Genomic DNA, 57,671 nt, shown 5'->3' on the forward strand with positions numbered 1-57,671 from the left:
GGTTGAAGATTATCAAACCTCCAAAATATAACCTCTCCCTGGGTATGATATGCAAGGACAAGCCTAAAATCGTGATTCTTTACAAACTCGGTTACGGCCTCGGTTTCTGGCTCAGATAAAGGAAAAGGGCCTCCATACCTAGTTGGTCCTGGCCCAACAATTCCCAATGCTATCTCCGCATCCTTAGACTCCTGCCATCTTGCAGGATAGTTATGGTTCAGATCTACCCCTTTATTATTGGCCTGCCAATTCTTTGAAAAATCTGTACTGCCATTGTTCCATACTATTAGTTCATTATAATAGGGATTATCTCTACTAAGCCCATTTAGTACTAAATCTACTCCATCTGGATTAACCATTGGCATAATATATATACTACTTTCATTCCATAGTTTTTCTAAATCATAACCCCTTATGTTTTTTCCATCGGTATAGCTCTTCAAGAAATTCTCTGTGAATTTCATAAGAAGTGGTGCAGTGATCCACTCTAGTGAATGATGGGCTCCATTATAGAAAACTTTATTTGGACCCTTTCCCAGCCTTATATAATATAGTTTTTTCCCTAGGACACTTTCCCCTGCTACTCCTACTTCAATAAAGGGATATCTAACTTTTAGACCCTCGATATCTCTTTCCATTATTTCATAGGTATAGTCTATATTTGTATCTACAACATCTATCCCATAGGGCACAATTATTTTCTGCCCTATTTGAAGCTGAAAGGGATTAATTCCAGGATTAGCTGTAACAATTTTATTAACAGTAGTATAATAATCTCTAGCTATTTGCCATAATGTATCTCCAGATTGAATATAATATTCATCATAGCCCCTTAGCAACACATTTATTAGTTTATATGTTTGAGGCCCAATTATCCCATCTGGAGTTAAATTATTATCTTTTTGAAAGGATATTACTGCATCTCTAGTTTGGGGTCCATAATAGCCATCTATGGGTCCTGGATTATATCCGATTTTTTTAAGCAAAGATTGTATCTCCATCACATCTGTACCTTGTGAGCCTATGTCTAAAACTCTCAATTTAATCCCTCCTAAAAAGCTACCTTAACTTAAATTATCCATGGGAAGTTTAAAAATATTTAGGTTGATTTTGATTTCTAAGACGTCTATCAAGTTTTAGGGCATACCAAAACGGTACGTCCAAAATTTGATAAATGTCTTAGAAATAAAAGGACGCAGTAGAGTTTTAAATCTCCTATGAATAATATGGGTTAATATTATCATATACAGTTAAAATCATTTATGTTCCATATTTAGCTAAAGCTATGTTTTATAATAAAGCTTATATGGTATACTAACTTATAGAGCTTTAAATTCAGCTATTTATTTATACATATTTAAAGGTAATGATTTATTTAGGAGGTAATTATATGGAACGATATACTAAGGTTATTGAACTTTTAGGCTCATACTTTACAAAGGAATATGAGAAAAAGAAAAATCATAGAAATAAAATTAGAGAAGTAAAAGAAAACACGGTTAGTAAATTCTTTCTTCAAGGCAAAGCTGAAGTATTAGTCATCATGGAAGAAACGGGAAAGGAAATATTATTAAATATAGACAGTGATCCACAGGATATAAAAAGATTTTTGGGAAAATCATTTTTAGCAAGATAAGATGTATTGCCAAAATGACTTTAAAGAATTGAAATTATACAACTTGCTCACAGCATGAGAAAAAGAGTAAAGAGCCCATAGTGGACTCTTTACTCTTTTTTAGGTTTATACCAGATATTTATTTAAATCTTCATTAAGCTGGTCTTTGTTACAGCTGATTGTCATGAAGAAATCGATTTCATATTTATCAGACAAAACTTCTAGCTTACTAACTAGTTTAGGTATTTCATCACAATTCGAATCCATTACTTTTAATAATCCGTCAATATAAATCTTATTAATGTCGTAATCATTTGATATAATTCCACAAAGGAATCCGAAAAATTCATCTATAGTGCTTGTGGGATATTCATCCATACTTATGAATCTTAACTTATGCTTAAGATCATACATGTGCCTTTTATCATCGTCCACAAATATTATGTTACCCTTAGATTTCACAACCTCTTCATTTGCTAACCCAATTATTTTTTTAGTTTTCCCAGTACCCTTTGAGCCTGCCAATATACTTATCATTTTAATCTCCTCCCTTAAATTTGTTAGAGAAAGAATATAAGGTTAAAGAATATTTAGAATATTCTTTAGTAACTAGTTCTACGATTTTCGAGAAATTCCTCCAGAAACATTTAATTTTTTTTCTCAATTAACATTCGTTATTTCTTCACATTTTCTATGTAGCTTTTTCTTAGCTGTCCACAAGCAGCATCGATATCGCTACCTAGTTCTCTCCTAATCGTTGCATCAATACCATTTTTCTTTAGTATTTTTTGAAATTCATATGCCCTTTCCCTTGTTGAACCTTTAAGTTGTTTTTCCTTAACTTCATTAAGTGGAATAAGATTTACATGACAAAGCATATTTTTTAATTTTTGTGAAAGTTCAATGGCACAGGCTTTGTCATCATTAAACCCCTTTATTAAAGAATATTCAAAGGTTACTCTACGATTAGTCTTTTTAGTATATTTCTTACATGCATCTAAAAGTTTTTCAATATTATATACTTTATTTATAGGCATAATTTTATTTCTCATACTATCGTTTGGTGCATGTAGGGAAATAGCTAAAGTTATTTGAAGCCTTTCTTCCGCTAATTCAAGTAGTTTAGGAATAATGCCGCATGTGGACAGGGTAATGTTTCTCATACTTATGTTTAATCCTAAGGGGTCGTTAATTATATTAAAAAATTTGATAATCTCTTCGTAGTTATCAAGGGGCTCCCCGCTCCCCATAAGTACAACATTAGATATCCTCTCTCCATTATCCTTCTGTATAGACAATATCTGCCCAATAATTTCTCCGGAGGTCAAATTTCTCACAATCCCATCAATTGTTGAGGCACAAAAACTACACCCCATTTTACAACCTACTTGTGTGGATACACAAACAGTATTCCCATGCTTATATTTCATCAATACACTTTCAATAATGTTTCCATCCTTAAGAGCAAATAAATATTTTTTTGTCCCGTCGATCTTGGATTCTAATACCTTTAATATATCCATATTATTTACATATGATACCCTCTTAAGTTGGTTTTTGAATTTTTTAGATAAATTTGTCATAGAGTCTATATCATCAATACCTTTATAGACCCAACTAAATATTTGCCTTCCCCTAAACTTTTTTTCGCCTGCTTGAATTGCTAAGTCCTCTAATTCAACAATAGTACAACTTCTAAGATCAACCATTTTTTCCATAAAGTATTTCACCTGTCCTTAATTATTTATTACCCTATTTTTTGTCTTTTTAATCTATATTATCCCAATTATAATTTTAGTAGTTTTAAATTAAAGATTTTGTTTTAATTATACTATACAAACCCTATATAATGGGTATAAACTCTTCAAAATCCTTTTTCTTTCTTGTATCTTAAAAATAACAGCTTCTATACAGCTGTTATTTTCACTTGATTTATAGCTATTTTATTGGAATATTGGTCTTTGATTCCAATTTCTTTCCTTTGGCTTTTAAATAGTTTTTCAACTTTTCCTTAGATGTGTTCATTATTAGTTCTTCAGGCATTCCTACTAATTTAAAAACTTCAATTGAGTCATTAAATTTACCGACATCAAAGGAAATATGGGCATCACTACCTGCTACAACAAAAACACCAAGTTCCTTGGCTTTCCTAGCGATCATAATACAATTATCCTTGCTTCCACTTCTACCCGGGTTTGTAAATGTACTATTATTAATTTCGATAATCTTATTCTTCCTTTTAGCTCCTAAAACAAACTCCTCTACCTCTATTGGAAATTTAGGATTTCCAGGATGGGCTACTATATCTACATAATCATTATCCATAACCTTTAGGAATGCCCTTGTGTTTTGTTCCCTTGTTCCAGGCTGTATACACACATCATGTAGACTAGCAAGCACCAAATCTAATCTCTGTAAATAGTCTTTAGGTATGTCAATATTTCCATCGTAATCTATAATATTTGCTTCAACACCTCTTAGTATTTCAATTCCATCTATTTCTCTTGGTATCACCCTTTGATTGCCTATATGAAAAATATTAGGCCCTCCAGGCATAGCAGGTCCATGGTCTGTAAAGGCAACTAGCTCCAAACCTTTCTTTTTTGCTTCCACCACATAATCATGTATAGTGCTATATGCATGCCCACTAGCAATAGTATGGGTATGAGTATCTAATACAAATTTCATTGTTTTATCCTCCATATGTATAGGGTTTTTGAAGTATATACTAAAATCCCCATATACTTGTTAATTTTTATATAAATATTTTAAACATTAATAACCTTTATCTAAATCTACTATATTAATAAGCTCCTCACCATTCATATATCTTTTCATATTCTTATATAAATAATCAAATCTTCTCTTGTTTCTCATTTCAGAAATCCAGCAGTTATGTGGTGTTACAACAACATTGTTGAGGTTCCACAAAGGACTATCCTTTGGTAGCGGTTCTTTTTCAAATACATCTAGGGCAACTCCCTTAAATTTTCCCCCATTAATTTTTTTTATTAAACTTCCCTCATCAATAATACTACCTCTAGATACATTTATCAAATATGAACCATCTTTAAACATATTAATTGTAGTATCGTTAATCAGATGATGTGTATCATTAGTATAGGGAATTGCTAATACAACTATATCTGATAGCGATAATATTTTATCTATTTCCTTTATTGAGTAGCATGTGTCAAAATACTCAACGTCTTTTCCCCTTGTGTTTAATCCTAATATATTAGCTTCAAATGACTTTAACCTTTTTGCAGTTTCCTTAGCAATAGTACCGGTTCCAATAAATCCTACTGTCTTGTTATATAATTCTAATATCGATGTATCTATTTGCCACCTTTGATTTGATTGTTTTGTATAAAAACCCCTTGAATTTTTTAACATTTCCAGTACTTTTAAAACAATCCACTCACTAATTGGTATGGAATAACCACCCTTATTATTTGTTAAAATAATACCCTTCTCCCTTATATACTCTAAGGGGGCTTGATCTATTCCTATACTCGATAACATAATCACTTTCAGATTTTTAAATTTAGAGATATCTAATGTGTTAAAAGGATTGTAACAAACTAATACTTCAACATCTTCTATTTCCTTTATATTGGTTAACTGTTTTTCATCTATATAAATAGTATCATATCCAAGTTTTTCAATACTCCTCATTTTCTCTTCCCCATAGTCATATGTAAATAGAACCTTCATTCCCTTCCTCCTTTCCCAAAACAGAACTCTAAAAACATCAACGCCCCACCCTTACTTAGATTTTGGGCGAAAAAAGACACCAATAATTAAAAGCTACTGCAAAGCAGTAACTTTAATTAAAAATCTCGTCTTCATATTCGTCAATATTTCCACTAAGAACATCGGCTAATCCTACAAATTCACAGCCCACGATAAATCCTTCGTTTATTTTCTGATTCCTTACTATTCTAAGGACACTGTAAAAGGTTTTTTCATCGTCAATAGTTATTTTTGCATTAAAAAAGTAATCAATAGGTAGTTCTATTTCACTAATAAATCCAATTCCCATTTTAGAAACATTTATTACCGTAACCTCATCATTGATATTTTTTATGGTTTCGTCCCCAGATTTGTATAAAGAATCAATTGTTAGTTTTATGTTTACGGGTAATCTTTTGAACTTCCTCCTATCATCCATAAAAAAGCCTCCCTAATCATATCATTTATATTATTATACCATATATGCATCAAAATCTATGTCATCAAAATATGTTTTATCATAAACTATAATATAGATATGAAATGTTTTGCTCTATAAACAACTTTATTCATTATGACCACATATATTTCATGTCACATATAATTTAAATGGGGTATTATAATGTCAGATAACTGTAAAGACTTTTTTAAAATCTTAAAATCCGAAACCTTTCTGGCCTTAATAAAGGCTGATAAAATTAAAATTGCACAGCTAAATGCAGCTATTGCTTTACTTATTAAATGTAATATTGACTTTGATGTAATATTTACTTCTGGAACTAATAGAGAAGATCCTCAGGCACTCCTTACAGTGTACATAAACCCTAATACTAATATAGATTTTACATTTGAATTTGACGGGTGTTAGTTAATCTGACTTCTTTATCTATCCATTCTAAATAAATCTAGAAATCTTGAATATTCACCAAAATATAAATCCTTAATCAGCTTTGCTCCAATAACGGCATATAAAATGCCATTTGACCCATAGCCAAGGCAAAAATAACAGTTAGGATATTTCTTATACTCACCTATATAGGGTAATCCATCCTGTGACTCTCCAAATAAACCACTGAAACGATATTGTATTTCTATGTCATTTATTTTAGGCATTAGGCTTAGAAGTCTATTATTTAAAATTTGAAACTTTTCTATTGATATAGGATCATCATTGGTTAAAGTAGCTATTTTACTATTTTGTCCACCTAAATCTAAATCTTCTCCACCAATAATTATTCTATCATCACTTGTAGTTCGTAAATATGTATATGGATCATTTGTATCCCTGATTATACATCGTTTATGCCATCCATCAAAATTTTTTATAGGTTTTGATACTAAGGTGAAGCTTCTTGTTAGTATTGCTGTTTTATTTTGTATGAGATCCTTCGCTTCAAATCCAGTTGCAAAGACAACTTTTTTTGCATTTATTTTAAATTGATTTTTAGTTACTAGTTCCACATGATTACTACATTGATTTATTTTCATTATCTCTGTATTTTCAAATACCCTTAATCCATGACCTAAAGAATGATTGATAAGAGCATGGGAAAAGGAATAGGGATCGATCTCTCCCCCACCTTTTTTTGAATATATTCCGGCTTTAATTGGAAAAGAAAACATCTGATTGCCTCTTTTTTCATCAATAAATTCTACATCAAAACCATTCTTTTTTCTAAGTTCATATTCTTTCTTAAGAAGAGAAACATCTCCATCACTATTCGTATAATAGAAACAATCTCTAAGACTAAAACCGCATTTTTTCCCAAGGGCATCGATTATTTTTTTTATTTCATAAACCGCATTTTCAGTGAGCTTAAAACATGCTGCTGCATCATCGATCCCTATCATTCCCTTTAATCCTATGAGATCAGTGTCTATCTCATACTGTAAAATTGAAGTTGAAGCACTGGTACTTCCATATCCAATAATGTTTTTATCAACTATTATTGTATTTACTCCAGCCATAGCAAAATAGTATGCACAGATTGCTCCAGTTACGCCCCCACCTATCACCACAACTTCACAATCTATATCATCGCTCAAATATGTAAATTTATTAGGAATACTATTAATATTTGTCCACAACATTTCTCCGGAAACTAAGTTCATATTTAATCCTCCAGTTGTTAGATTTACTCCCCCTTTATTTTCTGTAATTCCTAATAAATATATACTTTTTATCGTCCATATCCTTCAACAATTTGCACCAATCTTTTTTGTCCTTTCTCAGATAAACCCAGAGTATATATTTCTTTATTAAGCATTTCCTTACTTCCATATCCCTTTATATATCCATTTACATGGGCAGCGGAGGTTGAATTGATAAAATCCGTAAAATTAGTATACATACTACTAAATTCATTCATAAGCTCTCGTACCAATTGCAGATAATGCTTCTGATGATAATTCTCAGCCAAATAAAATTTTTCAAGCTCCCCGATCTCCGTGAATATTTTTGTCTTTTTTCTTACCTCTTCCCTTTCCTTGGACTTAAGGGCTTTCTCCCTTTGTTTCTCATCATGATAAAAGACCATGGATGCATATTGCCTTGAGGGAGCATTATATTCTGGAATGTGACTTCTCCAAAATATATCTAGCAGCTCTTCGTAGGATATAATCTGCGAGTCAAAGTCAATTTGAATGGTTTCCCCATGGTCCCCTAAATCATGATATGTGGGATACACCTTAGCTCCTCCTGCATAACCAACTCTTGTACTAACCACTCCCTTTACAAGCCCAAACTGGGCATCTGGCCCCCAAAATCAGCCCATAGCAAAGGTAGCTGTCTCTAGTTCCTTTACTTTTAGTAAATCCATCCCAGGTAAATTTTCCATATTCAATCTTCTCCCTATAAAAAGTGTATTACTGATTAAAGTATATATATAGGGTTTTCATAGTATAACTTAACTTATGCATGGACAAATATGCGATGGTTCTGGGCATTTTGTACTTGTATAAGTTAAAGTCTATACTAAAATCCCTATATTATAGATATTCCAGTTAAACAGTTAATTTATACACATCAAAACTCCCTAGAAACATCGGATATTTTGAGATGTATAAATTAAGTTTAACTTTTGGAAATCTATATTTTTACCCATAAATCATGTTTAATAGACATTATCCCCAATTATATTTAGTAATGCATTTAAACACAGTAAATTTCATGTTAAACTGTTAATAGCCTAATAAAATGCTATTTCATATATAGCTAAAGGAGCTGAAAAAACATGTTAAAGCTGCTAAAAAACATTGTCCTTCTTATTTTATTTATAGCTACTATATTGATTTTTATTAATATACATGTACTAGTACTAGAAGATGTACAGAATAACAAAACCATTTTCATCGTAAAAGTTAATCCAAATGATGAATTCACAATGACATGGATGCATTCCGTTGAATTACAACCCTGGGAAGAAATTTTTAGAATAGATGATGACTATCATGTTATATTGGATAGAACTAGATTCAAATCCTTTGGTGCAGGAGTACCAGATTATGCGGGTGATAAATCCGAGGTAAAGGATGGGTATGTAATCTTTAGCGGCATTAATAAAAAAATGAATGATTTACAATATGGAATTTCTGATTTTGCAAAGCATACATTTAATTTTTCAGATAAAGAGTTAAGACTTTATGAGCATATAGAAGATGGCAACGCAATAAAGATCTATACAAAGCCTCTAAATATGCTAGAATATTTTATAAAAAAAGCTGCTTCAATTTAGTTTAAGAAGCAGCTTCTATACTTTTCTATGCATTGCTTAAAACTTTTCCATTAGATATTTTACCGGAAATGAAAACCAATAAGAAAATAGCAATCCCTATTACATCGGAAAATATTCCAGGTTTTATTAATAGTAGAGCCGATGCAAGCATAATTATTCTATATATTATGTTTAGCTTCTTATTTAGATATCCTTCAACTGAAGCTCCTAATGCAACTACACCTATCACCGCAGTAATAACAACTATAACAGTTTCAAATAAAGTTGTATTGATAAGAAGTAGTGATGGAGAAAATACAAATATATATGGTACTACAAAGCCTGCCAAGGCTAATTTCACTGCTTGGAATCCAGTTTGTGCAGGTTTCCCACCGGCTATACCTGCTCCGGCAAATGCTGCCAAGGCAACGGGAGGTGTTAGATTTGCCAGCATCCCAAAGTAGAATACAAACATATGTGAAACTAAATGAGGTATTCCCATTTTGGCTAAAGCTGGAGCTGCCATAGTAGCTGTTATTATATAGGCTGGAATTGAAGGCAAGCCCATTCCCAAAACAATGCAAGCTATCATTGTTAATATTAAAGTCATAAACAAATTTCCTTTTCCCAGGAAAAGAATTGCCCCGGCTAATTTTAGACCAAATCCAGTCAAGGTAGCTACTCCGATTATTAATCCTACTACTGCACAGGACATTGCAACACCTAACGCTGTACGAGTCCCACTTTCTAAAGCATCTATTATATCCTTAAAACTCATCCTAGTCTCTTTCCTTAAAAAGCTCACCCCTATAGTTAAAAGAATTGACCAAAATGCGGCATATATTGGTGTCCTTCCGCTTATTAAAAAGTATAATAATCCCACTAAGGGTAATAAAAGATGTCCTCTTTGTTTTAATACATCAACCACCTTAGGCAATTGATCCTTGGGCATTCCTGTAAGTCCCTTTCTAGATGCTCTTAAATGAATTATTACGATAACCCCTAAATAATAAAGCAGTGCCGGTATTATTGCTGAAACAGCAATTTTTATATATTCTATACCCAAATATTCTGCCATAATAAATGCCGCAGCACCCATAACGGGTGGTAAAATTTGTCCACCACAAGAAGCGGCGGCTTCAACTGCACCAGCAAACTCCTTATCATATCCAATCTTTTTCATAAGGGGTATAGTAAAGGCCCCTGTAGTAACAACATTTGCAACGGCACTACCATTTATAGACCCTAAAAATCCACTTGATACTACGGCCACCTTAGCTGGTCCCCCTTTTCCGGACCCTGCAATAGCCATAGATAGATCATTAAAGAATTGTCCCATTCCTGATTTTTGTAAAAAGGCTCCAAATAGGACAAATAAGAATATATAAGTAGACGAAACCCCTATGGCAATACCAAAAATACCTTCTGTAGTAAGATACATATATTCAGCTATATCCCTTAATCCATATCCTCTGTGGGCAATAATATTGGGAAGATTGCGTCCAAATAATGCATAAAGTATAAATAGTACTGCTAGTAAAGCAATTTCTTTCCCTGTAATTCTCCTAGCTGCCTCTAGCACAAGCAATATAGCCATGAACGCAAAAACAATATCAACATTACTTGGCATACCTGCTCTCATAACTAATGCCTTATAATTCAGTACTATATATCCACCTAAACTAAGTGATAATAACGCAAAAAACCAATCTAATATAGAAGGTTTTTTCTTAGAGGATCTTTTCCCAAATGGATAAAGTATAAATACAAGTGCCATAACAACTGAAGTATGCACTGCCCTATGCATTAGGGTAACCAATGGCCCACTCCACGCTGTATACAGATGAAATAGGGATAGTCCTACACAAGCAATAAATACTATCATTCCAGGTATACTATTCTTATCAAATTTTCTAAATCTGGATTCCGTATCATACTTTTCTAGTACCTGTTCATGCCCAATTTTAGCTGCTTCACCGACTGATTTTTTATCATCCATAGGCTATTTCCCACCTTCCTAAAAATACTAAAGGGTATTACTGAGTAACACCCTCAGGCAGTTGACAAATCCGAATTTCTTCGTTGTTGCTGAAACCCAGAACCCTTACGTATGTCTGTATACGCTACAGCCTCTGGGTTTCAGCACGCCTCAAACTTCAAATTTCTCAACTGCCTGACATCTTGTTGACTTTGTCAACAAGATGAGGGTATTACTAAGTAACACCCTTCTATCTTTTTTACTTACCTTGTTCTTTAAAATATTTTTCTGCTCCTGGATGCAAAGGAATTGGCATACCATCACGAACAGTATCTATAGTGATTCTTTTAGCGGCTGAATGGGTTCCTACTAAAGTATCTAGGTTTTCAAATATGGTTTTTGTGATATTATAAACTAACTCTTCGCTCAAATCTTCTCTTGTTACCAATAAAGTTTTAACTGCCGCAGTTTCAACATCCTTATCATTATCATATGTTCCAGCGGAAATCATTTCCGAAGAGTAGAAAGGAAATTCTGCCGCTAGCTTTTTAATTGCTTCTTTTCTTATTGGAATTATTTTTACATCATGGGTTGTAGCTAAATCCATGATAGTAGCATTGGGAAGACCAGATGTTAAGAAGGCTGCATCAATAGCTCCATTTTTAAGCTGTTCTACGGATTCAGCATATGATAAGAAATCTTCATCTATATCATCATAAGTAATTTCGTGGGCGGCTAGTATCTGACGGGCATTTACTTCAGTACCACTACCAGGTGCCCCAACACCTACCTTTTTACCCTTTAATTCTGATACTTCATTTATACCCTTATCTTTTAACGTAATTAGTTGAACAAAGTTAGGATATAAGGATGCAATTCCCCTTAGATTTTCAACTTTTCCTTTTTCTTTAAAAACTTCAGTACCTGTATAAGCATAATTTACCACATCATTCATCGCAAAGGCAATTTCAGCCTTCTTTGTCCCCAATAATGTTGCATTTACTGCGGAAGCTCCTGTGGATTGTACAGATGCATTTACTACATCAACCTTCTCATTTAATAAGTTAGATATAGCTCCACCAATAGCAAAGTATGGTCCTGAACTTCCACCTGTAACAATAGTTACAAACGTTTTCTTACCATTCGCACTTGACCCACTCCCGGAATCAGCAGGCGCATCATTTTGTGAACATCCTACTACTACCATACTAAATATTAATAGAAGTATAAATAACAACAAAACTTTTCTCTTCATTTTTTGCCCCCCTAATTTCATATTCATTTGGATAATTAAATTTTATTACACTACATAAAAATATAGAACTGATTACAATTTTATTACATTATTTTTAAATAAAGTGCAATATATGTAAATAACATACAGTTTAATTCATATTACTAATTATTAGGGGTATACATTTATAGGGATTGATCATAGTCCAAGTATTCCTTTAAACTTTTTCATATAATTTCTGCTAACGGGTATTTCACAATCTTTTATTCCTTTAACTTTAATTTTATAGGTATAATTAAACCACGGTATTATTTCATCAATAAAATCTAGATTAATGATATAACTCTTATGGGTTCTTATAAACTTTATTTTTTTTAGTCTATCCTCTAGTTCCTTCAATGAGTAATTAGAATTATACACACCATCTATGGTATTTACAATTATAATGTTATTAATTGACTGGATATATTGTATACAACTTGTATCTACTAAAATCAATTTATTATTTTGTTTTACACACAACTTATCTAGGCTGATCTTTTTATTTTCTAAGACTTCATTAGACTTTTTATTATGTCTTATTAATTGGATATTTTTCCTTATTCTTTCAATAGTAAGCTTTATTCTTTCTTCTAAAAAAGGCTTTAATATATAATCTACTGCATTTAGTTGAAATCCCTGTATAGCGTATTCATCATAGGCAGTTGCAAATACAATATAAGGTGGCGTATCCACCTCTAGCATTTTTTCAGCAACTAACATACCACTAATATCATGGAGATGTATATCTAAAAATACAATATCGGGCTTTAGGGATTTTGCCAATTCAATGGCTTCTTCTCCTTCACCACTTTCCCCGCATATTTCAATGTCATCGTATTCATTTAAAAAGCACTTAAGTTCATCTCTTATATATTTTTCATCATCTACAATCAATACTTTAAGCACCACGACCACATCCCATTTCAAAAGTAATTATTGGTATTTTAAAGTGTACAGACGTTCCTGTACCTACTTTACTCTCTATTTTCAGTCCATACCTTTCTCCAAATATCCCCTTAAGCCTTAGATTAACATTATTTATACCTATTGAAGTATCATATTTATTATCATGCCTTAATATCTGAAGTACTTTATTCTCCTCAATTCCCACTCCATCATCGGAAATTATAATGTTGACTTCATCATCCTTCTTACTTCCCTTTATTCTTACCGTTCCCCCTTGTTTTTGTGGTAGAATACCATGTTTAATAGCATTCTCAACAATAGGCTGTAAACTTAAGGGAGGAATAAAACATCTCAAATCATCTTCCATTTCATATATTATTTTTAGCTTATCCTCAAACCTGGCCATTTCGATTTCAATATATGATTTCACATGATTAAGTTCCACCTCTAATTTAACTACGTCCTTATTATTATTTAAGTTTTTTCTAAAGTAATTGCTCAAATGAATTATCAAATTTCTTGCCTTTTCAGGATCGATCCTACAAAGTGAGGCTATCACTGTTAATGAGTTGAAAAGAAAGTGTGGATTAATTTGAGCTTGTAAAGCCTTAAATTCAGCTGCAGCAAGTAGCTTAGAATTTTGCTCTAATTTCCCCAAGGTTAGTTGAGTGGAAAAAAGCTTAGCTAATCCGGTTCCTAACTCCAAGTCAATAGCCGTTATAGAATTAGACAACTTTTTATATAATTTTAAGCTGCCAATAATCTTATTATTTTCCTTCAATGGTAATACCATAAATGATTGGTATAAATATTCACAATCCTCATATTTAATTTTACTGCAATCATTAACCAATATTACTTCGCCGGTCTTAATTGTATGCAAATCCTTATTAGAAATATAATTACTATTTGAAATGCTAGCTTCATTATTCAGACCTATATGGGTAATAATTCTTTCTGTATCGCTAATACTAACTGCATCAAATTCCGTCATATTGTATATAATTTCTGCCACATTACTAATAGTATCTGAATATATACCCTGCTTTACAAAGGGTAACGCCTTATCTGCAATTTTTAATGTTAAATTGGCTTGATAAGCTCCCATCTTCTCTTGTTCCTTAAATATATTTTCAATAATTATAAATAAAAGTGCCATTCCCAGGGAATTAATTATGACCATTGGAAGCCATATATCTTTTACCAAATCTACTGCCATATAAAAGGGCTTGGAAAATATCAGTACGGATATTTTTCTCATACTTTCCCCTATGGCACCGGTAAGTCCAGCATATATCCACTTTTTATTTTTGTTTTGCATTACTCTTCCCATATATCCTGCCATCAAGCCTTCAAAAACTGTGGATATTGCACAGGCCGTACTTGTAAATTCCCCGGAATCAATTAAAGCTCTATGTATGCCTGCAACTGCACCGGACATAAGCCCAACAAAGGGGCCACCTAAAAGTCCGCCAATTCCTACTCCAATGATACGTGTATTTATTAATGCTCCATTAAATTCAATACTAAAATAAGTACCCACAATGCCAAACAAACCAAATATAAGACACAATAAAAGCTTATCCCATAGTTTAACTGGCCTTTTAGCTATAAGATTTCTAAATGCCTTTAATCTAGATAGAATGAATGCAAACACAAACAAATTTCCAAATTTATTTCCCAATTCTAAAATTAAACCTACTTCCATTTACTTCACTCCATGATAATATATATAATTGAGATATGTTAGTTCCATCAAGAATAGCATAGATTTTATAATATTTTTACTATTCAGATATATATTAACATAATACTTAAAAATATGAAATAGAAAAACCCCCTACTGTTTTTATTTATTCAGTAAAGGGCTATAGATATTCCAGTTAAATAGTTAATTTATACTAAAATCCCTATATGTGGATTGAGGTTAAAACTTTTACTTTCTAGAGTCTCTTACAATAAAGGTGGGTAATGTATAGCAATCATGAAGTCCAGATATTATTGGGTTCTTTCCAATTCTTGAATATAGTCCATATAATTTTTCATTATACATGTACATTCCAGTAATATTATTAAATTTGCTTATCTTTAATTTACCTTCAACAAACTCAACCAAATCACTTTTATTTGGAGTATAGTATTCCTGTATTAAATAATCCTTTCCATGACATTCTAAAAGCTTTTCCTTCCATTGTTCTGCACTGAAATCTCTTCCAGCATATACTCCCCTGGAAGCATATAAATCACTAGGCTTTAATATATATTCATCCCTATTGATTGTAAGCTCATCAAAATCAAATTCATCCCCTTCAAATTTAGCCGTAAGGGGTATATGATCTTTAATGAATTGACCTTCATCCTCAGTGAGAAATTCTAGGGTATCTTTATCATGTAAAATTTTAAATATGACTTTATTATGAATAATTTGAGACTTTATGGGGCCAACTATGCAAACTTTACCCTCCATAGCTGCTTGTATAAAATCCGGTATCTCATCGGCTCTTTCTATGAGATCCCTTGTAACAAGTCTTCTATAAACTATATCAATCCTCATATCATCTATATATAGCTTACCATGGGAATACTTTAAATCCCTAGGGTCAACAATCATGGTCTTATAACCATTTTTTTCGAAGCTATCCCTAAACACCTCAAACTCGTTTGGACTTCCTGTATCATTAAAATCTACAATAGCAACATTTGGTTTTTGAATTTCTGGGTTAAATTCTTTAAAAATACTTATACATTCCTCCACCCATGTATCAAAAAGCTCAAAGGAGCTTATATCGTATTTTCTGCTCATCTCTTTAAATGCTATAGACTCAGATAATATTCTGGAAAGCTCTCTATCCTCATTCATAGCCGATGATCCATCAGCATTCAGTTCACAGAACTTAAAGCTTCCATCATCCTTATAAAATATATCAAATCTAGCCATAGGTACTCTTGCATTATATCCATGCTGGGTCAAGATTAATTTCTCTAAAAGCTCTGAAAATCCAAATTTTTCTCTAAAAGCTGGATAGTTTATATATCTATCTATAACCTTTCTAATGATCGTCATCAATGTATCCGTAAGCTTTGTAAATCTTTCTAAATCTTTTTGTGTATAAAGCTTAGGCATATATAAGAAGGGAATGGGCTTCCCTTTGTACATTGCAGTAGAAGCTTTTACCTTATCCATAGCATCTAAATAATCGCTACAATACAAAGTCTCATTAGCATTTATGATATCTATATATTCTCTATCTAAATCTATCCGATTCAAAATATCTTCCTCCTATTAAAATATATTATTTAGAAAACTATTTTCTAATGCCCTATGCTTACCGAGTTTAATTTTTTCTTTTATTTCTAGTGATAAAGTTCTTTCATTATAAGCTAACTCTTTGAGGGGCAGAAGATATTTAGCTTCTTCCCTATCTAGACCTCTTTCTGACAAAGCTATGATATCCCTACAGACTTCAAAGATATTTTTATCCATTACGCTAGTATTTTTACCGGATTCAATAATTTCAGCTTTTTTCTTTCTTACACAATCATTTGAAATCATTTCTAAATGATCGTACAAATAATCCAAATTTTCTTGATCATATATCAAACCCTTCCAAAGTGCAATACCACTTATGTTAAAGGGATATGGTACTGAATCAGCCATTCTGACCTCTATAAATTTTTTAGCTCTTACATCTGGAAAATACATTGTAAGCACATGCTCCAATTCTTCTATTGTAAATTCATTTGGATCATAAATTTCTTTAAATGGCTTTCTAGCTGTATATAAAAACTCATTATTTCTTCGAATGATTATTGGGGGAGTATTTAAAATATACTCTGAATAATCTTCATATCCAAAGCTTTTATCTAAGGCTTTTGGAACTACCATGCATCTATCATCATCACAGTTATTCCATATATGGGTCCTTAATGTATTCTTAGTCCAAAGCTCTCCTTCAAAGAAAGGAGCATTGTCAAACATGAAAGAGATAATAGGTGAAAGTGCATTTGCAACTCTAAATTTTTTCATGAAATCATCTTCACTACAATAATCCAAGGTTACTTGAAGGGAAGCTGTTCCCTTCATCATATTATGGGCATATTTACCCCTTCCCTTAAAATACTCCGACATATATTTATATCTATCCTTAGGAATAAAGGGAATTTCTTCTATTTTACTTTCTGGTTGATAACCAAGTGAATTTATGTATTGATTCTTTTCATTTAGAATAGGAACTATATCCTTTAAAAAGCTCAGATATTCATTCTCTATCTCATATATACTTTTACAAGGCTTTGTACTAAGTTCTAATTGCGATCCCGGCTCAAGGGTTATGTTATTACCACCCTTAGTGAGCCCCATTAAATGCTGCCCTTCATATTTCCCAGACCAGCCCTTGTGCAATAGCTGTTCCAACGTATTCCCAACACCTTTATCTCCATAATAGGAAATAGTCTCCAAAGTATTTTTATCAATAATGAAGTGTTCAAATTCAGCACCTATTTTAAATTCCGATTTCTCTTTTTCACCTCTTTTAAAATAACTTACAATTTTACTTTTTTGATAACTTAATTCATTCTCATTATTCAATAATATAGACCTCCTTAATATTATATATTATAGCATCTAGAAATGGGCTTGATTATATATTTATATCAAGTTCTTGATCTCTTTTTACTATTTCTATTACTTCCATATTGAAGTCCCCTAGTTTTTCTTTAATTTTTTTTGTAATATCAAAGTTATCAGCAAAATGCATAGGTATAAGAATTTTGGGCTTAATAGTTTTAGCAAAATACTCAGCAGCTAGATAATAATACTCATCTAGTCTTGGATCTACTGGTATAAATGCTATATCGATCCCTCGGCCCTTTAGCTTATCAACCTCTAATTTAAAATCACTTTCCTCTTTCCTTTGTGTTTCTTTAGAATCATTTTTCCAATGCCACCAATTTAAATCACCTGCATGAAAAATATTATTTCCACGGAATTTCACAAAAAAAGATACACCACTATCTGTTGATCCAAAGGTTTCTATCTCTAAATTATTAGTCTTTAAGCTTTGATATTTATCCATAATATGATAATTTGGCCTTATATCCCTTATGGTGATATCATCTCCAAAAAAATATTCTACATTATAATTTTTTCTTTCCCACTCAAATATGTTCTGAGAGTAGTGATCTGAATGGCTATGAGTTGTGAAAACATAGTTTTTCCCATGTTGAGAGAAATATTTTGATGCAGAAGAATCCAAGCAATCAAATACTAAAGTATCATTATCAAACTTTATTAAAAAACCACTATGATAAATATGTATAATTTCCAATGTAACCCCTCCTAAATTCAGCGTTATATAACCCAGGTTCTTTCAATTATATTTATCCTATTATATAACTATACCCCTTTTTGTTTTTTTTAATTGTTATCTTTGTGATTTTGATAAATTTTTATACAAATAAAAAGAAGTGCCTAAGCACTTCTAGAACTTCTCTTTATCTTAAGAACAAATAAAGGATTCGATATTTTTAAGATCCGTTCCAAAATAGACCCACCTATATCCTAACCATCTATATCCTGAAACCGACCTACGTCCAACATAAGTAATATACGCCCAAAATTCTTGACCATTTTCAAGCCATATGTAGGTAAATCTACCCCTACATCGTCTTATGGCTCCTGGATCAACAGCCCTCAATTCTGGAGACCTTTCTGGTATATAGGATGGGGGTCTGCCAGGTGGCATAGATTCGTCATCCTGCCCACCTGGCCCTAAAGGTGGTCTAAAGGAAGGTCCTGGTCCAACTATAAATGGTGGCCCTCCAAAGGGTGGTCTTGAAAATCTATATAACATTGTATCCTCACCTCATACGAAGATTTTTTAAAGCCGTATTACATAATATGCCAAGTAGAACAATTCGTGAAAAAAATCCGGATAAAAAGGAAAAAAGTGGTATAGTCTAGCTATCCCACTTTTTTATAAATATCTATATCAAACTCTGTATACCTATATGCTGAACCTTTGTATAGATTTCTGTAGATCATTTGAGATATTGGCAAGCTGTTCTGCAGAAGCTGCAAGCTGCTCAAGTGCGGCTGTTTGCTCTTCTGTAGATGCTGCTACTTCTTCTGTTGCAGCTGCATTTCCTTGGGTGATGCCAGCAATATCATTAATATTTTCACCCACTAGCTTTGAATTCCTATTTAAATCTTCACATGCTATAGTTACTTCACCTATATCCTCTGTAACAACTTCGACAGCCTTTAATATATCATTAAATACATCGGCAGTTTGTTTAACTGCATTTTCCTGCTCATTTACTATGTTCTCGGTTTTGTTCATTTCCTTAACAACACTGGCAACTCCAATTTGTATTTCACTTATAAGCTCACTAATACCCTGGGTTGCTTTCCCCGACTGCTCAGCTAATTTTCTCACCTCTTCAGCAACAACGGCAAAGCCTCTTCCTTGGTCTCCAGCACGGGCTGCCTCAATAGCTGCATTTAAAGCAAGTAGATTTGTTTGTTCTGCAATACTACTTATCAATTCAACTATTTGCCCAATTTGTTGAGACCTATCAGACAAAGCTACTACTTCATTTCCTACATTTACTGTTGCCTGCTTGTTTTCTTCCATCTTATCTTTTTGGTACTGTATTATTTTAATTCCCTTATCCACCGTTTCCTTTGCTTTAATTGTACGTTCCTTAGAACTATTTGAATTGTCAAGGATTTCTCCAATTCTAGTAATCAATTCATTTACCATATTACTTCCATTTTGTGTAGACTGTGCTTGTTCTGTAGCTCCCTTAGCCAATTCCGAAATAGTATTTGCTACTTGCTCAGATACTTTACTAGCCTCATCTGTTGATGCTTCCATCTGCTGTGAAGTTGCAGCTACAGTAATTCCCATATCATTCAATTCATTTAGTAGCTGACTCATATTATCAATCATATTATTAAAGTTACGGGCCAGTAAACCGATTTCATCATCACCGCTTACATCAACCTTAACCCTTAGATTTCCTGAAGCAACGTCTTTAGTGATATTTGCCATTTTTATAACGGGCTTGATACTTTTACTTACTATAAAAAATATTGTTAGTCCAATTAAAATAACAATTGTTAGTCCAATAATGATTATATTATTTCTAAGCTTCCTAATATCCTTAGTAACCTCACTATAATATGTAGTCATTGCAATAGACCAACCAGTCAGTTTGACTGGTGCATAGGCAGCTATTTTCTTTTCACCATCAAATTCATAATTTACTACCTCAGTTTTCCCCTGTATCATTTTCTTTGTGATCTCTATTAAACTCTCACTATCGTTTTCTAAGAAATTTTCTTCCATAATAAAATCATCGTTTGGATGAACTATTATTGTACCATCAATATCTATCATATATGCATAGCCACTATCTCCGAACTTTTCAGAATTTACTATATCCGTTATATTAGATAGATTGATAGTTGCACCTATTAAGCCTATAATATTATTACCGTCATCTTTGATAGGTGCCGCAACAACTATTATAGGCAAACCCGTAGTTTTAGATATGACAGGCTTGGAAACAGCAACTTTACCTTGCATCACCTCTTGAAAATAGCCCCTATCCTTAATTTTACCTTTTCCTCCATTTGTAGCCTCATAATTACCTTCTGCATCGGACAATATTACTGCTGTAAAATCTCTAAATAGATCTTCTTCACTAGAAACTAGTTTTTTCAATCTATGAAAATCCATTTTTTTAGTTTCATCCAGATCTGCCAGCAAATGTACTTTTTCCTTCCATTCATGTACCAAATCGTTTGCAAAGTTTACAAGCTTTTCAACTTTGATTTGGGCTATTTCTTCCACATCATCAACAATAATTTTTTTAGCTTGAAGATAGGTTGTACCAGCTAATACAAAAATCCCTATTACCGCTAATACTAGAACCGGTATCATGATTTTGTTTTTTAAACTTTTCAAAGAATATCGCCTCCAATTTTGTTTTTTTATAAAAATATAGATTTATTACATTAAACAATTCGACACATTTCGACTTTTTCCTTTATTCTTTGTTATCTTTTTTATAAAATTAGAATAAGGTTAACCATGAAAAATAGCCTATATAATAGTCCCTTATATAAGCTATTTTTACTTATAGAGATTCCAGTCAAAACTTTAATCTATACATATTTTAAATTAATTATTGAATAAATAGGCTTTTTTAATATAATACTGAAAAATAGTAACATAATTATTTGAGGTGAAATTAGATGGCAAATATGGTTAAACCAGCAATACTATCGATTTCTTTATTAGTAATAATGACAGGAAATACGGTATCTCCTGCCCTTGCCGACATAAGTGAAGCTTTTCCCCATAATAGCTCTGCCTTGATAAAAATGGTATTGACATTGCCCTCCTTCGCTATTATACCCTTTAGCTTTATATCTGCTCATGTATCTTCATTTGTTAATAAACGTAAAATAATAATAGCTGGACTTGTTATTTATATTATAGGAGGTTTGTCCAGCGGATTTTCTAGAACTATATATGAGCTTTTATTTTTTAGAGGAATATTAGGTATGGGTATGGGTTTAATAATGCCTTTTTCTACTTCCTTAATAGCAGACTTTTATAGGGGAACTGAAAGAACTGTTATGATGGGATTATCAAATGCAGTCTCAAATCTAGGGGGGATTATAGCCACTCTTATTGCTGGGGCATTAGCAATATATAATTGGCGTTATATATTTATAGTATATTCTATAGCTATACTAGTCCTTATACTTATTTTTTGGGGATTACCGGAGCCACCAAAAAAAAGTATAAGGGATAAAAATAGATATCCTATTAATTTTAAAATTTTTTTCGTAGCTTTCTTGGCCTTTATTTTAAATATAGCATTTTACTCTGTTATCACTAACATGTCACTATTTATAAAAATACAAAATATTGGTAATTCAGGATATTCGGGCATAGCTATGTCCTTTATTACTTTAGGGGGCTTCATAAGCGGCATAGTTTTAAGACATGTATCTAAATTGTTTAAAAGAATAAGGGTTCCATTTGCTGTAGCCACCATGAGTTTAGGTTTTTTAAGATTAAGTTATGCTTATAATCTATCATCAATATTAATTGGATCATTTATGATAGGCTTTGGCATAGGTACTTTAAAACCTATTCTATTTTTAAAGTCAGCTGAATTTACTCCAGAGCATTTAAATGCTGTTTCAATATCAATAGTAAGCAATTCAATACTTTTGGGAAAATTTGTTTCCCCATTTTTCATTGATTATTTAAATAAAATCTTTAATAATACTAGTTATAGGTTTATATTTCTATCCATGGCTATCTTCTTAGGATGTGGGGCAATAACATCCCTATTAACTATTTTGTATTGTATAAATAAACAACATTGACATTTTAAATCAAAAACCTAAAAAGCAACAAAGGCTTAAGAATTTTTATGAAACATGAGCTTAAAAGCCTTAAGCTCTTTGATAGGATCTAGCTCTTCATCTTTAAGAACATACTCCACTAGGCTAGGACTCAACTGTGTAGCTGTAATAATATCCCTTAAAGCCTTTTCAAAAGCATCTCCATGAATATAGCAGCATGCTCTATTATAATACAAAACCGAGGTGTCTTCATTATACATTATGCCCTTTGTAATTATATCAATAGCCCTTTTATAGTCCTGCTGTTCTTTATATATAATAGCCAAATTTAAGAAACTATAAGGATAGCAGGGTTCTTCTTTTATGGATAATCTATAATAATGCTGGGCTTTTTCTATTTCACCTAAGCCTTTATAGATAACTCCCATATTAAATAATGGTATATGGTGATTAGGAATCAGCTCTAAGCTTTTCTCCATCATTTCTATAGCCATATTGTGTTCATTTATCTCTTCATATATAGAACCTAAGTTAGTATGTGCCCAAAAATCATCGGGCTTTAAAGCTATAGTTTTTTTATAGCATAGTATAGCATTTTCCTTTTCTCCAATTTCATCGTAGATATTTGCTAGAAAGAAATATGCCCTATCATAATATTCATCTATCTGTATTGCTCTTTTATAATATTGTATGGCACTCCCATAGTCTTTTCTATCATCATATAAAATAGCTAGTCCATAGTATGCTCTAGCTTCATCAGGGTCTATATCCAATATTTCTCGATACTTTTCTTCTGCCTTAATGATATCTCCTAGACCATCATAAACCAAGGCCATATCCAGCAATAATTCAATATCGTATTTTCCACCCTCCATGCCATATGCTTTTCTAAAAAACCTAAGGGCTTTAATAAACTTTCCCTCTTCTTGAAATTCTTTAGCTATATTTTTATAATTATTAATCATATATACGTTCTTATCCATATTCAATTACCCTTCCAACTGTGATTATCCTTACTCATATAAAGCTATTTACAAATATAGTATATATGATTTGTAAATTTAATCAAGAATAAAACACTAAGAAGGAAATTTACAAAAAAAGAATGTCTCGGAATAATGAATTTCTTTGCTACTTAAAATTCAACGGACTTGGCACATACATTAGTAATAGCCAAGTCCATGAAATTTTAAGGTCTCAGACTTCATCCACTCTGAAACACCCAGGGATAAGACCCAAGGAATTATCCTTTGAGATAGCCCCTTTTTTCAAGATTTCTACCAACTAGATTATAAACTTTTCCGTACCATTTTCTAATTTATCAATAACCTGGGTCAATTTATCTATCTCACTTCCTATTCTTTGAATAGATATTGTGTTTTGCTCAGTAGTGGCCGCCACTTCCTCAGTTGCCGCTGCACTTTCTTCGGATATACTTGCAAGATTCTCAATTGTTTCAACTACCTTTCCAGCACTTTCGTTTAACATATCAGAGTCCTCAGAAACCCTACGTATTTTATCCGATACCTCTTGTACCGATGCGATAGTTTCAGCGAAGGATTTAACTATTTCTTCAACAGACTTTTCCTGATCTCCAATTGTACTCTCTGTATTCTTCATCTCTTCAACCGCATTTTCAATGCCATTTTGAATATCTTTTATTAATTCATTAATTTTTTGTGTAGAATTCGACGACTGTTCTGCTAGTTTTCTTACTTCATCAGCTACCACTGCAAAGCCCTTACCATGCTCTCCAGCTCTAGCTGCTTCAATGGCAGCATTTAAAGCTAGTAGATTTGTTTGTTCTGCAATTCCATCTATGGTATTTACTATCTCCCCTATTTCCAAGGATTTATTTGAAAGATTATTAATCGCATTGGCCACCTTTATAGTAGCATTCTTACTTTCTATCATCTTCTCTTTTTGATATTCTATTTTACCCGAGCTTTCTTCCATTATCATCATTGAATTAGCCGTTAACTCTTCACATACCTTAGTCTCTTGGGTTACACCCCTTAGTTTTTTAATTATTTCCCCTATCATTAAACTACCGTCTTGAGTATTACTTGCTTGCTCACTAACTCCCTGGGCTAATTCCGAAACAGTAATGGAGATTTGCTTTGAAGATGCTGAAACTCCTGATGAAACTTGATCCAATTCTTGACAAGATTCAACTACATTAACTGTACTAGTCTTAATTTCTGAAACAAGCTTGTGGATGTTCTCTATCATATTTATAAAAGCCCTTGCTAACAATCCAATTTCATTATCCTTTTTATAATACTGGACTAAATTCTCTTGCCTAGTTAAATCTCCTTCTGTGATTCTCTCAGCATCCTTTGTTATAACTTTCAAAGGATTAATTACCATTCTTGTTATTATCTGGGACAACATAATAACCAATAAAACAAGTGAAATAATTAGAATCCCAGCATTAAAGTAAAATGTTCTATTAATGACTCTAAACACCTCTGACTGTGGAATAAATACAACAACATTTAGTCCAGTATCTCCGATTGGTGCAAATACACTTAAATATGTATCATTATCTAGTTTAATTCTATTAACGCTTGAGTTATCTCCACTAAGTATTTTATTTCCAAATTCTTTAAGTTTTTCGTCCTCTTCATCAATTATCCTCATATTTAGATTTTTATCCGTATCTCTATTGGCAAGATAATAACCTTCACTAGTCACAACAAATGCATATCCTTCTTGTCCAATTTTTATATTTGAAACGTATTGTTGTAATTCATCCAATCCGATATCTAGGGTTATAACTCCAACCTTTTCACCTGTCTTTTCAATAGCACTTGTGGCTGTTATCATTGGAACCCCTGTAATTGGATCTGCATATGGTTCACTCCAAATGACACTTTTATCTATTTCAAAGCCATCCTTGTACCAATCATACTGGAAATAGTCTTCCTTAGCTGTACTATAATCCCATGTAGTTTTTATAGTATTGCCATCTTTGTGCATGTACGGACCATAGTACTTATGTTCTTTATCATACTCATATGGCTGAAGCCAAAATCCTCCACCTATAATTAGGTCATCATTTTCTATGTGTTTTTTGAGTATACTAAGTAATATATCGGTATCATATCCAGGCATTACCCCAATGGTTGAAGCATAGGATTGACCAGAATCTCCCCATTTAGAAAACTTGGAATTTAAATATGATGCTTCCTTCTCAGCTTGAAATGTTAGTGTTGTATTGATTGTATCCCTAAAAACTCGCTTAAAGGTTAAAATATTTAAACTGATCTGGACAAAGGATAAAACAACTGTAAACACAACTATTGCTACAATCACCGTATTTTTAATACTCTTCATTTGTTATTATGCCCTCCTATTTTGATATATTAAACGACGCATTTTGACATCTTTCCTTGTTGAACTTAATTCTATATTTTTTTGTATTCTCCTTCTCTATTAACAAATTTTAAGATATATTTAACTTTTGCATAAATTTCCATAGGATAAACCCCATGTATATCTAGTATCTCTTACTTTTGATGTGAGTGTTTTGCCAAGGAGCATCTACAATAAGAAAGGACTAACTCATGGGATATTTCCCTGAGCTTAGCCCCCCATATCTAAGTTTTATGCCCCCGTCATAGAAATAGTTTTGTCTTCATTGCAAGTAATTATCTTATTTATCTTATTTACAACGGTTTTCAAAATTACTTTTCTTCCCCATAAATCCACAAGATATTTCAATGTCTCATAGGCATAGCTTAATTCTAATTCCCTTCCATCGTATTCATGGGATATCATCAGTGATTTATCCTTTGGCAAAATTTTTTCCACCTTAATAATTGGAATCCCTCCCATTCCAACCATATTGGCCAGTGTATCTCTGATTTCCTTCCAACCTTCTTCATCGGCTACTTCTTCTATTACGTAATTACTACCCTTCTTATCATACTTGAAAATATTAAGTTTTAAAGCTAATTCCTTTGTAAGATATTTCCTAATAAAGGATTGATCTCTTTCAAGCTTTCTTACCTCAAATAGCTTTTCTTTTCCATACCGCTTTTCTATGTCTTCAAAAATCTTAAATCCAACAAAATAGGGATTTATACTTCCATAAAATGGCCTAATAACTTGATTATGTCTATTTAAAAACTCAATATATAAGCCCTGGGGTAATTCTAATTGGTTTACTATCTTATGATGCCAGTGGCATGCCCAGCCTTCATTTATAATTTTTGTTTCAATTTGGGGGATAAAATATTTTGTCTCTTCCTTTACAATGTGAAGTATATCCTTCTCCCAATCTTTCAAATCACTATATTCTATTAAAAAGCCCATGATATCATCAGTAGGCTCTAGAGGTACTTTGTTAACATCTGGGAAAGGAATATCTTTTTTATTACCTAAGAGATTATCTGATTTTGTATCTCCATAATATTTTTTTAGTAATCTTTCCTTTTTCTCTTCTTCTGAAATGGTTTTTAGTCCAATGAATCTAGTAGTATGATATCTTATTGCATGGGCGGCATCGAGTATACGTTCTACTTTTTCATACCCAATTGTAGGGTCTTCTACATAGCTTCTGATTCTATCGGAGTGATTCTTAAACATTTCAACGGTATAATCCGCATTTGTTCCATCTACAAATAATCTATTGTTTTTGAAAAAATCATTATGTCCATATACATGGGCCATAGTAAGTATTTGTAAAAGCAATGTATTATCTCTCATAAGATATGCGATACAAGGATTGGAGTTGATTACCATTTCATAGGGTAACCCTTCAAGATTGTATTTGTATAAAGTTTTTTTACGTTCATATGTCTTACCATAGCTCCAGTGGGGATAATGGGACGGCATTCCTACATATGCCTCATAACAAATCATATCCTCATAGTTACATACCTCATATTCTTGAGGATACCAGTCAAGTCCTTCAACCTTTGCAATGGCCGTAATCTTGTCATCCCATTCTTCTAGCTGCTTAATAGTATATTCCATCATAGGCTATTTATTATTCCATGAGCCCTTTTTCCTTCCTTAATAATTTTCTTAGAGCAGGAATAATATCCTCCTTTCTTGAAATGGTAGCAACAGAAAAGTTTGGATACTTCACATTTGTTAAGAATTGTGATTTTATAGAACTCGTAGGTATATATCCCCCCACCACAATTTGTCCATATCCAAAAAGATTACATGTTTCACATAGTTTTTTGGCTTGCTGAACAGCTTTATCGTTATCCTCTCTCCAATTATCCCCATCGCTACAATGAAAAGCATACACATTCCATACACTGGGATTATATCTCTTCTCAATAATCTCTAGGGCTTTTTGATATCCGCTGCTTATATATGTTCCCCCGGATTGCCCTTTATGAAAGAATTCATTTTCACTTACCTCTTTTGCTATGGTTGAATGGGATACAAATACGACCTCTACATTTAAATATTTAAGTCTAACAAATTGATATAAAAGAAAGAAGAAACTCCTAGCTATATATTTTTTTGTGATATTCATAGACCCTGATGTGTCCATAATACAGATGACAACTGCATTACTTTCTCTTTTTACATCCTTTCTTAGATGATAATATCTTAGATCATCTTCTTTAAATGGGAATCTTTCTTTTTCACAGTCGTCCTTGTCAATGTCCTTATCTCTACCCCTACTAGCTATTTTTTCCCTTTTAAGCTTTTCAATCACCGATCTCTTCTTAGCTAAACGAGGCTTGATTCCCTTCCTTTGATATCCTAACCTCTTAAATTTCTTTTCCGACTCTATTTCATTAAACTTCTTTCTTTCCATATATGGTAAATCTAAATCATCAAATAGATAGTTGATTAGTTCCTCAATGGTGATCTCTGTTTCATATATGTCTTCCCCTTCACCATTCCCAGCTTGATCGCCTTCCTTTCCATTCTGCACTTGATCCGTTCCTATTATATCTCCTCTTTTTTCATTCCCATTACCCGAACCCAATTCTGGCTTATTCTTTCCATATACAAATCTATATTCTTTTATTCCCTTAATAGGTATTTTTATCTTTTTATCTTTACTCTTACCTATGATGCTCTCCTGGGCAATAATATTTCCTATATCTTTTTTAATTGAATCCTCAACTAATCTTCTATGTCTTAATCTATCCTCCGACGAACGATCCCTTCCCCTATTGTCAAATTCCCTAAATACGGTCAATTTTTCACCTCCTAACAAAAGCGTCTCACGACGCTTCAGGCCACCTAACAATCAGAATTTCTTCGTTGTCGCTTCACCCAAGAACCCTTACGTATGTCTATATACGCTTCGGTCTCTCGGCCTTAGCACGCCTCGAACTTCAAATTCTTAGGCAGCCTGTCATCTTGTTGACTTTGTCAACAATCTGAAGCGTCTGACGACGCTTTGTAGTTTTAATCCTTCCATAGATTATTGGCTGCATATTTTAGGATGACATTACAGCAGTGTTCACAGTATCCATTTCTCTTCATTTCCTCTACCATTGCATCATATTTTTTTCTTTGACCCTTATCCCTTACCTTTGTCCGGGTGATAACCCTACTTAATTCTCTTACGGAAGTGGTTAATTTTTTCTCTATGGCTTCCTTTAAAGGCTGATAGCACGTATAGTCAATTTTTCCTCCATTTCTCATGACATAGAACATGTATGAAGTGACATCCTGTCTAAATCCCTTAGCAGCACTTCCAGTTATTTTAATCTGCTCCTCAATGGATTTTAGAAATTCCTCATCCGGCTCTAATTCTTCACCAGTACTTTCATCTTTAATCTTAGTTTTATTTACAAAGGCTTCAGCATGATCTAAATAATTATTGAATAAATCTTCTGCTTGCTCTTTATATCCATGTATAAAGGCTTTTGTTACCTCGCTCTCTAATATCTTATGATATTCCTTTTTAATTACATTCTGAAGAAAGTTAAGATATTTTTTCTTTGCATCTTCACCAATTGCTAAATCCTTTACGGCTTGAACAAAGGTTTCTAATACGGATATGGGATTGATACAATTATGCTCTGACTCAGCTATTGCATGGTCTAGCACCTTCATTATAAATCTCGGTGATATGCCTGTCATACCTTCCCTTGGTGAATCTTCCCTCAGCTCAATTATATCTATTTTTTTAGTAGTACCTTTTTCGACAATCTCTTCTCCGTTATATATTTTTAATTTCGTGAGCAGATTAACCTTGGATGAAGGGACAAGCCTTGTAAGAATTGCAAACATCGATGCTACTTCAATAGTATGGGGTGCAATATGTGCATCAAAGTTACTTTTATTCAAAATTTTATTATAGATTTTTATTTCTTCATCTAATTCTAGGCAGTATGGCACCTCTATCTTAACAATTCTATCTAGAATAGCTTCATTAGTATGATCTGATTTAAATTTATTCCACTCCCCTTCATTTGAATGGGCTAGAATAATTCCATCAAAGTAGATCATAGATGATTTCCCCGGAGAAGGAATACTTTTTTCTTGGGTGGCAGTAATCATAGTATGTAGGTATTCTATTTCGTTTTTGAATACTTCAATAAATTCTACTATACCTCTATTCCCTACATTAAAAGCCCCATTTAAGGACAGTACCCTGGGATCATCCTCTGAATACAAATCTAGTTTTGATATATCTACAGAGCCTATTAATACTGATGTATCTTGATTATTTGGATCGACGGGAGGAACTACACCTATACCCTTTCTAGACCTAATACTGAAATCTACGGATTCTACTGGGAAGTTTTCAAATTCATTATTATATTCATGTTTCAATCTATATCTACAAATAGGGCATAAATCTCCTTCAATTTTGACATCAAGTAATTCTTCAAATTTCTCCCTTAGATGATTTGGTACTAGGTGCAATGGTTCTTCCCTCATTGGACACCCCTTTATTGCATATACTGGGTCTCTTTTTTCAAGTCCCCTCTTTAATGCCTCCATAATTGATGATTTACCTGCTCCCACTGGCCCCACAAGATAAAGCACCTGACGAGACTCTTCACCCTTCATAGCAGCTGTTTTAAAATAATTAACTATCTTCATTAATATTTTGTCAATCCCATAAAACTCTTTGAAGAAATTATATTTCTTAATCATATCATTTCCATAAATTCTTCTCAGTCTGGGATTTTCTGCTGTATTAATAACGTCTACTCCTTCACTAAATATTACATCATGCATTCTCTGATGTGCTAACATACAAAGCCACGGTTTTTCCTTTAATATCTCTAGATAATCCAAGAATGTTCCTTCAAAATTCTTCTTTTTCCTTTCTTCCCTATCTTTACTAATTATCTCGGTGAATCTAACCATAAATATCTAAGCCCCCTTTTATGAGATATAAGCCATAAAATAGTTTTTGTTATTATACATATTTATGTAGCTTCTATGAATTTTAAAACAGTAAATAGGTTAAATCCTATTTTCTTCTTAAAATTTTATCCATTTTAGGTCAATATTATATTTATTTATAGGTTATTTGGAAATATATAATTAAGAATTAAAAAAGGATAGACAGTAAAATTCTCACTTACTATCTATCCCTCAGTTATTATTCTTTATTGAAAACTACTTTTTAGGCGAAATAGCTATAAGCTTATTTATAGCTTGACCTCTTTTAACAAATTTCTCTTCATATTCTGTCATAACATTCCCTTGGACATGCTCACTATTATGTAAGTCTCTAGTAATCAAAGAAATCTCCCACCTAGCCTCTTTTAATTCTTCGATGGAGAAATCAAATAGATCCACATTGTCAGTTTTAAAATGAAGTTCCCCATGGGGAATTAAAAGTTTTTCATAGAGTCCTAAGAAGCTTCTATAAGTAAGTCTTCTTTTGAAATGTCTTTTCTTTGGCCATGGGTCTGAGAAATTTAAATACACCCTGTTTATCTCATTTTCATTGAATATATCTTCTATCTTTCTTATATCAGAATGGACAAAGTAAAAATTTCCCTTAGGCTTTTCTTCTAGTTTATTTACACCTCTTATGATAACCTTGGAGTTCCTCTCAAAGGCCAAGTAATTTATATTTGGATTTTTCTCTGCCATCTGTACTATAAATCCACCTCTACCGGAACCAAACTCTACGTGTATTGGGTTGTCATTATTAAATTTATTTTTCCAATTTCCTTTATATTCTTCTGGCTTAATCACTACTTTATCATGACTTTGAAGTCTTTCTAATCCACCTTGTACATATCTTAATCTCACCTTATCCATCCTTTCCCTTTGTTTATGCCCTTACTTTCTTTTATTTTTCCTTAATAATCCTTAGCGTATTATATTTATTGCTTCTACCAATTTAGGAATAACTTGTTTTTTTCTAGATACAACATTGCTTACAAACATTCCCTGCCTAGATCCAATATCAAAGGCCTTAGATATGACTCCATTATTATTACTTTTATACAGGATATATGAGCCATTTTTTAATATATCGGTTATCAGTAAAAGTGTTATAAAATAGTCTTTATTTACATGCATACTATTTATGAAATCTAGAAACTCTTCTTTTCTATTTAATACTTCTTCTATATCTAAAGTAAAAACCTGACCTATCCCTATCTTGTTACCATTCACATTAAATTCCTTGAAATCCTTATTGAATATCTCCGATATACTTTGTCCCTCCAAGGATGTACCTGACTTAAACATTTCCATGGCAAAACTATCAATATTTAGATTCAGTACCCCATTTAACTCCTTTACTGCCTGCCTATCACAGTCAGTAGTGGTCGGTGATTTTAATAAAAGGGTATCGGATATAATTCCTGATATCAAAAGTCCTGCTATTTTTTTATCTATGGGCACATTATATTCCTTATACATTTGAAACACTATTGTACACGTACTGCCCACAGGCTGATTTCTAAAGGTAATAGGCATTGATGTGAAAATATCCCCTATTTTATGGTGATCAATGATTTCTAAAATCTCAGCTTCATTGAGCCCATCGGCACTTTGAGAATATTCATTGTGATCAACTAGTATAACCTTTTTCTTATTTGGATTCAATATATGCCTTCTGCTGACAAATCCTAGGAATTCATTATCATCTGTAACAATAGGATAATTAGAATGTTTATTATTAATTAATTCTTCTTTAGTATCATCTAAATATTCATTTTGATTAAACTTTACTATGTCTTTGTCTATCATTATTGACGAAAGATAATTACACTGATTAATAAGCTTAGAGGTAGTATAGGTATCTGTGTTAACTAAAATAAGATTTACATCCCTCATCTTTGCTTTATCAATATATTTTTCTGGGGGCTTTTTACCCCCAGTTATTATTAGTAGCTTAACCCCACAATCCAATGCATAGTCAATTATATCGTATCTATCTCCAACTATCACAATACTATCTCTACTCAAAATCTCCTTTTGTGCCAAAGTGTCACGATAATAGGATATTATGCTTATTCTTCCCTTTATTTTTGTATCCTGCGTTACTAATATCTCACCATCCAGGTCCCTAGCAACATTATCAAGCTCCGTTTCAAGGTGGTAAAAATCACCTTGAATTAATCCCATAGCTATATCCTTCATAGTAACTATACCTATCAATCGATTTTTTTCGTCCACAATAGGCAGTGTTCTTATTACCTTTTCTTCCATTAATTTATAAGCATAAAGTATTGAATGATTGGGCCTAACTCCCTTGATTCTATCATAATTTAAATCCTTTATCTGTGTTTTGACATTATCTAAAATCATGGGTCTATCTACTTCAAAATAATCTAGTATATGCTTGGTTTCTTTATTTGGGTCACCTAATATACAGGGGGTAGATTGATATCCTAATTTGTTTTTTAAATTAGACAATGCCACTGCAGATGTTACAGAATCAGTATCAGGATTTTTATGGCCAAAAACATAAATCATTATTTTAACCCTCCAATTTATACTATAATTGTAAATATATCTAAATCATATTTTCATGCTGGTGTTATTTATATATAATAGAAATTAGTATAGGGATTTTAGTATAAACTTTAACTTATACTATGAAAACCCTATATAGATAACTCAGATTGTCTATACATAAATTTATCTTGTACCATTATATTCTATCAAATTATTTTATTTTTTTGATACTAGAGGGGGATACATATGTTAAAAAAACTAATTGAAGATGGCTTTGGTAAAGCTGAAGATTTAAACTGTGCTGAAAAAATTCTATATGGAGCAAATGAAGCATATGACCTAGGTTTAGATAAAGAATCTTTGAAGCTGGCAGCAGGCTTTGGCGGGGGTATGGGTATTGAAGGTACTTGTGGAGCATTAACAGCTTCTATCATGGTTTTGAGTAAATTATTTGTTGAAAATAATGCCCATGCAAGCGATAATATAAAAGCTTTAACTACAGAATTATTAAATACATACAAATTAAAAATGGGAGACATTGATTGTAAGTCTCTCAAAGAAAATTACAGATCTCCATCATCTGGATGTCATAAAGTAATACTGAAGGCCTCAGAGAATTTAGATGATATAGTAAGACGCGAGCTTCAATTATAAAAGAAAAACCTGGAAAAAATTCATCCTAAATTTCAAAATGATTTTTATGGGGAATTTCTCCCCTACAAATGTATTATATGTAGGGGAGAAAGGCTTTAACTTATTCCCGAAACTATTGACAATATCCCCATTAGAATTATTAATACCGTAGTTAGTTTTTTAAACGACTCTTCCTTAACTTTATTTCCTACTTTAACTCCAATTAAAACTCCTATAATAAGTGCTGGTAATAAGTACCCAGTATACCTCAGCACTTCAACAGTAATCAATCCCTTATAAATAAATATTATTACAGTCATAATATTGAGTATCCAAAAATAAGCAGTCAAAGTCGCTCTAAAAACTTGTTTTGGAGCATCTTGATTAGTTAAAAATAATATCACTGGTGGCCCACTTATACTGACACTCCCATTTAACATCCCACTAATAAAGCCAACCGATAAATGAGCTAACTTTTCATTATTAATCTTAGCCTTATATCCAAAATGAAGGAAAAGTGCTGATATAGTTACAATTACACCCACTATTATCTTTAGTACTCCTTCATTCAAATTCATAAGTAAATTTGCTCCTATTGGTGTAGCTATGACGGCCGAAATAACCAATAAAGCTATTCTTTTTAATTTGACATCTTGTCTAATCTGATAAAGAATAATAGAGTTCATTATTAGGCTATATATTATGAGCATCGGAACTATTATCTTCAACGGTAGAAGTAATCCTAGAAGAGGCACTGATAATAATGAAAATCCAAAGCTAGTTGCCCCTTGAATGAATCCTGCCGAAAGGATAATCAAAAAACCCATAATTATTGTCAAAATTTCATTAGTCATTTATCTTTTTATCCTCCTAAAATAAGTAATTGGGCTAACATATAAAAATCGAAATAAATCTTTTACATTTAAATATCTTTAGGTATCCTTGAAACATTGGATATCTAAAGATATTTAAATGTAGATTTATAGATATTCCAGTTAAACAGTTAATTTATACACATCAAAACCCCCTAAAAACATCGGATATTTTGATATGTATAAATTAAAGTTTTGGTTGGAATCTCTATAGTGCGTTCTATATAGTATATAAAATTTTAATACATTTGTCATTACTTATATTCTAATATTCTTAATAATTTATACTTATAATAATTAAACTCATACCAATGGTCATATTCTTTGATTAATTTTTCCTTTTCATAATTTATATGTCGCTTAATACTAAGCTTATCATGTTTACTTCCTATATCCATCAATTTTATTATCTCTCCATATGCATCATAGGATAACTTTTTAAGATACATCATGTCAATTTTTTGAGTCGCCCTGTATCTATCAATATTTTTCTTGGCTATGATTTTATCTATATTTGCATAGTTAAGTACTATATATACAATCATAGTGGCTATTATAGCTGATTTTAACATGGGAACTCTTTTTATCCATATTCCCAATAGTACTATCAAAAGCAGTATTCCCAATAAAAGCATGAATACTTGAACAAATATTCTTAAGCGTGTAAATCCAAATGCCATTTCATACATGTTCATCTTATAGTTTGCAGAAAACAGCATGTTAAATGTGAATAAAATTAGAAAGCTGTAGGCTGTATTAGTTATTTTATTTATCTTCGGATTATCCCTATTAGTAAGCTTAATGCTAATAGCTAATAAAGCGAAATTAATCAATGTAACAAGAACCAGCTCAAAAAATCCTTTCCTTGCATATTCTGCATAGGTAAAGCCACTAGGAAGAATGTTTTTTGCTCCCCCGTAAAGATAAGAAAACTGTACTATTGAAAACAATAGGTACACAACACATATGACAAAAATTATGGTTATGATGGTTACCGGCTCCCATTTTGGAAAGGCATTGTTGTTTTTCTGAATATAATCTTCTTTATAGTCATAGTTCAAACTCCATATAAAGCCAAAGGTATATAATGTAATAATCACTATCACTAAAGAGTGTCCTATTAAACTCCCTGGGTTTAGACCCATCATATTATTTCCTATATTCTCAACATAATATTTAAACATCATATCCGCTGAGGTTAATAAAGATACAATAATCAATAGTAAAGGTATAGATATTATTAAACCCTTGATGATATTTTTCTTTGTTGAATTTTCTTCAATACCTCTTCTGTTTTTAATCAATTCTTTAACAAAGGAAAAAAACTTAGGTGCTGTACTAAAAGATGTATTGAAAATCCTTCTAAATATCTTATTGAAAAAAGCAACTTTAATATCCTTTATATTTTCATATCTTATAATGATTATATAGCTTGTAATCAAAATTGGAATTATGATAGCATTTAATGATCTTAAGACCCAATTATTATATATGCTATAGGTAAAAGACAAAAAAATAATAGGTATCAAAAACATCCATCCTAACCTTTTATTCAAATCCATCTTAGCATAATTTGAGTATACTGAGAATCCAATCACAGCCAAAATGAAAACTACAGCTGATATACCTATTGAATCCCAAATAAAGAAATAATTAAATAATATCCCTAGAATAAAAGCCATAAGCATGACCTTTATTTTTTCCTGTAAACCTGCCTGCAAATCCTTTTCTTTTCTATGATTCGTTAAATAACTTCGATTTAAATAATTAATAGAAGCAAAATCATTAAAATAAACCTCAGCAATAATCTTAGTCCAGGAAGCTTGGTATTGTAATTTAATGCATTCCTCTAAAAGAAGCTTTATGTATTGATACTCATAACTGCTGTAATAATTTTTATCCCTTAAATCTACCCATATTAGATGCTCTAGGCCCTCGTCCTCACATAGGCTATTACGATTACAGGCTTCAATTTCTTTATCGCTTAGATCAATAAGAAAAGTAGTAACTTCACTATTTTTGTCTTTATTGAATTTAAAAGTTATTTTACAATCTAAATTTAATAGTTTTCTAATTTCACCCTTAATTGCCCCGACCATATCTTCATTTTCATCTACACATATGGTTATAAAGGAATTTCTATTTATAGATTTATCATTACTATCCTTTAGTAAAATTTTATCTCTATTTATGATCAGTGCTTGAATTTTTTTTACTCCCACATTTCACACCCCTTTTTAAAACAAATTAGTTTAACAGATATATATTGATCATATTAGTCTATATCCTTAATTCAGCTTAAATTCATCGGATTCTTTTAGGATTACGAAATAATGAAAATATACCGAAAATTATGCCAAGGAAAATAAAAATATAACTAAGCGGTATTAGATAAAATGGCTCCAATAAAGTTCCATCGGGGGCAACTTTGGCCCCAATAATATTATAGGTAGTTAAACAGCAGAACCCTACAATGAATGATATTAAAGTCAAAAGATATTTTTTCATAAAAGTTCCTCCTAATTAGACACATATTCTAATATATCACCAGGCTGACAATCCAGTTCCCTGCATATAGCGTTTAAGGTAGTAAACCTTATTGCCTTGGCTTTATTATTCTTCAATATAGATAAGTTCGCATTAGTTATTCCTACTCTTTGAGCCAATTCCGACAATGATATTTTTCTTTTTGCCATCATAACATCAAGATTAACAATTATTCCCACAACCACCACCCCTTAACCTAGCTTATATAGTAAAATCATTTTCTTCCTTAGTCTCCACAGCTTGTTGAAAAACCTTTGATAATATCAATATAAAACATCCGGCGAAGAAGAAAATAAAGAACTCCATATCAGTGTGAATACCCCTAGAGTCAATATATATTAGTTGAAAATCACCATATATAGGATTCATTATGAGATTTAACAAATAGCACACTGTTATAATAAAACACTCTATTGATATATGCCTTAAGATTTTAACATTTTCTCTAACAAAAGGATTGATATTTACTAGTGATTTTACTATTTTTCTTAAGTTATATACTATAAAAATTAATGATATACTCCCCGTTAAGAACAGCAAATAAATAAATATTCTTTTTGGGGTGCTGATAATAAGATTCTCTGAAAATAATGTGTTCTTTGATATAAGTACAAACATAATTACACCTATTAATAGTAAACTATCTAAAGTTATTTTTAATAAACCCGATAAAGAGCCCTTACCATAATATTTCATTCTATACCTCCTAACGTATTTCCCATTACAATACTAACATTATTTTTTATGTTTTTCAATACTTTTTTATTGTTTTTCGATAAAATATTATTGTGAAAAAACATCAAGCCTTTGTAGTTCCTAGCTTGATGCTTTTTATAATTTTATCTACCAATGAATGGGTTATATCTGATTGCAAGGGAAAATAAATAGGGATAGTTTTTCTTTAGATATTTCATATATGCAATCCATTCATATACAAGTAAAGGATATACCCTTTCAATATCAATCTTTAAATGTTCAAAGTCTTCTTCATTTAAATCCTCATAATTCCCATGGTGATGAAGCTCGTCCTCTAAATGAAAGACTGCTGTTAGCAGCTCTGTAAAGGTCTCATGCTCTAGGAGAGATGGATTTTGTAGCAATCCAAGTAAGAAACTTCGTTTTGATTTTAATAGACCTGCAAGGTCTGATATATTTATTTTTTCAATATCTATCTGATATTTTAGTTCTTCCTTAGCTAACTTAACTTTATGCTTAAAGTCATTATCATCCCAGGCTTCTATATCCGTAAATATGGGACTGATATATTTTTCATTATTATCGGCATTAAAAATACTATTTAAAAGCTTTGTTCCGACTTCATTAAAAAATACACCTATAAGCATATTTAATTTCTCAAGTATATGCTGTTTTTCTCTTTCTTCAAGAATTTTATGTAATATTAAGCTTACAATTAAAACTTCTATAGGAATAAAGGCTATATCCTCTACTAGAAAAACAAATATATGATGTGGGTCGTGGAATACTGCGTAATGGATTATGTATAGTACAAGAGATAAAAGTACTAAAAACACTCCAAATTTTACTTGCCATTTTGATTTATTCATAGCTTTATTAGCTCCCTTCACATTTACCCTTCAATACCTTCGTATTGAAGCTGAACTAAATTATAATAAAGTCCCTTTTTATCTAACAGCTCTTTGTGGGATCCCATCTCTCTAACCCTACCCTTGTGCATAACTATAATTTTATCTGAATGTTGAATAGTCGAAAGCCTATGGGCTACTGCTAATGTTGTCCTCCCCTCCATAATTTTATAAAGTGCATCCTGAATAAGCTTTTCCGTTTCCGTATCAATATTAGCTGTCGCTTCATCTAAAATAAGTATTGAGGGTTTCCTAGCTAGAGTTCTAGCAAAGGAAATCAATTGTCTTTGTCCTGCCGATAGGGTTGCACCTCTTTCATAAACCTTTTCTTTATATTGCTTAGGTAATTTTTTAATAAATTTATGGGCATTGACATACTTAGATGACTCTATCATATCCTCATCAGAAATTTCACTATTTCTGAGTTTTATATTGCTCTCTATATTGCCAGTGAACAGAAATACATCTTGAAGCATTTGACCTATATTCCTTCTGAGGCTAGCTGTTTTAATGGTTTTGATATTTACCCCATCTATAAGAATTTCACCTTTTTGAATATCATAATACTTCCCTATTAGATTGAGAATAGTAGTCTTACCAGCTCCAGTAGCTCCAACAAATGCCACCATCTCACCTGCATTAACCTTAAAGGATACATCCCTTAGTACCCATTCCCCCTCTTTATAACCAAACCAAACATTTTTAAACTCTATATCACCTTTGATTTCATCCAAAGCAATGGTATCATTGTCATCAGCTAGCTTTGGCTTCCTATCAAGAAGTCCAAAAATTCTTTCTGCCGATGACATAGCAGATTGAAAAACATTGAATTGCTCAGCAAGCTGTTGCACAGGATGAAAAAATCTTGATATGTATTGAGTAAACGCAATCAATGTACCTATTGTCATTATTCCAGATAAAACATACTTACCACCAAAATATATTATAATAGCTGTGGATATAATTTTCAAAACATATATTAAGGGTCCGTATATACTAAAAGCAGTAATCTGATTTTTATTAGCTTTATTTAGTTTGCTATTTATATCAAAAAATTCTTCATATTTACATTTTTCTCTTGCGAAAACTTGAATTATCCTCATCCCAGATATATGTTCAGATAGAAAAGCATTAACTTTAGCAACATTTTCCCTTACTTCCCTGAACACAATTTTTGAATATCTTCTAAATATTATTGTAGCAATAATCAGAATTGGTATCACTGAATAGGTAATCAAGGATAGTTTAAAATTAAAGCTTATCATGGCTATTATAATACCGATCAAAATAAAAATATTTTTTACAGAATTTATTATTACACTTGTATACATTTCATTTATAGTCTCCGTATCGTTGGTAACCCTTGTAACTAATTTCCCAATAGGTGTTGAGTCAAAGAAGTTTATCTCCATTCTTTGAATATGGGAAAACACATCTACTCTTATTTCATAGACAATCCTTTGTCCTGTATATTGAAGCAATAAGGCCTGTATATATTGTACTCCACTGCCTAACAAAACTACGATTACAAATAATAATGCAAATCTTATAAGACTATCAAAATCCTGTTTTCTGAGAAGCTTTATATCGTCTTCCGTTAACTTTGAAACCTCAAACCTATTGGTTCCTGTTTTAATATATTTACCATCTATTAAGGTTAGTCCTTTATCTTCATTTTCTTCTAATAAATCCAACTGAACTTTTGTAAGTCCTTCTATAAAGTAATAATCATTACCAATTAGGACTATCCTTGCCTTTAAATTGTCAGGATACTTATTTGTAGGGTCCTTTACAAACCTTTTCCCATTAAATTCCACTATATTTTCTAACAATATATCCTCATCCCCAGACACTAGGGTGTATGGAGTACCATATTTTGTGATTATGCTATCAATTCCCTTAGCAACTAGTATAGGTTGAATAAGTTCCACTCCCACCACAATTGCTAAAAGTATAAAGGAAATTATCATCTGTACCAAATAGGGTCTAGCATACTTCATTAACCTCTTAAATAGGTACAAATCTTTTTTATTTGTCTTACTGTGGGTAAGTACATCTTCTAACATATTCATATTTAGTTACCACCTTTTACTGGTTTTTCATCATATCTGCCAGCTGCTGTTTTTTTACAATTGAGTTATATTGTCCATTAATCCCTACTAATTCTTCGTGGGTACCTTCTTCAATTACATTGCCTTCATCTAGAAATATTATATGATCTGAATGCTTTATGGTAGAAATTCTATGGGCAATAATTATTGTGGTCTTGTTCTTTCTTTGAGTCTTTATAGCTGATAGTATTTTCTCCTCTGTATCAGTATCAACAGCCGATACCCCATCGTCAAGTATTAGTATTGGAGCTTCTTTAATTAAGGCTCTAGCTATTGATATTCTTTGCTTTTGTCCACCTGAAAGGGTAATACCTCGCTCTCCTACTAATGTTTCATAGCCTTCTTTAAATTCTATAATATTTTCATGAACACTAGATAACTGCGCATATTTCATTACTTTATCGATTTCTAAGTTATCCACCCCAAAGGCAATATTTCTTGATATAGTATCTGAAAAAAGAAAATTGTCTTGAGGAACATAACCTATATTCTCTCTTAGTTTATTTAAAGGTATTTTCATAATATCTTGATCATCAAAAAATATCCTTTGATCTGGTACATTATATACCCTAAGAAGCAAATTAACCAAAGTAGTTTTCCCAGCACCAGTTCTCCCAATAATGCCAATTGTTTTACCTTGACCGATATTTAGATTGATATTTTTTAGTACGTATTCTTTTGAATTCGGATATTTGAAAGATAAGTTGCTAATTCTAATATTCCCTTTGATGTCTTTAATATCAAGTACTTCATTGGAATCAAAAACCTCAGGAACTTCATCAAGTATTTTTTCAATCCTATCAAGGGAAGCTTTACCTTGAGCAATGACATTTAAGACCATTCCAATGGCCATCATAGGCCATACCAACATAGTCAAAAAATTAATAAAAGCAACAAGTTCACCTAATGAGATTTCGCCAACCATGGTTAATCTACCACCATATATTAAGGTTAAAATTAAGCTCAATCCTACTACCACTGTTATAATCGGTTCAATAGCAGATCTAAGCTTAGCTAGTCTAATGTTTTTATTAAAGTTGTTTTCGTTTGTTTTGCTAAAAGCTTGTATCTCTTTATATTCCTGAATGAATGCCTTAATAACCCTAATACCGGAAAAACTTTCTTGTACCATGTCGGTCATTTCAGCGAAGGCCTCTTGCTTCTCTTTAAATCTTTGCTTCATAAATTTGCTCATGATAAAGCCTTGAAAAATAATTAGTGGAAATGGAATAATTGCTATTAATGTAAGTTTTAAATCCACAATATATGCCATATTATATAAAACTAATGCTATTAATACAGTGGCATCCACTATCATTAAAAGTCCCGGCCCAATAGCCATTCTTACAGCATTAATATCATTAGTAGCATGTGCCATGAGATCTCCAGTTTTATGCTGATTAAAGTATTTTTGAGAAAGCTTCTCAAGGTGACTAAATATTTCATTTCTAAGGCTAAATTCAATATTCCTTGATGCCCCAAAAATCAAGTTTCTCCACAAAAACCTACCAAATCCAATGGAAAAACCGATTAAAAGAAGATATAATGCTTTATTTACTAAGTATTGCTCCTTTACTCCACCTTCTACAATCCCATCGGTTATATTTCCAATTATTATTGGAACCTGTATCTGCAATAAATCTACAATGATTAATGCAATAACTCCTATCAAAAATGCCCAGAAATATTTTTTATAATACTTATTTAAATATTTTCCAAAAATCATTTTTTATCTCCTCATTATTTATTTAGGTTAAGAATGTATATAGATATTGTAGTTAAAGAGTTAGTTTATACACATCAAAAATCCCAAGGAACATCGGATATTTTAATATGTATAAATTACGATTTACTTGGAACTCTCTATAGTTTATACTAAATTCACAAAATGATGTAATAATCGAGATCAGCGTAAATATTTTACCATATAAGGAATCATTCAACAATGACTCAAATCTTTTATATGAACAAAATCCAAGTTATACAAATTTGTAATATTTATATAAAGCTTAGGATAAATCTTGATTCATATATGTTGGAATATCCCATATTTCCGGGGAGTTTTCATGGCCATAAATCAAAGTTTTTACTTAAATACCCATAACAATTGTAAATAAAGTCATTATTTTTAATTTTAAAAAATTGATAATAATGATACAATTAAGAATAGGTGGTCAATATTTGCCGATAAAATTTATGCTTTTAAATGTATCTTAGACGGAGGGATTATTTTGAGCAGTTCTTTTCACTCTGTAATTCTTAAAGAAGATTTATGCATCGGATGTACAAACTGTATAAAAAGATGTCCTACAGAAGCTATTAGGGTTAGAAATGGAAAAGCTAATATCATAGAAAGTAAATGTATAGATTGTGGAGAATGTATTAGACGATGTCCAGAACACGCCAAGGACAGCGTCTCCGATTCTCTAGATAAAATCAAATCCTTTAAGTATAAAATTGCTTTACCTGCCCCAAGCCTCTATTCCCAATTTGGTGAAAAAGAGGATCCTGGTAAAATCTTAGCTGCCTTAAAGCATATTGGCTTCGATGAAGTATTTGAGGTGTCTAGGGCAGCAGACATAGTTTCAGAATATACGAAAAAAATAGTCGCTAAATCAGATAAGAGACCATTACTTTCTTCATCTTGTCCTGTTGTAGTTAGGCTTATAGAGGTTCGATTTCCAAATCTTATAGACCATATATTACCTATAGATTCTCCTGCCGAAATAGCCGCAACTATAGCTAGAAAACAGACCTTAGAAAAACTGCAGCTTGATGCTTCGGATATAGGAATATTCTTTATTAGTCCTTGTCCATCAAAGGTAACTAGTGTAAAAAGTCCAATAGGCTCAAAGAAATCCTCTATCGATGGGGTTATATCCTTTAAAGAAATATATCCTCATATTATCAGAAATCTTAAATCTGTTGAAGAACCCTTGCCCTTTTATTTATCTGGAAAAGCTATTGGATGGGCAAGATCTGGAGGAGAGACCTTTTCACTGGGCATAAGTGATTATATTTGTGTTGATGGAATCGAAAACGTAATAAATATTTTGGACGACATAGAGGATGGTCGTTTAACGGGAGTTAGATTTGCTGAACTCCTATCATGTACAAACGGATGTGTAGGTGGAGTATTGGCAATAGAAAACTCTTTTATTGCTAGGAATAGAATCCGACGGTTAGCAGAAAAATATGGAGCTGAAGAACCTGAATTAAACTACGACCTATCCGATGAGGATATCTATCTTCAAGAAAAAATTACGCCTCGCAAAAACAATGTTTTTGGAGATAATTTTGTTGAAGCTATGAAAAAAATGGCTAAATGTATGGAAATAAAAGAACAGCTTCCAAGACTAGACTGTGGTGCCTGTGGCTCACCTTCATGTCAAGCTATGGCGGAGGATATAGTACTAGGTCAAACAACTCTCGACGATTGTATGGTTCTTTTCAAAAAAAAATATGAGAATCAACTAAAATAAAGGTTGGTTACATGAACCTTCCTTTATTTTTCATAATAAACTTAAATTCGAGAACCCAATGCACTATCCCCAGTTATTATCATATTATTATTTCCCCTTTTTGATTTTTTTCTATAAATGGGTAATTATTAAAATCATATATGCTAGATTTTATACCCATACCACATATGGAACACCTTAACCCATTCATTTTACCTTCCCCCTTAAAAACTATACAATTTCAACCAAAAAACACCTATATCCAAATATAGATGTTTTTAATACTTATACCTTTGAAACTAACTCGATACCTGTTTTAGTAATTCTAATTTTTTCTTCTTTTAACAATCTACCTACAGCTCTCTTAAATGCACGTTTACTCATATTTAATTCAGCTTTAATCATGTCTGGGGAACTATGGTCATTTAAGGATAATTTTCCGCCCTTTAAATTTATTTTATCCAATACTATTTTTGTATCATCATCCATTTGCTTATATGCCTTTTTTCTTAAGCTTAAATCTAATTTCCCATCTTCCTTTACTTTAGTTATTCTAACTTCTACTTTGTCACCATATTTATAGTCGCCATATAATTCCTTATTGGGTATTAATCCTCGATATTTATTATCAACTGCTACAAACGCACCTATCTCCTTAGCTATGCCATAAATAGTCCCATTAACTTTGTCATCTTCCTTGAATGGAGAACTATTACTTAAATCCTTATTAATATTCATAGTAGCACATAACCTGTCACTCTTATCAATATAAATTCCAACTAAATATTTTCTTCCCTTGATAACTCTGCTTGTCTGTTCTTTAAATGGCAAAAATAAATCCTTTTCTAATCCCCAATCTAAGAAAGCCCCGATTTCTGTGGTTTCCACTACTTCTAATGATTCTAGCTGCCCAATTGTCATCTTAGGTTTTCTTGTTGTAGCTATCATTCTATCCTCGGAATCCCTATAAACAAAAACCTCTATTTCGTCTCCTATTTCAATTTCTTCCGGTACCTGCTTTCGTGGTAAAAGTACATCCTCATCACTCATATTTAACTTTGAATTTAAATAAGCCCCTGCTTGCTTAAATCTAACAACCTCTAATTTCTGTACTTTTCCTAATTCTATCATCTTTTCACCTTCTTTAATTAATATTAGCTTTTCTACCATATCTATGGAATATTTTAATATAAATATCCCAGTCAAAACCTTAATTTTAGGGAAATCTATAGATATTACTCCTTAATATGTTCCCAAAGCCCGTTATTGTTATTAGTATGACCTATCCGTATTTGTTTGATAATATGCTCCCCTTCAAGCTCGTATAATGAATCCGTTACATAACCTATATCTTTATTATAAAAAATACTTTTATGTATATTATAAGCAGAAGCAGTATTTTCAGTATCAACAATAAATTCAACAATCTTCAGCTTATCTATTTGTCTTTTTCTATAAAAATAAAATTTCACCAAGGAAACTAAGAACATAAACAATATTAATGCACTTATATAGATGGCTATTTGAAAAATGCAAGACAAACAATCACTCCAATCATCCTATGTCGCAATGTAATATTATCATGTATAGGTAATATTAACAAGCTAAATAAATTGAATATAGATAAAAACTTAATGACATTCAAATCTTAAATTTAAAGTCAGATTACTACTGACAATAGAAGAATGACTACATTTATTGTAGTCATTCTTTTATTGTATATCTAATATTTTTTGTCTTAATATAATTGATTATACAACTTTATTATATATTTGCTAGCTGTGTGATTATTAGCGTGTAGAATTTCAACTTTTTAACCCTGACCACAATCTTATTGCAAAGAAAGAAAGTCAACTCCAGACTTTTAGATCTCTTTCTTTGTAGCAAACGCCAATTTTCCTCTCTCCTAACTGTCCCATTCGTTTATGGTGTTGTCACAGTAATCGTATATGTCTTTACGGTTCCATCCTCTGCTGTTACTTCTAATACATCCTTATCTGCTAATTTTGCATCTGATGCCTTTGCTGTATCTCCATTTGCTGTACTCTGACCTGTTACAAATACTTTCAATGTTGCCTTTGAATTTCCTTTTGTAAGATTCGCTAAGAATGTTTGTACATCTACATTTGTTGTTATCGCTGTACTGTTTCCAACTATTGTTCCTCCATTATTATCTACCGTATATTCGCTGGATGATACTGTCGCGTCATTACTTTGATGAACATTACTTTTTGTAACTGCTACCTTATTAACAAACTGAACTACTTTATTGTTACCATCTACTGCTGCTATACCTATATTTTTACCGTCCGCAACTACTATTAAGTTTGCTTGTGATGCTGTTAATGTATTTCCTACATAGGCTTTCCAATCAGCTCCTACATTTGGTGTGGCTACTGGATTAGCATCACCACTTACTACATATAAGAATTTTGTTGCTCCCTGGGGTAATGCTGGCATTGTAATACCTGTTTTATCATTACTCATAGTATCATCTGCTACCGTTACATTTCCTAACTGTGGTGCTGCTATTTGTACCGCTGTCCACTGTGCATATACTGTTATATTTGCTGTTATTTTAGTACTTGCAGTAAATGCTGTACCACTTCCATCCGCTGCTGTATTCCAGCCTCCAAATATATAGTTTGCTTTAGTTGGATTTGTTGGTAGTGTTATAGTAGCTCCCGATATAATATTTGTAATCGCTGATACACTACTTCCACCTTGACTATCAAATGTTACTGTATATTTCTCTACTGCCGATTGTTCATCGTACTCTTCATAAATATCAAGTTCATCATCATCTTCATCATACTTATACTTAGCTGCTATGTCGTTATCTTCATCTACTACCATAATCTTAACATCTTTTTCATCAAATACATCATTAACTTCTTTAGCTATATCTTCGATAAATTTTCTAAAATCGCTATCATCTCTATTAAACCATTTAGATGAATGTCTATCAAAGTTTTCCCCTTCCATTTCTACTGTGATATAACTTGAATGTTTTGATAGGTTATAGCCAAATTCTAAATCATACTCACCATCTGTATACTCATCATAATCATCATCAAGTATATCTTCTATATCATCAACATCTATATCATTGTCATATTCGGACTTTGTTCTAAGCTTATTTCTGCCTTCATCGTATTCATATTCTGCAACTTCTTTAGAATGTTTATCCTCTACTTCAATGCGAACATCCTTATTTAAATATCCTGCAATGGTCTCAGCAATATCCTCAACAAAATCTTCAAACTCATCATCATCTCTTTTTTCCCAGTCCGAAGAAGTTTTAGTAAAATCTTCACCCTTCATTTCTAACTTTATGTAACTATGACCACTAGACAAATCATATTCAAATTCTAGCTTTTCTTTTCCCCCAGTATAATCTTCATAATCTCTATTGAGTTCATCTTCAATGTCTTCAATACTATTCTTATTGACTATTACATAGGGTGAATTATAGTTTTGAAAATTATAATTCTGATTATTTTGATTATAGTATGGCAAAGCGGAATATTGATTCTTATTAGTTAAGCTTACGGTTTTTGTATTGTCATCCCATGAAACATCAAAGCCTAGATAGTTAGAAACATCTTTCAACGGCACATATATTGAACCACCGTATATTAATGGCTCTTTAGAAAGGTGTACATAACTTCCATTAATATTAACTTTTATATTGTAAAACCAAGCAGTTATTTGCTTACTATAACCTGCTCCAAATGAAATACTCCCGCCTATTAAAGTACTTAACAGTAGTATCATGATAACATTTCTCATTATTTTTTTTCTTTTCTTCATCGGCTTTCCTCTCCCCCATCAAAAATTTTGAAATTCATAACTTTCGTTATAGATATTTTCATAAAGACCTTGGGCTTCCCATTCCAACCCCTTTTAAGTGTGGAATATTTACTTATTGAAAATATTAGTTTTATTATACAAGACTATTATAGATATTTCAGTTAAACAATTAATTTATACACATCAAAAATCCCTAAAAACATCGGATATTTTGAGATGTATAAATTAAGTTTAACTTTGGGAAATCTATACAGATATTCCAGTTAAACAATTAATTTATACACATCAAAAATCCCTAAAAACATCGGATATTTTGAGATGTATGAATTAAGTTTAACTTTAGGAAATCTATACAGTACATTAATATATCGTCATAAACAAGAAAAAACTTTAATCGATACTAAATTAGTCGTATATCAATTTATATAAACACTGACATACGACTAATAAATTATCTTACAATATTTATCCTGTTTGAATAAAATAAAATTTTTTTACATATTCCACCCCTCTGCCTTTTTTCTAATTTCCACAAATTTTTTATATATACCCTCTTTTTGGATCAAATCCTCATGCATACCAGATTCAGCGATTTTACCTTCATTCACAACGAGAATTTGGTCTGCATTTCTAATTGTCGCTAATCGGTGTGCAATTGTAATAATCGTTTTTCCATGGGTAAGTTCAGAAATAGCGGACTGAATGAGATGCTCATTTTCTGGATCAACAGAAGCTGTAGCCTCATCAAGGATAATAATAGGTGCATCCTTAAGCATTGCCCTGGCTATAGAGATCCTTTGTTTCTCCCCTCCCGATAAGGATGAACCACCTTCTCCAATCATTGTATTATATCCATTTGGAAGTTCACAAATAAATTCATGACAACAAGCTTTCTTAGCAGCCTCGTAAACCTCTTCATCCGATGCGTCGGGTCTTCCAAAACGAATATTATTTATTATGGTATCGTTAAAAAGATAAACGGATTGAAAAACCATACTTATATTTTTAAGCAAGCTATCGCAGGTATATTCCCTTATATCATATCCTCCAACAGTAATAGACCCACTATCAAAATCATAGAATTTAGCGATCAGATTACAAAGGGTTGTTTTCCCACTGCCTGAAGGTCCAACAATGGCAGTTGTTTTATTCTGAGGAATTGTAAATGACACATTATCAATAACCTCTCTTTTATCATAGGAAAATGATACGTTTTTAAAAACAATATTATAATTCTCAGGATTAAGTTCTCTGCCTTTATCATCAATATATTCTTCATTCTTAAGTTTATCCATCTGATCCATTGCCACATCGATTACACTTAGAACATGGGCAGAATCACTTATGGGCTCAATCCCTTGAAAAATGCTAAATGAAAACATACAAAATACTAGCATAGTATGGAATTCCATTTGTCCAACAAATGTAAGATATGATGTTGAAGCTACAAGTCCTACAGATGCAAGTTTTAACATCACCATATGTAAGCAATTGCTTGGTGTAAAACTTTTTTCTATCTTTATATTTATATCCTTGCTTTCCGTACAAGCGTTTTTCATAGCTTCAATGCTAATGCCCTCCTGCCCAAAGGATTTTACAATCGAAAGTCCTCTAGCATATTCAATTGCAGAATTTGATAAATCTTTATTCGCTTTTTCTAATACATCGGCATTTTTTCGGCTTTTATTAGAAATTTGCTTTAAGAAAACTGCCGATAGAGCCACTCCTATAATAGCAATTAAGGAAACAAGGGGATTATAAAATGCAAGAAAAATAAATATGCACAGGGCATTTAAATAACCGCTTATAAAGGTATTAATCATTCTAATTCCCATCATTTCAAGAGTATCTAGCCCTGTGGTCACTGCATTTACAATATCCCCTACACTATTTTTATGAAAATATCCTAAGGAAACTCTTTTTAATATATTCCCTACTGCAAGTCTATCCCGGGCAGCAAGCTCATAACTAATACTCTCTTGATATCTTGCACGAAAATAATCAAATATGAATCTAAGAAAAATAAGAATGGCTATAATTACAAAGGATAACCATATCCATTCCTTATTAAAGCTATTTTTCCCATTAACATCTTCAATAAGCATTCCCAATGTATAGGCCGCTACCAAAATAGGCATCGCTGCAAACCATGTGGAAAAAAAGGAAAATACAAAACCAATATATAGTCTCCCCTTAAACTCTCCACACCAGTCTATAATTCTTTTCACAGTTCTAAACATTCCTACCTGCCTCCTTTGCACCAACAGCCCAAACCTTTGCCCCAATATGAGCCTTCCACATACTACAATATAAAGGGCAGTTTTCAAGCAATTCATCCTGTGTACCTGTCTGCACAATATTTCCGTTTTTCAATACAACAATTTGATTTGCATTTTTTATTGTAGAAAGGCGGTGTGCAATAACAAGCAGGGTTTTTCCCTTGGTAAGTGCAGATATAGATTTCTGGATTTTATCCTCATTTTCTGGATCTGTAAATGCTGTGGCCTCATCTAAAATAACAATTGGCGCATTTTTAAGTATCATTCTAGCAATTGCAATTCTCTGCTTTTCTCCTCCAGAAAGCCGGTTACCTGCATCCCCAGCAGATGTCATATAGCCATTATCTAATTTATCTATAAATTCATCACATTGAGCTGCCCTTGCGGCAGCATAAACCTCTTCATCTGTAGCCTTTGGATTTCCCAGACGAATATTTTCTAAAATAGAACAATTAAAAAGAAAATTATCCTGTGTGACAAAGCTCACAATATTACTAAGCTGAGAAAGAGGAATGCTCTTTATATTTATCCCTCCGATTGTGATATTTCCACCTGTTACATCCCAGAACCTTGAAATAAGCCTTGCCACGGTAGATTTGCCTCCACCAGAGGGCCCAACTAATGCCGTGAAACTACCTTCCTTAATTTTTAAATTTATACCATGCAAAACTTCATTATCTTTGCTATATCCAAAATGGACATTATTCAGTTCAACTTCAAACCCTTTAATTATAGCTGGTTCATGGGGTTCAGGTAATTCTTCCATGTCCAAAAACTCCTTTACACTGTTTATTACATAACCCATTTGTCTAATTTCTTCTGCAAATACCTCTAGCCTCACCAAAGAACCAACCATACTCATAGAAAGTAGCATACAAATGAATATCTGTGCTGGATTAAGAATATCCTTTGTATAGAGAAATAGTCCCATTGGAAGGGTTCCCAACAATGTTGATGGGAACAAAGCAAAGGTAAGCTTCATAGGCACCCATGTGGATGAAAGCCAATCCAAAATAAATGTCTTGAAATCCAGAATAGCCTTTTCAAACTTTTCATAGGAATTCTGTGATTGCCCAAATGCCTTTACAACTTGTATTCCTTCAATATATTCCACAATGACGCTGCTAACGAAATTAGCTGACTTCATGTATTTATCATGCTTTTCTCCATTACCTCTCATCAATATTGAAAAAGGAATCATAGAAAGGGGAATGGTTATAAGAGAAGCAAATGCTATTCTCCAATCGAAAAACAATAGAGTTATGAATACCACAACAGGAAGAACGAAATGTCCTGTACCTTCCGGGATCATATGGGCAAGAGGCGGTTCTACATTTTCAATCCTATCCACCATCATATTTTTGATCTCACCGATGGTTTTGTCTGCAACATTTCCAAGGGGCGCATGCATAAACTTATTCACTACACTCATACGCAATCTTTCAAGGATCGTATACGCACCTTCATGGGAAAGCATAGTAGATATTCCAAAACATATTACTTTTACAAGATACCCTAGTATAGAAATACCTGACCATATTAAAATTGTATGTACATCAATTTCGTTATAAATAAAGGCTAGTAAAATCTTATATACTGCAAAATAGGGAATGAGTCCTGAAAGGACACTTATAATTGATAAGATAACCGATGCAATAATTTTTCCTTTACAAAAACTGGCATAATTCATAAGAACAGAAAGCCAGCTTTCACTTCTTCTTTCCATATTGTTTCTTACCTTCCTTCTTTCTGTATTTTAACTTTTGAGTATTTATAAAGTCTCTCCCTTCCCAATAATACTTTTCCTATATTCCATTGGGGATACCCTCATCTCTTGTTTAAATGCAGCTGAAAATTTACTTGGGTTTTCATATCCAACTTGCAGAGCAATTTTGGAAACATTCAACTTTGTTGTTCTAAGCATGCCCGCCGCTTTATTCATCTTATACTTTCTTATATAAGTAAAAATAGGGTCCCCATAAATCCCCTTAAAACAATTTTTCATTCCTGTCAATGAAATGTCATATTTTCTAGCTAATTCATCTAGGGTATAGCTTCTCTGCAAATTACTTATAAGCATATTATGAATTGCCTTTACCTTCTCTGTTTGAGCTTTATAAAAATATGGCCTTTCATCGGTATTTTGAGAAAGCTCAAGTCCATCTAAAAATAGTAGCAACTCAAATATCTTAATCTTAAAATAATAATCTCTTATCCTTTGGGGAACTGTATAAAGTTCTGAGAATATGTGGTCAATAGGTTTCACATTTCGTATAATGAAACTATGGTCTTTTGAAAAATATTTATTTTTCAAATCATTCATTGATACTGGAAAATCAGGAAATATTTTTTTCAATTCTTTGTCGGCTTTTTCTATTTCAAAAATAATATTCATTCCATGATAGTTAGACAGGGGAAAGAAAAAATTAGAATCATGCTTATATCTATCATCAATTTTTAAATCCCCGCTTTTAATATAACAATAGGTGCCATTTTCCATTTCCTGCTCTATTCTTCCTTCTCTGCAATGATCAACACACAATAAATCTTTATCTGTGAAAAATTCAGATTTACAACTACTCATATGAAAATCATTATACATTATCATGATTCCATTAAAGACATGATACATTGTCATCATTCCATAGCCATCTTCGCTTTTGAATTTATAAATCTTGCAGTTTCTTCCCTCAGTAATAAGCTCCATATCTTTCTGTAGCTTTATATTATTGAACATTAAACCACCTCTCATAAGTTAGTGCTATCTAACAAAATTTCAATCATTACACCTGTTCTCACAAAAGCAGTATATATCTAATACATATTTATTTCAACTCTACAGGGGCAACTATAATCCGATTAGACATTTACTTTATCAAAAAAAAATAGGCAACAAAGTAGCTGCCTATTTTTATCAACCTACTGTTTCGGAGTCAACTTAGTAATATCGAAAAATTCAGAGAACCCATAGAAATTATAACCAGAAATTTTATTCTCATTGTAGACTATTTTTTCCTTGATATAGGTTATTGGAATATCAATTACTTGATCATTACTAAAGTTAATTATATAATCAAAAGCTTCTTTTACCTTATCATTGCTACCCGATGTTAGGTAATTATTAATGGCAGAAATGACCTTTTCTTTATCCTCATGCTTAGAAATAGCTGCCATACCTGCAGAACTATCAAGCCAAGGATTAAAGTATCTTTGGGGAAGGGTAGCTCCTTCGTTTGTATCCCAAATGGTCAAATCAAATTCCCCACTATAATCTGCTTTCCACCAAAGCATTTGCTCAAGTCCTTTGATTTCCAGATCTATTCCAGCCTCAGAAAGCTGACTTTTAATGACAGTAGCAATATTGCTATTGATATCCACTTCCTCTGGATAAGTGAATACAAGCTTCAATGCTTTACCATTTTTTTCTCTCACACCAGTTGATTCATTTACCATCCATCCCGATTCATCCAGTAACTTTTTTGCTTTTTCTATGTTATAGTCCCAATTATTATTCATACTACAATTTGAATACGCAATACCATCGAAAAACAATTTATCAGCCACTTCTTCATTTCCATAGGTAAGTCCTTCTGAAATAGCTTTTTTATCAATTGAGTGTGCAATTGCCCTACGCACATTTAAATCTGAGCATAGTTCACTTGAAGCATTTACAACTATATTTCTTGTACGCTCATTTTGATTAGCCATGATTCCTTTCATTGAAGGAATAGTAGATGACTGTGCATAATCATCATAGGTAAGTTGTGCAGTACCAAAGATTAGATCAATTTCTCCTGTTTGCAATGCCTTTACCCTTGAAGATGATTCTGGTATGTACTTGACAATCACTTCATCATAATATGGTGTTTCTTTCCAATAATTTTCATTACGAGTAAATTTGGTATATTCGCCCTTTTTAAATTTAGTATAAACATAGGGCCCTGTTCCAACGAAGGATGTCAATACTTTATTCTCTTTATCAATGCATTTTGGAGAAGGCATACCTAAGATATCCGGAGAACTTAAATCTGAAATCACTCCAAAATAAGGATTTTTATAGTTAATTTCTACTACATATTCACTAGGAGCTTCTATATTATTTATAGTCGAAATCCCTTTCATAAAGGCACAGTTCGGAATAGACCTATAAAATTCAAGAATTTCCTTTACTGCTGAAGCATCAAATTTCTCTCCATCATGGAAAGTTATTCCCTTTCTAAGCTTCATTGTTAGAATTGTTTTATCATCATTCCATTCCCAGCTTTCCGCAAGACCCGGCTTATACTCGCCGTCCTCATAAACCACAAGGGTTTCATAAATCATCTTTTGAGCGATAGTAATGATGGGACTCATTCTGAGGGTAGTCATATTATCAAGCTCACCTATTGACGCGAGTTTAAGGATCTTTTCATCTTCTATCTTACCGCTATCAATAACATCTTTACTTTGATTCCCTCCGCAACCAGTAAAACCTATAACTAAGCATACAACTGTTAAAATAAATAGTACTAGTTTTTTCTTCATTATTATAATCCCTCTCTTTTATTATTTTATTTTTTTATAACGGCAGTTTTTGTAAACTTACCTTTTTCCATAAAATATATTTCATCGGCAATTCTTTTAGCATGGTTTATATCGTGGGTAACAAAGAAATAAGAACAACCGTATTTTTCCCTGTAATCCCTTAATAGACAAATCACTGAATCAGATGATATTAAATCCAGTCCACTTGTAACTTCATCAAGAACTAAAAATTCTGGATGAACTGCTAAGGCTCTCAGCAAAGATATTCTTCTTTGCTCACCTCCTGACAAACGGCTTACGGGTGTCTTAAGTAAGCCTTTATCTAAACCAACACTATCCATGAGATTCTTTAAAACTGATTTCCTTTCTTTTCTATTAAACTCCGTAAGATTAATAAGGGCCTCTTCCATATTATGATATACAGATAACCTAGGATTTAATGTTCCAGATGAATCTTGAAATACAGCCTGTAAACTTTTTCGGTGCTTTTTCCACTTTGAAAAGCTCCACTTAGATGTATCTTCATTGGAAAACATAACCTTACCCTTTGTGGGTTTTTCAAGTCCTATAATGAGCCTTGAAAGAGTGCTTTTTCCACTGCCACTTTCCCCCATTATCGCGATACTTTTTCCCTTTTCCCATTCTAAATTCAAATCTTGCAATACAGAGAATGAACTGTTTTTATCCGTTTTATAGGTCTGTGTAATATTGATCAACCTAATTCCATCCAACAAAGCTCCTCCTCCCCCATGTTTTTATAGCAACTTGAAAATCCCTTTGTCCATTCTTCTCTTGGTTTTGACAATAGATTTTCCATTGTATCAACTTCCACAATATGACCTTCATCTAAAACCGCCACGGTTGTACAAATATTCTTTAAAGCCTCAACATCATGGGAAACAAATAATATTCCTGCATCACTACAATGCCTTAAAAGCAACTCCAACATAAGCTGCCTATTCTCGGGATCAAGGGAAGATGTCGGCTCATCTGCAAAAATATATTTTGGTTTCATCCCTATTAAGATTGCCATTGCTACTCTTTGTAACATACCTCCCGAAAGCTCTGATGGAACAGCATTTATTATTCTTTTGGTATCGGCTAGATTCACAGCCTCAAGGGTTTCAATAGTTAAATTTACAGCTTCTTTCTTTGACAATTTTAATTTCACACGAAAGGTTTCTTCCATTTGGGCCCCTATTTTCAAACGGGGATCAAAGGAAGTCATTGGACTTTGTGGGATATAACCGATTGTTGTACCACATAAATTTCTATGATCTTTCTTTTCTAATTCAATCAAATTTTTCCCATCAATATATATATTTCCAGAGGATATTTTACATTCCTTACTCAGAAATCCCATAACAGCTTTTATAATAGTTGTTTTTCCTGCTCCACTTCTACCTGTTAATCCTATTATTTTTCCTTTTTCTAAGGCAATAGAAAAATCCAATAAAATTTTTTTCCTTCTTGTTCCTATATTAATATCTACTATTTCAAGCATTTTTTCCTCCTTATACCCGATGGCTAGACTAAAAGCTATAAAATTTTAGTTTTGAAAATATGGTATAGATAAACAACATTAAGCCTTAAAATATATTAAACCTTGAAGTTGTTTATCTTTATAATCCTTTTAAATATACTATCCTAATTCCCATCTAAACCCTAGGATTCCTTCCTATTTAACCTGTTCATTACCTAGGACATTAAAAGAAACAGTACACAAGAAGACCACTATAATAGGATAAACTATCATTTCTGGCCTAATCATAGAAACCTTTTGAGCTTCTAAAATCATACTTCCCCAGTCAATAACAGAATCTCCAAAACCAAGGCCCATGAAGGAAAAACCTGTGATCATCATGATCATATGTCCACAGGAAAGACTTAAAAATCCCATTACCTCTGGTAACACATTAGGGAAAATATGTACTAATAGTATTCTACATTTAGATGCTCCCGAGGCAACTGCACACATGACATATGCCTTACTATATTCTATTTCTGTTTTTGCCTTAACCAATTTTATAACTCGTAAAAATAAGGATAACCCAACGGCTATCATAGTGGTAAATACGCCACTCCCCCATGCCCCTAAAAATACAATTAAGTATGCCATAGGTGGTAAAGCGGTTACAGCATTTAAAATACTCTCTCCTATAACTCCAGTTGTTCTCTTTGTAGAGCCCATTAAGAGTCCTATGGGAACTCCAAATAGGATTATAATAATAGAACTTAAAAACACAATCCCTAAGGTGGTTTGTCCCCCATATAAAATTCTAGAAAAAACACAACGTCCCATGGCATCGGTTCCCAGTGGATATTGAAGACTGTTTTTTTGTAA

47 protein-coding genes and 1 pseudogene (2 of these 48 cut by a window edge) are annotated in these 57,671 nt (G+C 32.2%); 6 read left to right on the plus strand and 42 right to left on the minus strand.

From position 1 onward, the window contains the following. On the minus strand, positions 1-1,040 hold the 5' portion of the coding sequence (locus N4A68_04705) for a M14 family metallopeptidase (protein ID MCT4563601.1). It extends 232 nt beyond the left edge of the window; only the first 1,040 of its 1,272 coding nucleotides appear in the window; the start codon lies at positions 1,038-1,040; its stop codon lies beyond the left edge, outside the window. 350 nt (positions 1,041-1,390) lie between these two features. On the opposite strand from N4A68_04705, the gene N4A68_04710 reads away from it, so the two are divergent. Then, on the plus strand, positions 1,391-1,636 hold the full coding sequence (locus N4A68_04710; GenBank protein ID MCT4563602.1) for a hypothetical protein: 246 nt from the start codon (positions 1,391-1,393) through the stop codon (positions 1,634-1,636). A gap of 105 nt (positions 1,637-1,741) precedes the next feature. On the opposite strand, the gene N4A68_04715 is transcribed toward N4A68_04710, so the two are convergent. The 5 genes from N4A68_04715 to N4A68_04735 form a co-directional block, all read right to left on the minus strand. Beyond that, positions 1,742-2,152: a hypothetical protein gene (locus N4A68_04715; GenBank protein MCT4563603.1), complete on the minus strand. Its 411-nt coding sequence runs from the start codon at positions 2,150-2,152 to the stop codon at positions 1,742-1,744. A 137-nt stretch (positions 2,153-2,289) separates the two neighbouring features. Then, positions 2,290-3,333, minus strand: coding sequence for a 23S rRNA (adenine(2503)-C(2))-methyltransferase RlmN (gene rlmN, locus N4A68_04720; protein MCT4563604.1), 1,044 nt, complete (start codon positions 3,331-3,333; stop codon positions 2,290-2,292). 220 nt (positions 3,334-3,553) lie between these two features. Continuing rightward, on the minus strand, positions 3,554-4,303 hold the full coding sequence (locus tag N4A68_04725; protein MCT4563605.1) for a phosphatase: 750 nt from the start codon (positions 4,301-4,303) through the stop codon (positions 3,554-3,556). Positions 4,304-4,390: 87 nt separating this feature from the next. Further along, the gene (locus N4A68_04730) at positions 4,391-5,332 is read right to left on the minus strand and encodes a phosphoglycerate dehydrogenase (GenBank protein MCT4563606.1); all 942 of its coding nucleotides are present in this window, start codon (positions 5,330-5,332) and stop codon (positions 4,391-4,393) included. Between the two features lie 112 nt (positions 5,333-5,444). Continuing rightward, positions 5,445-5,789, minus strand: a complete 345-nt coding sequence (locus N4A68_04735; GenBank protein ID MCT4563607.1) for a PilZ domain-containing protein — start codon at positions 5,787-5,789, stop codon at positions 5,445-5,447. Positions 5,790-5,972: 183 nt separating this feature from the next. Between N4A68_04735 and N4A68_04740 the strand changes: the two genes are divergently transcribed. Further along, complete coding sequence (locus tag N4A68_04740; GenBank protein ID MCT4563608.1) at positions 5,973-6,218, plus strand: hypothetical protein; 246 nt, start codon at positions 5,973-5,975, stop codon at positions 6,216-6,218. A 14-nt stretch (positions 6,219-6,232) separates the two neighbouring features. Here N4A68_04740 and N4A68_04745 read toward each other — a convergent pair whose 3' ends face one another. Both N4A68_04745 and N4A68_04750 read right to left on the minus strand, forming a co-directional pair. Continuing rightward, a complete protein-coding gene (locus N4A68_04745; GenBank protein MCT4563609.1) occupies positions 6,233-7,462 on the minus strand; it encodes an FAD-binding oxidoreductase in 1,230 nt (409 codons plus the stop codon). A gap of 68 nt (positions 7,463-7,530) precedes the next feature. After that, positions 7,531-8,100: pseudogene (locus N4A68_04750) on the minus strand (peptide-methionine (S)-S-oxide reductase). Positions 8,101-8,583: 483 nt separating this feature from the next. On the opposite strand from N4A68_04750, the gene N4A68_04755 reads away from it, so the two are divergent. Beyond that, positions 8,584-9,084: a DUF1850 domain-containing protein gene (locus tag N4A68_04755; GenBank protein ID MCT4563610.1), complete on the plus strand. Its 501-nt coding sequence runs from the start codon at positions 8,584-8,586 to the stop codon at positions 9,082-9,084. A 25-nt stretch (positions 9,085-9,109) separates the two neighbouring features. Here N4A68_04755 and N4A68_04760 read toward each other — a convergent pair whose 3' ends face one another. From N4A68_04760 to N4A68_04800, 9 genes are all read right to left on the minus strand, one after another. Continuing rightward, positions 9,110-11,062: a TRAP transporter permease gene (locus tag N4A68_04760; protein ID MCT4563611.1), complete on the minus strand. Its 1,953-nt coding sequence runs from the start codon at positions 11,060-11,062 to the stop codon at positions 9,110-9,112. A 238-nt stretch (positions 11,063-11,300) separates the two neighbouring features. Then, a complete protein-coding gene (locus tag N4A68_04765) occupies positions 11,301-12,296 on the minus strand; it encodes a TAXI family TRAP transporter solute-binding subunit (GenBank protein MCT4563612.1) in 996 nt (331 codons plus the stop codon). Positions 12,297-12,473: 177 nt separating this feature from the next. Continuing rightward, entirely contained in the window at positions 12,474-13,223 is a 750-nt protein-coding gene (locus N4A68_04770; protein ID MCT4563613.1) for a LytTR family DNA-binding domain-containing protein, read from the minus strand. Then, on the minus strand, positions 13,216-14,931 hold the full coding sequence (locus N4A68_04775; protein ID MCT4563614.1) for a histidine kinase: 1,716 nt from the start codon (positions 14,929-14,931) through the stop codon (positions 13,216-13,218). Before N4A68_04775 ends, N4A68_04770 begins: the two co-directional genes overlap by 8 nt. Positions 14,932-15,159: 228 nt before the next feature. Further along, on the minus strand, positions 15,160-16,491 hold the full coding sequence (locus tag N4A68_04780; GenBank protein ID MCT4563615.1) for a glutathionylspermidine synthase family protein: 1,332 nt from the start codon (positions 16,489-16,491) through the stop codon (positions 15,160-15,162). A gap of 15 nt (positions 16,492-16,506) precedes the next feature. Then, positions 16,507-17,811 (minus strand): glutamate-cysteine ligase family protein, encoded by a 1,305-nt coding sequence (locus N4A68_04785; protein ID MCT4563616.1) that lies wholly within the window; start codon positions 17,809-17,811, stop codon positions 16,507-16,509. 52 nt (positions 17,812-17,863) lie between these two features. After that, positions 17,864-18,550: an MBL fold metallo-hydrolase gene (locus N4A68_04790; protein MCT4563617.1), complete on the minus strand. Its 687-nt coding sequence runs from the start codon at positions 18,548-18,550 to the stop codon at positions 17,864-17,866. A gap of 171 nt (positions 18,551-18,721) precedes the next feature. Continuing rightward, a complete protein-coding gene (locus N4A68_04795; GenBank protein MCT4563618.1) occupies positions 18,722-19,075 on the minus strand; it encodes a hypothetical protein in 354 nt (117 codons plus the stop codon). Between the two features lie 153 nt (positions 19,076-19,228). Next, on the minus strand, positions 19,229-21,196 hold the full coding sequence (locus N4A68_04800) for a methyl-accepting chemotaxis protein (protein ID MCT4563619.1): 1,968 nt from the start codon (positions 21,194-21,196) through the stop codon (positions 19,229-19,231). Between the two features lie 290 nt (positions 21,197-21,486). On the opposite strand from N4A68_04800, the gene N4A68_04805 reads away from it, so the two are divergent. Further along, positions 21,487-22,635 carry an MFS transporter gene (locus tag N4A68_04805; protein ID MCT4563620.1) on the plus strand — a complete coding sequence of 383 codons (1,149 nt, stop codon included), beginning with the start codon at positions 21,487-21,489 and terminating at the stop codon, positions 22,633-22,635. A 35-nt stretch (positions 22,636-22,670) separates the two neighbouring features. On the opposite strand, the gene N4A68_04810 is transcribed toward N4A68_04805, so the two are convergent. From N4A68_04810 to N4A68_04840, 7 genes are all read right to left on the minus strand, one after another. Further along, positions 22,671-23,597: a tetratricopeptide repeat protein gene (locus tag N4A68_04810; GenBank protein MCT4563621.1), complete on the minus strand. Its 927-nt coding sequence runs from the start codon at positions 23,595-23,597 to the stop codon at positions 22,671-22,673. Positions 23,598-23,898: 301 nt separating this feature from the next. Beyond that, positions 23,899-25,953 (minus strand): methyl-accepting chemotaxis protein, encoded by a 2,055-nt coding sequence (locus N4A68_04815; protein MCT4563622.1) that lies wholly within the window; start codon positions 25,951-25,953, stop codon positions 23,899-23,901. Positions 25,954-26,223: 270 nt separating this feature from the next. Then, a complete protein-coding gene (locus N4A68_04820) occupies positions 26,224-27,600 on the minus strand; it encodes a SpoVR family protein (GenBank protein ID MCT4563623.1) in 1,377 nt (458 codons plus the stop codon). Positions 27,601-27,610: 10 nt separating this feature from the next. Continuing rightward, on the minus strand, positions 27,611-28,792 hold the full coding sequence (yhbH, locus tag N4A68_04825) for a sporulation protein YhbH (protein MCT4563624.1): 1,182 nt from the start codon (positions 28,790-28,792) through the stop codon (positions 27,611-27,613). A gap of 212 nt (positions 28,793-29,004) precedes the next feature. Next, entirely contained in the window at positions 29,005-30,924 is a 1,920-nt protein-coding gene (locus N4A68_04830) for a PrkA family serine protein kinase (protein MCT4563625.1), read from the minus strand. A gap of 255 nt (positions 30,925-31,179) precedes the next feature. Beyond that, the gene (gene trmB / locus N4A68_04835) at positions 31,180-31,824 is read right to left on the minus strand and encodes a tRNA (guanosine(46)-N7)-methyltransferase TrmB (protein ID MCT4563626.1); all 645 of its coding nucleotides are present in this window, start codon (positions 31,822-31,824) and stop codon (positions 31,180-31,182) included. 60 nt (positions 31,825-31,884) lie between these two features. Beyond that, on the minus strand, positions 31,885-33,504 hold the full coding sequence (locus N4A68_04840) for a putative manganese-dependent inorganic diphosphatase (protein MCT4563627.1): 1,620 nt from the start codon (positions 33,502-33,504) through the stop codon (positions 31,885-31,887). A 225-nt stretch (positions 33,505-33,729) separates the two neighbouring features. Here N4A68_04840 and N4A68_04845 point away from each other — a divergent pair, with 225 nt between their 5' ends. After that, positions 33,730-34,137: a C-GCAxxG-C-C family protein gene (locus tag N4A68_04845; GenBank protein MCT4563628.1), complete on the plus strand. Its 408-nt coding sequence runs from the start codon at positions 33,730-33,732 to the stop codon at positions 34,135-34,137. A gap of 95 nt (positions 34,138-34,232) precedes the next feature. Here the strand turns inward: N4A68_04845 and N4A68_04850 are convergent, their stop codons facing one another. From N4A68_04850 to N4A68_04885, 8 genes are all read right to left on the minus strand, one after another. Continuing rightward, entirely contained in the window at positions 34,233-34,970 is a 738-nt protein-coding gene (locus N4A68_04850; protein ID MCT4563629.1) for a sulfite exporter TauE/SafE family protein, read from the minus strand. A gap of 272 nt (positions 34,971-35,242) precedes the next feature. Further along, a complete protein-coding gene (locus N4A68_04855) occupies positions 35,243-37,210 on the minus strand; it encodes a DUF4173 domain-containing protein (protein ID MCT4563630.1) in 1,968 nt (655 codons plus the stop codon). An 82-nt stretch (positions 37,211-37,292) separates the two neighbouring features. After that, positions 37,293-37,496 carry a DUF3955 domain-containing protein gene (locus N4A68_04860; protein ID MCT4563631.1) on the minus strand — a complete coding sequence of 68 codons (204 nt, stop codon included), beginning with the start codon at positions 37,494-37,496 and terminating at the stop codon, positions 37,293-37,295. A gap of 11 nt (positions 37,497-37,507) precedes the next feature. Beyond that, a complete protein-coding gene (locus N4A68_04865) occupies positions 37,508-37,714 on the minus strand; it encodes a helix-turn-helix transcriptional regulator (protein ID MCT4563632.1) in 207 nt (68 codons plus the stop codon). Positions 37,715-37,736: 22 nt separating this feature from the next. After that, positions 37,737-38,231, minus strand: coding sequence for a DUF2975 domain-containing protein (locus N4A68_04870; GenBank protein ID MCT4563633.1), 495 nt, complete (start codon positions 38,229-38,231; stop codon positions 37,737-37,739). 143 nt (positions 38,232-38,374) lie between these two features. Further along, positions 38,375-39,100 carry a hypothetical protein gene (locus N4A68_04875; GenBank protein MCT4563634.1) on the minus strand — a complete coding sequence of 242 codons (726 nt, stop codon included), beginning with the start codon at positions 39,098-39,100 and terminating at the stop codon, positions 38,375-38,377. A 23-nt stretch (positions 39,101-39,123) separates the two neighbouring features. After that, on the minus strand, positions 39,124-41,211 hold the full coding sequence (locus N4A68_04880; protein MCT4563635.1) for an ABC transporter ATP-binding protein/permease: 2,088 nt from the start codon (positions 41,209-41,211) through the stop codon (positions 39,124-39,126). A 16-nt stretch (positions 41,212-41,227) separates the two neighbouring features. Then, positions 41,228-42,976, minus strand: a complete 1,749-nt coding sequence (locus N4A68_04885) for an ABC transporter ATP-binding protein/permease (GenBank protein ID MCT4563636.1) — start codon at positions 42,974-42,976, stop codon at positions 41,228-41,230. 505 nt (positions 42,977-43,481) lie between these two features. Here N4A68_04885 and N4A68_04890 point away from each other — a divergent pair. Beyond that, on the plus strand, positions 43,482-44,732 hold the full coding sequence (locus N4A68_04890; protein MCT4563637.1) for a 4Fe-4S dicluster domain-containing protein: 1,251 nt from the start codon (positions 43,482-43,484) through the stop codon (positions 44,730-44,732). 264 nt (positions 44,733-44,996) lie between these two features. On the opposite strand, the gene N4A68_04895 is transcribed toward N4A68_04890, so the two are convergent. From N4A68_04895 to N4A68_04940, 10 genes are all read right to left on the minus strand, one after another. Beyond that, entirely contained in the window at positions 44,997-45,842 is an 846-nt protein-coding gene (locus N4A68_04895) for a S1-like domain-containing RNA-binding protein (GenBank protein MCT4563638.1), read from the minus strand. 104 nt (positions 45,843-45,946) lie between these two features. After that, a complete protein-coding gene (locus N4A68_04900; GenBank protein ID MCT4563639.1) occupies positions 45,947-46,252 on the minus strand; it encodes a hypothetical protein in 306 nt (101 codons plus the stop codon). A 382-nt stretch (positions 46,253-46,634) separates the two neighbouring features. Continuing rightward, complete coding sequence (locus N4A68_04905; protein ID MCT4563640.1) at positions 46,635-48,524, minus strand: InlB B-repeat-containing protein; 1,890 nt, start codon at positions 48,522-48,524, stop codon at positions 46,635-46,637. A gap of 494 nt (positions 48,525-49,018) precedes the next feature. Next, entirely contained in the window at positions 49,019-50,764 is a 1,746-nt protein-coding gene (locus N4A68_04910; GenBank protein ID MCT4563641.1) for an ABC transporter ATP-binding protein/permease, read from the minus strand. Next, positions 50,757-52,529, minus strand: a complete 1,773-nt coding sequence (locus N4A68_04915; GenBank protein ID MCT4563642.1) for an ABC transporter ATP-binding protein/permease — start codon at positions 52,527-52,529, stop codon at positions 50,757-50,759. Before N4A68_04915 ends, N4A68_04910 begins: the two co-directional genes overlap by 8 nt. Positions 52,530-52,574: 45 nt before the next feature. Further along, positions 52,575-53,540 (minus strand): AraC family transcriptional regulator, encoded by a 966-nt coding sequence (locus tag N4A68_04920; protein ID MCT4563643.1) that lies wholly within the window; start codon positions 53,538-53,540, stop codon positions 52,575-52,577. Positions 53,541-53,722: 182 nt separating this feature from the next. Next, on the minus strand, positions 53,723-55,327 hold the full coding sequence (locus N4A68_04925) for an ABC transporter substrate-binding protein (GenBank protein ID MCT4563644.1): 1,605 nt from the start codon (positions 55,325-55,327) through the stop codon (positions 53,723-53,725). Positions 55,328-55,353: 26 nt separating this feature from the next. After that, positions 55,354-56,058, minus strand: a complete 705-nt coding sequence (locus N4A68_04930) for a dipeptide/oligopeptide/nickel ABC transporter ATP-binding protein (GenBank protein MCT4563645.1) — start codon at positions 56,056-56,058, stop codon at positions 55,354-55,356. After that, positions 56,040-56,831 (minus strand): ABC transporter ATP-binding protein, encoded by a 792-nt coding sequence (locus tag N4A68_04935; protein ID MCT4563646.1) that lies wholly within the window; start codon positions 56,829-56,831, stop codon positions 56,040-56,042. Before N4A68_04935 ends, N4A68_04930 begins: the two co-directional genes overlap by 19 nt. A 174-nt stretch (positions 56,832-57,005) precedes the next feature. Continuing rightward, positions 57,006-57,671, minus strand: the 3' portion of a protein-coding gene (locus tag N4A68_04940; GenBank protein ID MCT4563647.1) for an ABC transporter permease. It continues 114 nt past the right edge of the window; the window shows 666 of its 780 coding nt (coding positions 115-780); the start codon falls outside the window, past its right edge; the stop codon is at positions 57,006-57,008.

Origin of the sequence: Maledivibacter sp., from assembly GCA_025210375.1 — a bacterium.
Lineage (GTDB): Bacteria > Bacillota > Clostridia > Peptostreptococcales > Caminicellaceae > JAOASB01.

Excerpts from the sequence above, each read along its gene's own strand:
- N4A68_04820 (MCT4563623.1), bottom strand. The coding sequence starts at position 27,600 with ATGATGGAATATACTATTAAGCAGCTAGAAGAATGGGATGACAAGATT.
- N4A68_04795 (MCT4563618.1), bottom strand. The coding sequence starts at position 19,075 with ATGTTATATAGATTTTCAAGACCACCCTTTGGAGGGCCACCATTTATA.
- N4A68_04925 (MCT4563644.1), bottom strand. The coding sequence starts at position 55,327 with ATGAAGAAAAAACTAGTACTATTTATTTTAACAGTTGTATGCTTAGTT.
- N4A68_04760 (MCT4563611.1), bottom strand. The coding sequence starts at position 11,062 with ATGGATGATAAAAAATCAGTCGGTGAAGCAGCTAAAATTGGGCATGAA.
- N4A68_04775 (MCT4563614.1), bottom strand. The coding sequence starts at position 14,931 with ATGGAAGTAGGTTTAATTTTAGAATTGGGAAATAAATTTGGAAATTTG.
- N4A68_04920 (MCT4563643.1), bottom strand. The coding sequence starts at position 53,540 with ATGTTCAATAATATAAAGCTACAGAAAGATATGGAGCTTATTACTGAG.
- N4A68_04875 (MCT4563634.1), bottom strand. The coding sequence starts at position 39,100 with ATGAATAAATCAAAATGGCAAGTAAAATTTGGAGTGTTTTTAGTACTT.
- N4A68_04870 (MCT4563633.1), bottom strand. The coding sequence starts at position 38,231 with ATGAAATATTATGGTAAGGGCTCTTTATCGGGTTTATTAAAAATAACT.
- N4A68_04885 (MCT4563636.1), bottom strand. The coding sequence starts at position 42,976 with ATGATTTTTGGAAAATATTTAAATAAGTATTATAAAAAATATTTCTGG.
- N4A68_04905 (MCT4563640.1), bottom strand. The coding sequence starts at position 48,524 with ATGAAGAAAAGAAAAAAAATAATGAGAAATGTTATCATGATACTACTG.
- rlmN (MCT4563604.1), bottom strand. The coding sequence starts at position 3,333 with ATGGAAAAAATGGTTGATCTTAGAAGTTGTACTATTGTTGAATTAGAG.
- N4A68_04830 (MCT4563625.1), bottom strand. The coding sequence starts at position 30,924 with ATGGTTAGATTCACCGAGATAATTAGTAAAGATAGGGAAGAAAGGAAA.
- N4A68_04735 (MCT4563607.1), bottom strand. The coding sequence starts at position 5,789 with ATGGATGATAGGAGGAAGTTCAAAAGATTACCCGTAAACATAAAACTA.
- N4A68_04740 (MCT4563608.1), top strand. The coding sequence starts at position 5,973 with ATGTCAGATAACTGTAAAGACTTTTTTAAAATCTTAAAATCCGAAACC.
- N4A68_04895 (MCT4563638.1), bottom strand. The coding sequence starts at position 45,842 with ATGATAGAATTAGGAAAAGTACAGAAATTAGAGGTTGTTAGATTTAAG.
- N4A68_04915 (MCT4563642.1), bottom strand. The coding sequence starts at position 52,529 with ATGGAAAGAAGAAGTGAAAGCTGGCTTTCTGTTCTTATGAATTATGCC.
- N4A68_04910 (MCT4563641.1), bottom strand. The coding sequence starts at position 50,764 with ATGTTTAGAACTGTGAAAAGAATTATAGACTGGTGTGGAGAGTTTAAG.
- N4A68_04880 (MCT4563635.1), bottom strand. The coding sequence starts at position 41,211 with ATGAATATGTTAGAAGATGTACTTACCCACAGTAAGACAAATAAAAAA.
- N4A68_04710 (MCT4563602.1), top strand. The coding sequence starts at position 1,391 with ATGGAACGATATACTAAGGTTATTGAACTTTTAGGCTCATACTTTACA.
- N4A68_04715 (MCT4563603.1), bottom strand. The coding sequence starts at position 2,152 with ATGATAAGTATATTGGCAGGCTCAAAGGGTACTGGGAAAACTAAAAAA.
- N4A68_04860 (MCT4563631.1), bottom strand. The coding sequence starts at position 37,496 with ATGAAAAAATATCTTTTGACTTTAATATCATTCATTGTAGGGTTCTGC.
- N4A68_04935 (MCT4563646.1), bottom strand. The coding sequence starts at position 56,831 with ATGCTTGAAATAGTAGATATTAATATAGGAACAAGAAGGAAAAAAATT.
- N4A68_04845 (MCT4563628.1), top strand. The coding sequence starts at position 33,730 with ATGTTAAAAAAACTAATTGAAGATGGCTTTGGTAAAGCTGAAGATTTA.
- N4A68_04730 (MCT4563606.1), bottom strand. The coding sequence starts at position 5,332 with ATGAAGGTTCTATTTACATATGACTATGGGGAAGAGAAAATGAGGAGT.
- N4A68_04755 (MCT4563610.1), top strand. The coding sequence starts at position 8,584 with ATGTTAAAGCTGCTAAAAAACATTGTCCTTCTTATTTTATTTATAGCT.
- N4A68_04745 (MCT4563609.1), bottom strand. The coding sequence starts at position 7,462 with ATGAACTTAGTTTCCGGAGAAATGTTGTGGACAAATATTAATAGTATT.
- N4A68_04815 (MCT4563622.1), bottom strand. The coding sequence starts at position 25,953 with ATGAAGAGTATTAAAAATACGGTGATTGTAGCAATAGTTGTGTTTACA.
- N4A68_04725 (MCT4563605.1), bottom strand. The coding sequence starts at position 4,303 with ATGAAATTTGTATTAGATACTCATACCCATACTATTGCTAGTGGGCAT.
- N4A68_04765 (MCT4563612.1), bottom strand. The coding sequence starts at position 12,296 with ATGAAGAGAAAAGTTTTGTTGTTATTTATACTTCTATTAATATTTAGT.
- N4A68_04810 (MCT4563621.1), bottom strand. The coding sequence starts at position 23,597 with ATGGATAAGAACGTATATATGATTAATAATTATAAAAATATAGCTAAA.
- N4A68_04805 (MCT4563620.1), top strand. The coding sequence starts at position 21,487 with ATGGCAAATATGGTTAAACCAGCAATACTATCGATTTCTTTATTAGTA.
- N4A68_04850 (MCT4563629.1), bottom strand. The coding sequence starts at position 34,970 with ATGACTAATGAAATTTTGACAATAATTATGGGTTTTTTGATTATCCTT.